We start from the raw sequence: 57,671 nt of genomic DNA, 5'->3' as shown, positions 1-57,671 counted from the left end.
GCGAGCACAAGCTATCCGTCGTGCGCCAGGCGAAGCTTCTCGGCTTCAGCCGTGGCAGCGTCTACTATCTGCCTCGTCCGGTGTCTGACGGCGATCTGGCCCTTATGCGCCGGATTGACGAATTGCATCTCGACTACCCCTTTGCCGGAAGTCGGATGTTGCAAGGGCTCTTGAGAGGAGAAGGTCTGGAGACCGGGCGGCGACACGTCGCCACGCTGATGAAGAAGATGGGCATCGAGGCGATCTACCGCCGCCCGAACACCTCGAAACCAGCGCCAGGGCACAAAATTTATCCCTACCTCCTACGAAAGCTGGCAGTCACCCGGCCCAATCAGGTCTGGGCAATGGACCTGACCTACATCCCCATGGCGCGGGGATTTGTCTATCTGTGCGCCGTCGTGGACTGGTTCAGCCGGAAGGTCTTGTCATGGCGGTTGTCGATCACGATGGAAGCAGCCTTCTGCATCGAGGCGGTGGAGGAGGCACTTGCCCGTCATGGCAGGCCGGAAATCTTCAATACCGACCAGGGATCGCAGTTCACCTCCATCGACTTCACCGCCGTGCTGAAGAGGTCACAGATCGCCATCTCGATGGATGGCAAGGGTGCGTGGCGAGACAATGTCTTCGTCGAGCGGCTCTGGCGTTCGATCAAATACGAGGAAGTCTACCTCCATGCCTACAAGACTGTGTCCGAGGCACGCGCTGGCATCGGCCGATATCTGAACTTCTACAACGCCAGACGCCCACATTCATCCCTTGACCGGCGGACGCCGGATCAGGCCTACTTCAACGCGCTGACACCAATGATGGTGGCGGCATAATCGAGGCGGAAATCCACTTAGCGAAACGCCCGAAGCTGTTCAGACAAACCGAGCCACCTCTGTCCGACGGACATCGTTACCGAGCACCTTGTACAAGCCGTCTTTGGACTGGGTTGCATCGTCATCGACGATCCCGTTTCCGGCACACCGATGATCGTCCCAAGAAAACGGCAGCGACACGAGCCGTGTTCTGCGACCGGTAGCGCTTATTTTGCGGGCTAGCCGTCGTCGCGATCAAACTTGTCGTCGTCCGTCTTGCCCCTGCGCCAATAGGACACGACGAGGTGCCGGCTCTTCTTCAGCCCTCGCTCCTTGCGCAGATGGGACCGGATCGCCTTGAAGCCATCGAGCTCGCAGGCAACCCAAGCGAAGATCGGCGTGTCATCCTCGGGAAACGCCGCTTCGCGAACCGCGTTGGCGAGGAGCGTGGTCGTGCCTGCCGCAGCGCCGTTACGATGCAGCCAGCGGATCGCGATGTCGGCCTGAATGGCGATCGGCTGTTCCTCGGCGGCATCGGCGACCTCGATGAAAGCGACGCCGCGCGCGCCGGGCGGAAGCGCCTCCAGGATGCGGGCGATTGCCGGCAGGGCCGTCTCGTCGCCCGCAAGCAGATACCAGTCGGCCTCGAACCTTATGCCGCCGCCGCCCGGTCCGAGAAGACCGACAATGTCGCCGGTTTTCGCGCGCAGGGCGAAGGCCGAACCCGGCCCGGCATCGTCATGAACGACGAAATCGATATCGAGCGATCCGGCCGCCGCATCGTATCGCCGGATCGTATAGCGGCGCATCGTGGGGCGGCCTGCCCCGTCATGCCATTGGATGAGTCCATCCTTGCCCACGGTCGGCCAGACGGGATCCTGCCCTTCGGGAGGAATGACGAGACCGACGTGAATATTGTCATCGGCTGCATAGCGCGCCAGATCGCCACCGGAAAACGTCACGCGGCGCATATGCGGCGTCACATCCTGAACGGCGATCACGCGGGCAAGACTGAAGTTCGGCGGCGTCACCAGATCGCTGCCCGCCCCGCTCCAGACGATCTCCGGCTCCGGGCCGGCGGCGAACTCCTTCACATGCCCTGCAAGGACCATGCGCAGGAAATAAAGCTCGTTGATATCCTTCGCCTGCGCCCGCAGGGTCAGCGCATCCGACTGCACCTGCAGGGTGCCGACGCCGAAATCGAAGGTCACCGTATGCGTGTCGCCGTCCACGGCGATGTGGGCATCGTGTTCCAGGAAGTGCTCGCACACATCCTTGATGACCGAGAGGGCATCGGGAAGACGGGTGTGGGCCTCGGCGAAGAGAAGCGTCATGATATTGTTCCAGTATGTTGCTCCAGCGGTTGCCCTCGTCGACGCAATGCGTGCGAACCGGGGGCGGGCCGCAGGGATAGATCAGGTTCTTTCCGATACCGGGCCGTGTACCAGCCCGAAGACGACGATCAGCCCGATCGCGCCCAGCCCGTAGAACAGGAGCCAGCCGAGATGCGCGATGAACTGTGCTGCGGCGATGATGACGATCGTGCTGGCGAGCCGGCCGACGCCGTAGAAAACGGCATAGTCGGTTGCAGGCTGCCGGCCTGACGCCCATCCGAGTATCCTTGCCGTCAGCGCGACATAGATGCCGCTGACGGCGGCCCCTGCCAGGATCGCCCCTGTGATGGCCGCCACCGGAACCCTAAACTGGAAACCCGCCGCCATGGCCGCAACGGCCGCCAGGCCGAGCGCAGTAAAGGCGATGAGCGAGCCGGCCAGTCCCGTCCGTTGCATCAGCGGCATCGATATCAAGGCGGTCGCGAACATGGCGACCGGCCCCAGGGTGCCGACGACCCAGCCGATCGTCTCGACCGACAGGCCGAGATCGACGAGCATCAGGCGGTTGAGGCCGGAAAGCGGAAAGATCACACAGCACGCAAAGGTCAGCAATATCAGGCGTTTTCGCTGGAGCGGCTCAGCCAGGACCCTGGTCAGGCTGGCCTTGCCCGAACGGGCATCGCCGCCTTCACGCCTTGGCAGAGCTCTTTCGGAGGGGATCAATGCCAGGACCGGCAAGGTCAGCAGCAGGAGAACCGCACCGAAGCCAAGGAAAATCGGCAGCCAGCCCAGGCTTTGGAACAGGGCCACGAAGGCGCCCGTCCCGATCATCGCCCCCACGGAAAGCGCGGCGAGCTTCGCCGCCGCCGCATTCGGACGCCAGACTGGCTTGACCAGATCGACCGCCAGCCCATCGAGCGCGATGTCCATGGTGGCCATGGCGCAAGCCATGAGGAAACCCAGGGCAAAGAGCAGGATGACCGGCGCACCCTCCATGAAGGCGACGCTACACACGATCAGCGCGGCGAGGATTTGCAGCGGCACGATCCAGCCGATGCGGGGCGTCAATACCGGCGGCCGCCATCGATCGACGAGCGGCGACCAGAGAAAGGCGACGCCGAACGGCAGATAGAGCGCATAGAGCCAGCCCGCGGACCCTATGCTCATGCCGGCGGCCCGCATGACGGTGGGAAACCCGCCCTGGATGACCCCCATCGTCATGCCGAAGCCGACATAGAGGGCGCTGAGCCCGGCAAGGGTGGCAAACTGCCCTTTGTCTGCCGCACCGGGCTGCATGCTGACGGCGGTGTCGCTGGATGTCGGGAGCGTGGCCATGGTTTCACCAGCGATACTTGAGACTTCCGTACACCGCACGGCCGTTGCCGTAGTTGCAGAAGTTGTTGGAAAGGCAGGTCACATAGGTCTTGTCGAACAGATTGCTGACATTGAGCTGTGCGGTCAGGCCCTTCAGTTCCGGCGTCTTCGCACCGAAATCATAGGTCAGCGCCGCGTCAAAGACCGTGTAGCCGGGCACGTCGAGGCGCGTCGCCCCCGGGGTGAAGGCATTCGGAGAATATCCGCCGACCGTCTTTCCGACATAGCGAACCCCACCACCGATCTTCACGCCCTCCAGGGAGCCGCTGTCAAACGTATAGTCTCCCCAAAGCGATGCGGTCAGATCGGGGATGCCGATGGGAGAATCCCCCACATCGGCGCCCAGACCCTTGACGATCTCGGCATTGGTGTAGGTGAAGGCGCCCGTGAGGTTGATGTTGTCGGTCACGGCGACCCTGGCTTCGAACTCGAGGCCGCGCGAGCGCTGCTCGCCGCTCTGGTAGCGCGTGATCGGGTTGAGAGCGGTCACGACGTCATGCTGGGTTATGTCGAAATAGGCCAGCGTGAACAGGCCGTCGAAGCCCGTCGGCTGATTCTTGACCCCGATTTCGAACTGCTCCGCCGTCGAAGGCTCGAAAGCGGCTCCGTTCGCGTCCGTACCGCTTACCGGCAGGAAGGAGGTGGAGTAGCTCGCATAAGGCGCAACGCCATTGTCGAAATTGTAGATCAGGCCGACCTTGCTGCTGAACGCACCGTCGTCCTGCGTCTGGCGGCTGCCGTTCAGGTAATTGTCCGTTGTCGTCCGGATGGCGTCATAGCGGCCGCCAAGGACCATCGTCCAATTGTCGAGGGTGATCTGGTCCTGCACGTAAAGACCCGATTGACGGATGGACTGCTGCTGGTTGGTGATGCGCGCCAGCACCAGATTGGTCGCCGTTCCATAGACCGGATTGAGGAAGTCGATCGGCGGCGCCCCACCGTAGTCCCTGATCTGGCTCCAGTCCGAATATTGATAGTCGAAGCCGAAAAGCGCCGTGTGCCGGAGGCGGCCTGTATCGAACTCACCCTGCAATTGCAGGTCCGACGTGACGCCGTGGATCGCCTCGTCCTGGCCCAGGGCATAGCGGTTGATGGTATGCCCGTCCGCCGCCATGCCGCTCGTTGCGATATCCTGCGTCACGGTGGTCAGGTCGAGGTAACGCAGGTTATGGCGGACCGTCCAGGTTTCGTTGAAGCGATGCTCGAATTCGTAACCCAGCATCGCCTGCTTCCGCTCGAAGCCATGATATGCCGGATCGCCATCGTTGAACGAGCGCGGAATCTTGCCGGCCGGGCTCGACCAGAGCGTGCCCACCGTGGGAAGGATGCCATAGTAGCCGCCTTCCGGGTCGTCCTGATAGCTGCCCATCACCGTCAGCGTCGTATCTTCATCCGGCGACCAGGTGAACGATGGCGCGATGTAGCGCCGCTCTTCCTCGGTATTGACCACCTGCGTATCGGATTTCCGGGCAAGCCCGACGATGCGATAGAGCATCGTGCCTTCCGTATCGAGCGGGCCGGAAAAATCGACGGCAGCCTGCATGCGGTTGTGGCTGCCGAACAGCACCTCGACTTCGTTCTGCTGCTCGCCGGTGGGCCGCTTGGAGACCGAATTGATCAGGCCGCCGGACATGCTTCCCCCGTAAAGGGTGGAAGAAGGCCCCTTGAGGAACTCGATCCTCTCGACGCCATAGGTCTCGATCTGCGGGAAGGCGTAGCCGCCTCCGCGCAGCAGGCGCAGCCCGTCGACATACTGGACCGGATCGGTCGGGGAGCCGAAACCACGGATATAGGGAATATCGTATCGGGTTGCCGAGCCACGGACCTCGGCGGCAACGCCTGCCGAATAGCGAAGCGACTGAGCGAGACTTTGCGCGCCCTGCGCCTCGGCCTGATCCCGCGTCACGATGCTGATGGATTGCGGCGTCTGGATAAGCGGCGTGTCGGTCTTGGTGCCCGTGGCGCTCCGCTTGGCCACATAGCCATCCACCGGCCCCCAGGCATTCTCGCCCTCGACGGTGATCGTATCGAGGGCCGTCGAACCGCCGACCCCGGCTTCGCCGCCGACCGCAGCCGGCGCGGAAATAGCGACCGTGGTCGCATTCGGGAACGAATAGATGAGGCCAGACCCCGCAAGGATACGGGACAGGGCCTGCTCGCGGCTCGCGGAACCGGAAAAGCCGGGCGAAGTCTTCCCCGCTGCGGCCGAGGCGAGATAGGTCACCTGAAGGCCGGCCTGGCGGCCGAATGTCGTCAGCGCATTGCCGAGCGAGCCGGCGGGGATGGTAAAGCTGGTCTGGGCCTGCGTCTGGGCCGCGGCGGCGCGGTGCGTCGCCGCAAGGCCGATGCCTATGGCGGACGTCATCAGCAGCGCCGCCATCACCCTGCTGCACGTCGCCCCCGTCGATGTGCTGCCGCAACGTCCATACACCATGATCAGCCCACTCCGTCGTTCGAATTCACTGGAGGGACAGGTGCGATATGCGCCCCGATTTCTGTCCCTATTAGGGATACAATCGGGGTCGCGAAATTTTCACTCTTTCACTCAAGTTTTTTCGATCTTTTTTCAGAGCGGCGAAATAACGGTCACGAGGGAGGACAATTGCCGCACGCGCCCGCCCGCCGGATGCACAACGGCCTGAAGGGCGCGCAACGGGTCGTTCAGGTCGAAGACACCGCTGACACGTTGCCGGCCGATATAGGGATCGGCCATGACGACCCGCCCCGGCATCCAGCGGCCGATGCGCGCCACAAGGGCGGAAACCGCCTCCCGCTCCGCAATGATGAGATTGTCGCGCCACGAGGCGATCTGCCCGCTCTCGCGCTTGCCGCGGTCTATTCCACCCGACGACGGATCGAAGGTGATCCACTGTCCCTCGCCGAGCTTTTCACCGCCTGCGAGGGCGGAATCGTTCAACCGGACGTCGACAAGGCCATGATCGACGGAGACCGTCAGGATGCTATCGTCATTCGAAACGTCGAACGCGGTTCCAAGCGCCGTCGCGCTCAGGCTGCCGGAGAGAACCCTGAACGGCCGGCGCGCATCGCTGGCCACCTCGAAGAAAGACATGCCGGCGAGAAGATCGATCGTTCGACTGTCGTCGCGATAATCCAGAGCGATGGCGCTCTCTGGCCCAAGCACCGCCACGCTGCCATCCGGCAGCGCGATATTGCGTTTCTCCCCCTTGGCCGTTCGATAGTCGGCCCGCGCCTGCAGAACGATCTGCGGCCCGGCGACATAGGCGGCAAGCCCGGCGCCAGCAGCGGTGAAGCCGCCGATCATGAGATTGCGCCGCGTGAGGCCGAGGCTCTGCCGCCGCTCCCTGCGGCGCTCCTCCGTGAGGATCCGGCCGGAAGCGCCGTGAACCTTCGATACACGCGCCCAGACCTGCTCATACTGCGCACCGCGTGCCCGCCACGCGCGTATCATCTCGTTCGCCACGGGATTTTCAGGGTCGTTCTGATACCGGATAAGCAGATCGATCGCTTCGTCGAGCAATCGATCCTGATCTGGCGTCACGTCGTTCATTTGTACCCTTCCGAAAGAGAGACGGTCGCCGGGGTCGGCGAATCTCGCCTGCCTCTATTCCATAATACAAACGAGCGGCCGGATTTTTCTCCCGCAGGAAAACAAATCAGAACTCGTCGACGCGGCCAACCAGGTGGCGGTAGGCGTCACGGATCAGGGTCCATGCCCGTGTCGTCGATATCTCGAGTTCCTCGGCAACTTCGGCAATGGTCCGCTCGCCGAGGCGATGCATCTCGAAGGCCCGCCTCGTCCGCTCGGGCAATTCGTTGAGCGCCGCATAGGTCTGGACAAGGCATTGCCGTGAATAGACGGTCTTTTCAGGCGAAGGCGCCGGATCGGCCACATTCAGCGCCTCGTCGTCATCGAGCGAGACCGTCTCGATCAGTGCCTCGCGCCGGCGATGATTGATCCCGAGGTTGCGCGACACCTGGTAGAGATAGGCAGCCGGATTGTGATTTTGCGCATCATTCGCCGGCGGCGCGGCGAGCACCCGCAGGAACGTGTCCTGCGTGATGTCCGCAGCGGTTTCTTCCCCCATACCCTTGCGGGCCAGTGATCTGGCGATCCCTTTGGCGTGACGTCGGAAAAGAACCTGTATATCCCAGGTCATGCTTGGCCTGCCTCCCCTTTCGGAACATCCGGACAGTGCCGGGTCGTCTTTGGCAGGAGAAATGAAAGGCGTTCGCTCAAATTACACACCATTCAGGCTTCGCTTTTGACCGATAGCGCCAATCCTGCTCAGCGTTGCAGCAGGCAGGCGGCGATCAAGTACGGGATTCGTTGCCGGGGGAAATCAAGCATCGCCCACGGGCCATTTCAGGTTCCCAATATTAAAACCTTCTCACAAATGTCAAGTTTTCTCTGCCGCGGCTGCACGCGATCGATCAAGCCTTCCCGACCGCAAGCGCATTGCCGATTCGGCAACATTTCATATCAATTCCTCCTTAATCCGGAAATTTTCAGCACGATCGGCACGCTGCGGCTGAAATATTCTTGACATAATTCCGTTTCGGAAATTTACTCCCCATAGTTGGCCGAAAGGGAAACGCCCATGACGCAGCGCTATGTCGTCGATGACCTGGATCGCGAGATTATCCGTTATCTTTCCGAGGACGGGCGCCTTTCGGCGGCCGAGATCGCCGGCCGGATCGGCAGCGTGTCGGAGCGCACGATCCGCAACCGCATCGCCGCCCTGCTGCAGGCGAAGATGATCGTCATCGGCGCCATCCCCGATCCGGTCGCGCTCGGGCGCGACGTGCAGGTCGAACTTCTCATCGAAGTGGAAGCGGGCAAGCTGGAGGAAGTCGCCATCCAGCTCGCCGAATATGACGAGATCGGCTATCTCGCCGCGACCAGCGGCGCGGCCAATCTCAGCGCCTCGCTCTTCGTCGCCGATCATGCGGCGCTTCTCGACTTCATGGATCATGAACTGGGCAAGCTGCCCGGCGTCAAGCGCGTGACGAGTTCGGTCGTCCTGCGGCTCTACAAGGTATTCGGCACGAGGACGACCGCGATCAGCCGCGGCACGGATCTCGGCGGCAAGAAGAAAGGGTAACCCATGCTGCGCATTGGGGTGGATGTGGGCGGAACCAATACGGATGCGGCGCTGCTGCGCGGCACGGAGGTTCTTGCAACGGTGAAGTCCTCGACGACGGCGGACGTGACCTCGGGCGTCGGCGCGGCGATCCGCACCGTCCTGGCCGAGGCGGGCGTCGACGCCGCCGCCGTCAATGCCGTGATGATCGGCACCACGCATTTCCTCAACGCCGTCGTGGAAGGCCGCCATCTCGAAAAGGTCGGCATCCTGCGGCTCTGCGGCGCGGCGACCCGCTCGCTGCCGCCGATGATCGACTGGCCCGACACGCTGCGCCCCATCGTCGACGGCGGCGCGGCGCTGGTCGGCGGCGGCGTGAACTATGACGGCTCGGAAATCGCACCGCTCGATGCCGACGCCGTCCGCGCGGCCTGCCGCGACTGGCGCGCCAGGGGCATTTCGGCCGTGGCGATCTGCTCGGTCTTCGCCCTTGTCGATCCGCGCATGGAAAACGAGGCGGCCGAAATCGTCGCCGGGGAAATGCCTGACGCCGCGATCAGCCTGTCGCACCGCGTCGGCCGCACCGGCCTCCTGCCGCGCGAGAACGCCACGATCCTCAATGCGAGCCTGCACAGACTCGGTCACGAGACGGTCGGCGCCTTCCGCGCCGCCTTCGCCGCGCTCGGCCTGAATTGCCCGCTCTACCTCACCCAGAACGACGGCACACTGATGGCGGCGGATTTCGCCGAGCGCTATCCGGTCTTCACCATCGCCTCCGGCCCGACCAACTCCATGCGCGGTGCGGCCTTCCTCACCGGGCTCACCGACGCCGCGGTGATCGATATCGGCGGCACCACCACCGATATCGGCATGCTGGTCGCCGGCTTCCCGCGCACCCGCAGCGAGGGCGCGATGATCGGCGGCGTGCCGACCAATTTCCGCGTGCCGGACGTCTATTCCTTCGGCCTTGGCGGCGGCAGCATCGTGCGCTCCGGCCCGCCCGCGACGGTCGGCCCGGATTCCGTCGGCTTCCGCCTGCCGGAAAAGGCGCTGTGCTTCGGCGGCGACACGCTGACGGCGACCGACATCGCCGTGGCGGCGGGCCTCGTCGATCTCGGCGACCGCAGCCGCCTCGCCCACATCACCCCGGATTTCGCCCGGCAGATGCTGGCGCAGATGAAGGCCAGCATCGAAACGGTCCTCGACCGCATGAAGCCGAGCGCGGAGCCGATCCCGGCCATCCTCGTCGGCGGCGGCTCGGTGCTCGTGGAAGGGCTGCTGGAGGGCACCTCGGTCTCGCTGAAACCGGACCATTTCGGCTCCGCCAACGCCATCGGCGCGGCCATCGCGCAGGTCTCCGGCGAGGTCGACAGCGTCGTCTCGCTGGAAGGCACGACGCGGGAACGCGCGATGGAATCCATCGTCGAGGAAGCGCGGGCGCGCGCGGTCGAGGCCGGCGCGGCGCACGAGACGGTGACGCTCGCCGAAATCGAGGAGACGCCGCTGGCCTACCTGCCCGGCAATGCCGTGCGCATCGCGGCGAAAGTCATTGGAGAACTGAGGGCATGAAGTACTGGTCGCTCACCGAAACGGATATCGACCGCATCGCCATCGGCTGCGGCATCCTGGGCACCGGCGGCGGCGGCAGCACCTACCATGCGTCGCTGCGCGCCAAGGCGCTGCTGCGCGAGGGCAAGCGCATCCGCATGGTGCGCCCGGCCGACATGGCCCCTGACGCGCAGATCATCGGCATCGGCGGCATCGGCGCGCCGACCGTCGGCATCGAGAAGATCGCCGAGGGCGCCGAGGGCGTGCGGCTGCTCCATGCGCTCGAACATCATATGGGCCGTAAGATCGATGCGCTGCTCGGCGACGAGGTGGGCGGCGGCAACGGCCTTTCGCCCATGCTGACGGCCGCCATGGTCGACCTGCCTGTGGTGGATGCCGACGGCATGGGCCGCGCCTTCCCGGAAGTGCAGATGACCACCTTCTTCATCCACGGCCAGCCGGTGCAGCCGGCAGCCCTCGCCGATGCCGACGGCAACGTGCTGATCGTCACCGAGGCGACCACGCCGAAAATGCTGGAAAAGCTTCTGCGCGCCAGCACCATCGCCATGGGCTGCACGGCGCTGATGACGACCGCGCCGATGAGCGGCGAGTTCGTGCGCCGCTTCGGCGTGCCGCACACGACCAGCCAGGCCTGGACCCTCGGCGACGCCGTGCTGAACGCCCGCGCCGCCAAGGAGGACCCGGTGGAAGCGATCATGCGGCAATCGGGCGGCGTGCGCCTGATGCGTGGCAAGGTCACGGATATCGCCCGCCGCATTTCGGCCGGCTTCAACCGCGGCACGCTCACCGTCGCCGGGCTCGATGAGGATGCGGGGCGCACGATCGCCATCGAGATCCAGAACGAATACCTGATCGCCCGCGAGGGCGAGGAGATCATCACCATGGTGCCGGACCTGATCTGCATCGTGGATTCGGAGACCGGCCGCGCCATCGGCACGGAGGAGCTGCGCTACGGCCTGCGCATCGACGTGCTCTCCATGCCGGCCCCGGTTCTGCTGCGCAGCGACATCGCGCTCGAATCCGTCGGACCCCGCGCCTTCGGTTATGATTTCGACTTCGTGCCGGTGGGCATATCCGCCGATGCGCCGCCGGTGCCCCATTACAGAGAAGACGCCTAATCGTCCGGACCCCAACCTCCACGGGAGAACGCAATGAATCGCCGCAATTTCCTCAAGACGACAGCCCTCGCCGCCCTTGCCGCCACCAGCACACGCTGGAATTTCGCCATGGCGGAAGGCGCCGGCAGCATCTTCACGCTCGCCTATCCGACCAGCTTCCCGGACCTCGACCCCGCCACCTCGTTCTCCAACGACGGCGCAGTGCTTGCGAACGTCTACGAGGGCCTTGCCCGCTACATTCCGGCCACGGACACGGCGGAAGCGAAGATCGAGCCGCTGCTCGCCACCGGCTGGGAAGTCAGCGCCGATGGCAAGACCTGGACCTTTACCCTGCGCGACGGCGTGACGTTCCACGATGGCAGCCCGCTCACCTCCGAGGCCGTCAAGGGCTCGATCGAGCGCACCAGGAAAATTGGCGGCGGCGCGTCCTTCATCTGGGGGCCGGTGACGTCCATCGAGACGCCCGAGCCGCTGAAGGTCGTCTTCCAGCTTTCCGAGCCGCAGCCGCTCGACCTCATCGCCTCGGCGGGCTTTGCCGCCTGGATCTACGCGCCGTCCGTCCTCGACAAGGATAGCACCTGGTTCAACGCCGGCAATGACGGCGGCACCGGCCCGTTCAGGATCAGCCGCTACGAGCCGGGCCAGCGCGCGGTGCTCGACCGTGTCGACGGCTACTGGGGCAAGGTGCCGGAAAACGGCTTCAAGACCGTGTCCTTCGAGATCACCGAGGATGCGACGCTCGCCCAGAACATGATCGAAAGCGCCCAGGCCGACTGGACCTACAGCCTGCCCTACGAGAACCTCGAGGCGCTGAAGTCCAATCCCGACCTCAACGTCGTCGTCAATCCGTCCTTCGAAACCCTGTTCGGCCTCTACAACGTCAAGCGCGCGCCGCTCGACAAGGCGAAGGTACGCCAGGCCCTGTCGCTCGCCTTCCCCTATGACGACGTGATCGCCGCCGGCACGAGCGGCTTCGGCACGCGCGCCAAGGGCGTCGTGCCCGCCGGCATCTGGGGCCACGACGCCGAGGCGCCCATCCCGAAGACCGACCTCGAGGCCGCCAAGGCGCTGCTTGCGGAGGAAGGCATCGAGCCGGGCCTCGAGCTGACGATGACCTATTCGACGTCCCAGGCGATCGAGGCCGTTGCCGGCGAACTGTGGAAGGCCAATCTGGAAACCCTCGGCATCACGCTGAAGCTGCAGCCGATGGCCTGGGAAGCCCAGTGGCAGCTCGGCAAGTCCGATCCGCAGGCGGCTCAGGACATCTTCGTCATGTTCTGGTGGCCGACCTTCGTCACGCCCTACGACTACCTCTTCAACCTGTTCCACAGCGAGGAGAAGCCGAACTTCAACCTCGGCTACTATTCCAACCCTGCATTCGATGCGAAGATCAACGAGGCAGCGAGGCTCTCGGGCACCAACCGGGCGCGCGCCGAGGCCCTGTTCATCGAGGCGCAACGCATGGTGATCGAAGATGCGGCGGCGGTCTTCATGCTGGACCAGCCGAATGTCCATATCATCCGCTCGGACATCAAGGGCTATACCGACAACCCGGCCTATGGACACGTCGTCTTCATCAACGAACTGAGCCGGTAGGGCGCGCGGGGGGTCTGATGGAACTTCTGCGCTACATCCTGCGCCGCACGGTGCTCTCCGCCTTCGTGGTGGTGGGCGTGACCTTCCTGGTCTTCGTGGTGGCGCAGGTCGTTCCCTCCGATCCCGCCGCGCTCTATGCCGGCCCGCGCCCGACGGCCGAACAGATCGAGAAGGCGCGTCAGGAACTGAACCTCGACGCGCCCCTCCCCGCCCGCTTCGCCACCTTCGCCACGGCCATGGCGTCGGGCGATTTCGGCATCTCCTACAAGTCGCGGCGTCTCATCGCGCAGGACCTTCGGGCCTACCTGCCGGCGACCCTCGAACTTGCGGTCTTCTCCACCGGCCTTGCGCTGCTGATCGGCATTCCGCTCGGCGTCGTCGCGGCCGCCCGGCAGGGCCGATGGCCGGACAGGATCGGCAGTTTCGGCTCCATCGCCGCCGTCGCCATGCCGACCTTCTTCCTCGCCATGATCCTGCAACTCGTCTTCGCGCAGTGGCTCGGCGTGCTGCCGCTCTCCGGGCGGCTGTCGCGGGAAATATCGATCTCCGCGCCGCTGCCGATGGTGACCGGCTTCAACATGATCGACGCGCTGCTCGCCGGCCGTCTCGACGCCTTCGGCGATGCCTTCGCGCACCTGATCCTGCCGGCCCTGACGCTCGCCTCCTATCCCGCAGGCGTCGCCATGCGGCTGACGCGCTCGGCCATGATCGAGATCCTCGAGCGCCGCCATGTCGTGGCCGCCCGTGCGCTCGGCCTTTCCGAGCCACGCATCCTCTTCGGCCATGCCCTGCCGAACGCCATGGGGCCGGCGCTGACGGTGATCGGCCTTTCCTTCGCCTATGCCCTGACCGGCGCGGTGCTGGTGGAGATCATCTTCGCCTGGCCGGGCCTCGGGCGTTATGTCTCCGAAGCGATCCTCGCCAAGGACTTCCCGGTCATCGCCGCCGTCACCATGGTGGTGACGATCTGCTATGTCGTGATGAACCTCCTGATCGACATCGCCCAGGCCCTTGTCGACCCGCGGGTGGCGCTGTCATGAAGAAACTCGTCCAACGCCTCGGCTGGCCCGGCACCATCGCCCTCGCAGTCGTCGTCCTCTTCGTCGCCGCCGCGATCCTCGCACCGTGGATCGCGCCTTATCCGGCGCAGGGCGCCGGCGCGCCGAATGTCGTCGCCAAGCTCCAGCCGCCCTCGGCGGCCTACTGGCTCGGCACGGACCATCTGGGCCGCGACATCCTGAGCCGCATCCTCTACGCCACCCGCGTCTCGCTGACCAATGGCGTGCTGATCGTCGCCTTCTCCCTGCTCATCGGCCTGCCGGTCGGCCTTGCGGCCGGCTATTTCGGCGGCTGGATCGACGAGGCGCTGATGCGCGGCACGGATGTCTTCCTGGCCTTCCCGGCCCTGCTTCTGGCGGTGCTGATGGCGGCGGCCCTCGGGCCGGGCTTCCTCAACAGCATCATCGCCGTCGCCGTGACCTGGTGGCCCTGGTATGCCCGCCTTGCCCGCGCCGAGGTGCTGGTGCTGCGCGGCCAGCCCTATGTCGAGGCTGCGCGGCTTGCCGGCGTCTCGCATCCGCGCATCATCGTCCGCCACATCCTGCCGGCGACCGGCCGCCCGCTGACCGTTCAGGCCGCGCTCGACGTCGGCCCGGCGCTGCTGACGGCCGCCGCCCTCTCCTTCCTCGGCCTCGGCGTTCTGCCGCCGACCGCCGACTGGGGCCAGATGGTCGATGCCGGCCGGAAATTCTTCCCGGCGCGCTGGTGGTATTCGGCCATGCCCGGCATGACCATCTTCCTCGTCGCGCTGGCCTTCAGCGTGCTCGGCGATGCGCTGCGCGACCGCAAGGGAGGTGCCGCCCGTGCCTCTGCTTGATGTTCGCAACCTCTCCGTCAGCATCCCCACGCCGGATGGCGACGTCCATGCCGTGCGCTCGGTGAGCCTTGAAATCGAGCGCGGCGAAATCCATGGCGTGATCGGCGAATCCGGCTGCGGCAAGACCATGACCGGCATGGCGGCGCTCGGCCTCGTGCCGAAGGGCGCGCGGATCGCCGCCGACCGCTTCCACTTCGACGGCGAGGATCTCGGCGAGAATGCGGCCCGCCTGCGCGGCCGGCGCATCGGCCTCATCTCGCAGGACCCCGCCGCCGCGCTCAATCCGGTGCTCTCCATCGCCCGCCAGCTCGACGACGTGATCCGCGCCCATCGCGACATGCCCCGGCAGGCCCGCCGCGCCGAAGCCGCCTCGCTGCTCGCCGCGACCGGCCTTCCCGATCCGGAAAGGGTGCTGAAGAGCTATCCGCACCAGCTTTCGGGCGGCATGCAGCAGCGCGTCGTCATCGCGCAGGCACTGGCCACCGGCGCGGACTTTCTCATCGCCGACGAGCCGACCACCGCGCTCGACGTTTCCGTCGGCGCGCAGGTGCTGGCGCTCCTGCGCAGGCTCGTCACGGAACGCGGCCTCACCGTGCTAATGATCACCCACGACATGGACGTGATCGCGGAGGCCTGCGACCGGGCGACCGTGCTCTATGCCGGGCGCTCCGTCGAGACCGGGCCGGTCGGCGCGGTGCTGCAAAGCCCCGGCCATCCCTATACCCGCGCCCTGCTCTCGGCCCTGCCGGATGCCGCGCCGCACGGCGCGCGCCTTGCCGCCATCGACGGCTCCATTCCGCCGCCACGTTCGGCCATCACCGGCTGCGCCTTCGCGCCGCGCTGTCCGCAAGCCATGGCCGCCTGCTCGGCGGCCGCGCCGCCGGAGCGCGGGCGCGACACCCATTACTGGCTCTGCCATCTGCCGGAGGACACGGCATGACCCCGGTTCCGATGCTCGATGTCGACAGGCTCGTCATCCGCTACCGCGCCGGCCTCTTCGCCGCGCGCCCGAAACCCGTCGTCAACGGCGCGAGCTTCCGCCTCGAAAAGGGCGAGACGCTCGGCATCGTCGGCGAAAGCGGCTCCGGCAAGACGAGCCTGCTGCGCGCCATCCTGCGGCTGCTGCCGGTCGAAAGCGGCGCGATCCGCCTCGACGGACAGGACTGGCTGGCCCTAAAGGGCGACGCCCTTCGAAAGGCGCGCCAGAAGATCGGCGTCGTCTCGCAGAACCCCTTCCTGTCGCTCAGCCCGCGGCTGACCATCGAGGATATCCTCGCCGAGCCCATGCTGGCGGCCGGCCAGCGGCAGGGTCCCGCCATGCGCGAGAAGATCGCGGCCCTCCTCTCCGACTGCGGCCTGCCGGCCGACTTCCTCGCCCGGCGCGCCCGCGAACTCTCCGGCGGACAGGCCCAGCGCGTCGCCATCGCCCGCGCATTGGCGCTGGAACCCGGTCTCCTCATCCTCGACGAGCCGACCTCGGCGCTCGACGTCTCCGTTCAGGCGCAGATCCTCAACCTGCTCTCCGATCTCAAGGCGAGCCGCGGCCTTTCCATGCTCTTCGTCACACACAACCTGAAGGTCGTCGCCCATATCTCCGACACCCTCCTCGTCATGCGCCGCGGCGACGTCATCGAATTCGGCAGGACGGAGGACGTGATCCGCGCGCCCGCCGAGGCCTATACGCGCGAATTGCTCTCATTTGGACGGCACGACGCTTTTTGCTGAACAGATGTGAGGTCCTCGAGGATTTTGGACGCCTCCCACATGACTGGAAACACCGACCAACTACGCTATCTTGTTATTCCAAACAGTAGCCGATGGGCGAGGTTTCCGAATTGCATGATCGGCCTGAAGGCCGCGATGTATGCTTAAACACAGAAAGCTCCCGCCGTATTTTTGCGACGAGAGCTTATTGTTCGGCTGTGGGGGCGTGCAATCATCATTACTTATGACCGCCCTCTCCTCTTCTCCCCATGCCGCTCCAGTCGGCCATTCCCCTAGAGCCTCTCAAGCCCATCCGAATCACTTGCGGCAACGGCGTTCGGCGCTTCCGGGCCGTTCTGGACGCAACCGGCGTCAGTCAGAAGAGCCGCGACTTCCTTGCGTCCTTCATGAACCAGAAGCAGCGCTACGTCTCCGGGTGCCAGTTGCTCGATCACCCGGCGGGCGCCGTCGGACGGGCTGTCGGCAAGGATGATCCGGTCCGCGGGCAGGCCGAGGTCGAGGCATTCCTGACGGATAAGAGCGGGGATCTCGCCGGCCGGCCGGCCGCGTAGATATTTGGGGTTCTCGACCGCGACGACGAAGTCGGGCCGCAGGCGGAACGCACCGCGCGTCAAGGCGCGTATCTCCTCGTCCGAACGGTCGCCCGCATGGCCCAGCAGAACGAACCGCCGGTGCGCGGGAAGCGCGGCCAAAGCACCCGTCACCGCGACGATGGAATGCGGGTTGTGCGCAAAGTCGACGAAAACCCGGGCACCGCGCACGGCGTACTCGTTGGCCCGGCCCGGATTGTCGGTCGGATCGCTGCGGAACGTCGAAAGAACCGTCGAGATCGCGTCGTTCGGGATGTCGAGCGCCAGCGCCGCCAGCACAGCGGCGAGCACGTTCTCGATATTGTAGCGGGCAGCACCTGCGAGGGTGAGCGGCACGTCCGCAATGTCGATCAGCGACGTCTCGGAGCGCCCGTCCGAGAGCATGATGCGCCCCTTGTCAAGCCAGGCGCAGGGGGCGTTGCGCGACCGCGCGGCCCGGATTTCGGCATTGTCGGGATCGAGCGAGAACCATGCTTTCAGCGCATCCGCCGCGCCGGCGGCGTCGACGACAAGGGGATCGTCCGCATTGAGGACCAACAGGCCGCCCGGCGCGAGGGCCCGGTGGACCGCCAGCTTCACCTGGGCCAGTTCCCCGACCGTGATGATCCCGTACTGGCCGAGATGATCGGCCGCGACATTCGTCACGACGGCCGCGCGGGCCCGCGTCACTGGCACGCCCCGGCGCAGGATACCGCCGCGCGCGACCTCCAGCACACCGAGTTCCAGCCGGCGATCCCGCAAGAGAAGCCGCGCGCCGGCCGGGCCGGAATAGTCCCCCCGGTCGAGAATGTCGTCGCCAACCCTGACAAATTCGGTGGAGGAGAGGCCCGAAATCCGCCCGGCAGCCCGGCCCATCGCCGCAATGAGGCGGGTGGTCGTGGTCTTGCCGTTCGTGCCGGTGACCAGGGCGACGGGAATATCGTGCAGTCGCGACCAGTCGGGCGACGCAGGCAGGCTGTCAGTCTGCCATGTCTGCGATCCGGCGCCGTGGCCGAGCGTCAGTGCGTCGTCGTCGAGCAGACGGTCGAGCCCGCTCCGTTCGGCTCTCGCGACAAGATCGGCAAGCGCGGGATTGGCTTCCGCATCGCCGATGCGACGCAGGCCCGCAACCATCTGGTCGGATGGAATCGGATCGAGTTGAAGAAGCTCCGTCGCGGTATAGTACCACGCCGCCTCGACGATGAAGGCGGCCGTGAAGAGCTGATCGACGGCAGCCGGCAGGAAGAGGCTGCCGCCGCCGTCGAAAGGTCGCGTGCGGATCGGCGTTGCGGTCCAGCCAAGGGCGTCGAGCAGAAGGCGCGCATGGCGGCGCCAGGCGTCGAGCAGGACGCCGGCATCGAACCCCGTCGCAAGACCGTCGCCGACGGCGCCCGGCTCCGGCCCGTAGAGGTTCGGCCCAAGCAGCCTGCGGCAGCCATCCAGAACCAGCGCCGGATGGTCCGGCACCGGAATTTCCAGAAGATCCTGCAATGCGTCGGAATGCATCATCCTGAGCCCCGCTCAATCCGCCCCTTCGGGTTCGGCCCGAGCGAGACGCACGCCCCGTTCGTCACGGATCAGGAGATCCGACGCCGATACCAGTTCCTCGAACTCGGCGGCCGGCCGCTCCACGCGGGACGGCTTTGCCGTGACGATGGCCTCCCGCTCGGCCTTCTTGAAGTAGATGATCTGCTTCCAGGACCGCGCCAGTTCATCGGCGAAGATGATGAGAAGATCGTCGGGCTGCGCCGTGTTCAGCCCCAGATCGACGGCCTCCGCCTCGCTCGCCACGAGCGTGATCCGGCCAGCCTCCACCCCGGCCGTAATCAGGCCGTCGCGAAGCATCTGCGGAACCTCCATCTCTCCGCGCCCCCGGCGATTGTCGTCGGGCTTGACGAAGTAGTGGTCGAAATGCCCCGCCAGCACCTTGGCGGCCTCGCGGATGTCCTCGTCGCGGCGATCGCCCGGCATGGCGCAGACCACGAGCCTGCGGCCCTTCACGTCCAGCCGGTCGGCCAGGCCCGACATGGCGGCGATGGCAGCCGGGTTATGGCCGTAGTCGAGGATGACCTTGAAGGGGTGTTCGTCGAACACATTGGTCCGTCCCGGCACCTGGAAGAACGAGGTGTCGAAGGTTCTCAGCCCGTGGCGGATATTGTCGAGGTCGAGTTTGAACGCATAGGCCATCGCGCAGGCGAACATCGCGTTCTGCACGTTGTAGAGCGCCTTGCCCTCCAGCGTCGCCGGGATCAGGTGCGACCACAGGACCGGCAGGTGCAGGCCGTTGGCGTAGATCGTGATCATATCGCCGTTCATGGCCTTTTCCAGCACCACGGCGCGGCCCCCGGCCTGGATATGCTCCCTCACAAGGGGATGGTCGGAATTCGTCGTCACGTAGCAGATATGCTCGGCCTTGCAGAAATCGGCCATGCGCAGGCAGTGGATGTCGTCGGCGTTGAGCACGACCGTATCCGTCGCAGCCTCGACGACGACGCGCTTGATCACGGCAAGTTCCTCGACCGTGTTTATCCCGCCCATCCCCAGATGGTCGGCCGCCACGTTGAGGCAGGCCGAGACGTCGCAGCGCTGATAGCCAAGGCCGGCGCGAACGAGGCCGCCCCGCGCGGTTTCCATCACGGCGAAATCGACCGATGGGTCGCGCAGCACCATCTGCGCCGAGGCCGGCCCGGTCATATCGCCCTTCACGGTCAGCTTGCCGTCGACATAGACCCCGTCGGTCGAGGTCATGCCGACGATCTTGCCGGACGACTTCATGATATGGGCGAGCATGCGCGAGGTCGTCGTCTTGCCGTTCGTTCCGGTGATGGCGCCGATCGGAATCCGCGCCTCGCGGCCCTTCGGGAACAGCATGTCGAGAACCTTGCCCGCCACGTCGCGCGGCTTGCCTTCCGAGGGGGCGACATGCATCCGGAAACCCGGCGCGGCGTTCACCTCGACGATGGCACCGCCGATATCCTTGTAGCTCTTGGTGATGTCGGGCGTGAGGAAGTCGACCCCGCCCACATCGAGGCCCACCGCCTTGATCGTGCGTTCGGCCATGTCCTTGTTGTCCGGGTGGCAGACATCGGTCACGTCGATCGCCGTGCCGCCGGTCGACAGGTTCGCGGTCGAGCGCAGGTAGAAGGTCTCGCCCTCCGGCAGGACCGTTTCGGCGGTATGGCCGGCATCCGCCATCAGCCGTTCGGCCTGATTGTCGAGCTCCAGATTCGTCAGCACCTTCTCATGCCCGATGCCCCGGCGCGGATCGGAATTGACGATCTCGATCAGTTCGGCGATCGTATGCCTGCCGTCGCCGACGACATGGCCGGGAACACGCTTGGCCGCCGCGACCAGTTCGCCATTCACCACCAGCATGCGGTGATCCATGCCGGTGACGAAGCTCTCGACGAGAATGCCGCGGCTCTTGGAGTGCGCCTTGGCCTCGTGGAAGGCGGTCTCCACCTGTGCGTCCTCGGTCAGGTTGATCGAAACCCCGCGCCCGTGATTGCCATCGAGCGGCTTGACGACGACCGGATAACCGATGCGGCCTGCCTCCCGGACGGCCTGGGCCGGCGAATAGGCCAGACGCTGCTGGGGCACCGGCAGGCCGAGGTCGCTCAGCATGTTGTGGGTGTCTTCCTTGTCGCAGGAAATCTCCACCGCGATATGCTTGGTCTCGCTGGTGATCGTCGCCTGAATGCGTTGCTGGAACTTGCCGTGACCGAACTGCACCAGCGAGTTGTTGTTGAGCCGGATCCACGGAATGTCGCGATCCTCCGCGGCCTTGACCAGCGAACCGGTCGAGGGGCCGAATTCCTTGCGCTGCGCCATCAGGACGAAGCTCTTCAACTCGTCGGGAAAATCGAATTCGGGGTCGAACTCGTATTCGACCTGCGACTTGAGGTGGTCGGGCAGGAGATGCATTAGCAGCCGGATCGCCAGTTGCCCGGCCTCGAGCCCGACATCGCGCTGATGGTATTGATAGACGAGGTTGTACTGGCCCGGCACCCCGGTTGACCGGGTGCGGCCAAAGGTGACCTCGGACCCGGCGACGCCCTGTATCTCCAGCGCGACATGTTCGGCGACATGGCCGAGCCATGTGCCCTCGCCCTCTCTCAGACGGCGAATGAAACCGCCCGGCTCGCGGTAGGAGCAGCCATGCTCATGCAGCCCCGGAAGGGCCTCGACAAGCGCATTGATCCAATCCTCCCCGATCCTCGCCGATGGCCACTCTTCCAGAACTCCCAGGTCAATGACGTAGCGGATGACGGGAAATCCCGCCCATACGTTTGGACCGACAAACACGTTTTTCGAAACGATCTTCATTGCGGAGTTCCTCCCTCATAGCGCGGTCAGTTCGTCGTGACCTTTTCGTTTGGCAGCGTGCAGAACGCCGCGTGTTCATCCGGTGGATAGGCGTGCCGCCCCACGAGATCGTAGCGACAACCCTCCCCCATCACATCGATCTTCAGCCCGAGCAGGGTCAGTGCCTCGCCGCGCGAGGCCTCCCACATCGAGGAGTGCGTCAGGCCCGAGGCGTCGACCACGGTCACCGTGCCCGATCCGACGACCTCGAAGACGCCGTCGGGACCGATAAAGGCGGCCGTATCCTCGTCGATGCCGAGACCGATCAGGAACGGATTGTAGGAGGACGCCGTCAAAAGCCGGCCCAGCCGGTTCCGCTCGGTGAAATGCTGGTCGATGATCACCGCATTGGTCAGACCGATGCCCGGCGCCAGGCTTACCCTCCCCTCGGCGGGCGAGGAATTGCTGTCACCGCCCGCGATCATGTGTTCGGACATGATCGACGCGCCCGCCGACGTGCCCGCGACCGCGACGCCGGCGGCGTTGCGGCGGCGGATCTTCTGGGCGATGCCGGTACCGCCGAGGATCGTCGACAGGCGCAGTTGGTTGCCGCCGGTCAGGAAGATTCCGGTCGCCCGGTCGAGCATGTCGAGATAACGGGGGTTGTCGCAATCGGCACGGCGGCTGATCGGCAGGAAATCCACCTCCGCAGCACCGAGATCGCGGAAGATCCGGTTGTAGTCCCGGCCGGTCGTCTCCAGCTCCGACGCCGTCGGAATCACGACGATATCGGCATCCCCGCCACCCGACAGTTCCACGAAGCGGCGGTGGATATGCTGTTCCTTGACGCGGTCCTCTCCACCTCCGATCGGAATAATGAAACCACGGGCAAGGTCTTGGTTCAAACGAGCTGGGCACATGCCGTGTCATATTCCTGGAAATGCCGGTAAGGCTGGTTGCGTTTCCCCCCCGATGCGGTCAGCCAATAGACCAGCCCCCCCAAATTCAGGCCAGTCTGTAGAACAAATTCAAAGACTGCAAGCACATGTTCGCTCTGCCCCGCCATGCGGGTGGATATTCTTCGTTTCTTTTCGGTATCGGTCGAGCGAAATGCCTGAGCGGAGCCTGCGCGTGGCCGATGCAAGTCGATACGCCGACCATGAACCTGCTCAACGCAGTCGCCCGGCCCGAAAGGGATTTGCTGATCGAGCGGACGCAATCTGGCCTCAAGCGCGCCAAGTCGGACGGGCGCAAAATAACATGATTGCAAAATTCATGTTTTTATGGCTACACACGGCAAGAGCGGCAATCGGGGGTCGGAACAAGGTCTGTTCAAAATCCTGCGCTAAGGTCGAACGGACCGTGAACCCTCGTCGCGAACCCGCATAATGGTCTGCCGGCTGGTCGCGAATTTCCTTGCTATCGCCGAAACGCTCATGCCCTTCGCGAGATCGTTGCGGACACCCTGCTTCTGTTCATCGCTGAGCGTGAAGGGTCGGCCGAGGGTCTTGCCTTCCGACTTGGCGCGCTTGAGACCGGATTGCGTCCGCTCGATCAGCAAATCCCGCTCGAATTGGGCGACGGCATTGAGCACATTCATGGTTATGGTGCCGGCCGAGCCGGTGAGGTCGGCGCCGCCGAGCGCGAGGCAATAGACGCGCACGCCCAATTCGGCCAGTGTTCTGACGGTGGTGCTGACGTCGATCGCATCGCGGCCGAGGCGGTCGAGTTTTGTCACGATCAGAATATCGCCGGATTCCAGCTTGTCCATGAGCTGGGAAAAGCCGCGGCGTTGCGCGATGGCGGTGCTGCCGGAAACCGTCTCGGTGACGATCCGGCGCGGTTCGACCTGGAAGCCGGCGGCTTCGATTTCCTGAATCTGGTTCTCGGTCGTCTGGCCGGTCGTGGAGACGCGGACATAGGCGAAGGTGCGTGGCATGAGGGCAATTTTGTCCGAATAGGCTGTCCAAAATATCGCCTCTGTTCATAAATGTGTCAAGATAATTTGTGGACAGGGTGTTTTGCCCCTGTACGCAATCGTCCGTTTCCGGACAGAGGTTTGGCCACCAGCGCATATTGTAAGGAGTAAGAACGGTGGCCTGGCGGACGCTTCTCAAGCCTCATGATCGACAAGAGCTTTTCGGTATTCCAACTGACGAAGACAGTCTGATCCGTCATTATTCCCTGTCCCCGGCAGATCGACTCGAAATCGAGGTTCGCCGTCGCGAGCATAACCGGCTGGGATTTGCGCTGCAGCTCTGCCTGATGCGTTATCCCGGCCGTGCGCTTACTGCCAACGAAGCCCTTCCCATGCCGATGCTCAACCATGTTGCTGAGCAAGTCGGAGCCGACCCGGCGTCATTCGAATTGTATGCTCGCCGCGAAGAAACACGCATGAACCACGTCGCGCGCCTGTTGGGCTATCTCGAAATGAGAAGCCCGACAGGCGAGGATCGACGCGCGGCGCTCCTGGCAGCTATCGAAACAGCTTCAACGGCCGACAAGGGAGCGGTGATCGCAAACGCAATCATCACCATGTATCGGGAGCGCCGGGTTCTGCTGCCGGTGGTGACCATGATCGAGCGCATGGGGTTGGCAGCGCGCGCAATCGCCCGCCGCCGTGCCGAGGCCGCGCTGATCTCGGATCTCGATCCGGACAAGCTCGAAGCCCTCGATGCCCTGCTGGACGTTGATCCTGCAATAGGTCAGACGCGCTTTCACTGGCTGCGTTCCGCGCCCGATGCACCGGGAGCGGGGAATTTGGTCGGTTTGACGGAGCGTATCATGTTCCTGCGTTCGCTCGGGATCGATCCACGCTTACAGGCCCGCATCCCCTCCGGACGATGGGACCAGATGGTCCGGGAAGGTGATGCAGCACCGGCCTGGCTCGCCGGCGAATTTGGCGCCAGCCGCCGGCGTGCGACGATCGTGGTGCAGATTATCAAGCTCGGCCAGAAGCTCACCGACGATGCAATGACCATGTTCATCAAGCTGATGGGCCGGCTGTTCTCCCAGGCGAACAACCGGAGAAAGCAGCGTCACATGAACGCCCGCATGGAAACGTCCAAGGCGCTGCGACTGTTCCTCGACACGATCGTTGCCTTGCAGGCCGCCAATGATGCCGATGAAGATGCGATCGAGACGGTAAACCGGCAAGTCGGCTGGCATCGGCTGCTGCAGATCAAGCCCGGTCTCGAGGCGATGGTGGAGAGCGCCAACGCTTCGCCGCTGGTGCTGGCGGTCGAGCAACATGGAAACATCCGCAAGTTTGCCGGCGCTTTCCTTCAGGCATTCACGTTCCGCTCGCGCCGTCGGCACGATCCGCTGCTTGCGGCGGTCGCGACCCTGAAAATGCTTTATGTGGAGGGACGCCGTGTTCTGCCGGATCATGTGCCGGTCGGCCATCTGGGTGCGAACGAAAGGAAACTGGTCTTCGAGGATGGCAAGCCGGATCGGCGGCTTTATGAAATCGCCACCTTCGCTCATTTACGGGACCGGCTGCATTCGCGCGATGTGTGGGTCGAGGGCAGCCGGTCATTCCGGCCGATAGACGAAGATCTCATGCCGAAGCCAACCTTTGTCGCCCTGAAGGAGCGAGATCAGCTTGGCCTCGGTGTCCAGACCGACTGCGCTGCCTGGCTCGCGGACGTCCGGGAGATGATGGACGTCAACCTCAAACGGCTGGCCTGGCGCGCCCGTTTCGGCAAGCTCGATGGCGTCAGGATGGAAAACGGCACGCTGATCGTGACGCCGCATACCAGCGATATTCCCGCCGCGGCGGAAGCCATCAATGCCGAAATCACGGAGATGTATCCTCTGGTCGAGGTGCCCGATCTCCTGCGGGAAGTGCATGAGTGGACCGGGTTTGCCGACCAGTTCACCCATGTCCGGACGGGAGATGCGCCGCAAAACATCGCCGCCATGCTGGCCGGCGTGCTTGCCGATGGCACGAATCTCGGCCCGAAACGCATGGCCGGGGCGTCGAAGGGGATCAGCGCCCACCAGATCGGCTGGATGCGCAGCTTCCATGCCCGCTCCGAAACCTATCGGGCCGCGCAGGCCTGCGTCACTGATGCCCATACCCGCCATCCGCATGCGCAAATCTGGGGCGACGGAACGACAGCCTCATCCGATGGGCAATTCTTCCGCGCCAGTGACCGGGCCGCAGGGCGCAGCGACATCAACCTGCATTATGGCAGCGAGCCGGGCTCGAAGTTCTACAGCGGGCTTTCCGACCAATACGGCTATTACAGCATCCTGCCGATCAGCCCGACCGAAAGCGAGGCCGTCTATGTGCTCGACGGCCTGTTCGACCACGACACGGTTCTGGAGATCGAAGAGCTGTTCACCGATACCGGCGGCGCCAGCGATCATGTTTTTGCGCTGTTCTGCCTGATCGGCAAGCGCTTCGCGCCGCGCCTTCGCAATATCAAGGACCGGAAACTGCACACCTTCGAGAAGGCCGATATCTATCCGGCGCTGGCAAATCATATCGGCGTGCCGATCAACACCGCCCTCATCATGGACCATTGGGACGAACTCCTGCGCCTTGCCGCGTCGATCACGACGCGCACCGTCGCGCCGTCGGCGATCCTCAAGAAGTTCTCCGCATCGTCGAAGTCCAGCGATCTGGCCAAAGCATTGCGCGAACTCGGCCGCATCGAGCGCACCCTGTTCATGATCGAGTGGTATTCCAGCCCGGCACTGCGTCGGCGTTGCCAGGCCGGGCTCAACAAGGGCGAGGCCGCTCACAAGCTCAAACGCGCCGTCTTTTTCCATGAGCGCGGCGAGATCCGTGATCGCTCCTTTGACAGCCAGGCCTTCCGAGCTTCCGGTCTCAACCTGGTGGTCAGCGCCATCGTCCATTGGAACACCGTCTATCTCAGCCGGGCAACGGCTCATCTGCGCCAGCAAGGCCGAAATATCCCCGACGAGTTGCTGAAACACGTCTCGCCCCTCAGTTGGGAGCACATAAATCTCACCGGCATCTATTCCTGGGACACCGAGCAGCAGATGTCCGAAGGCTTCAGGCCCTTGCGGCTTGCCAGAAAAATCCTCCGCGCCGCGTGATGTTCAGGGTTCGTTCGAGCTTAGCGCAGGATTTTGAACAGACCTTGTTCCGCCCCCAAACAGACGTCTTGAGCCCTCCTACAAGCAGCATGGTGTAGTCGATGACGAATGTGGCGTCATTGTCGAGATCGACGTCACAACCGGCGAGGCGAATGAAGGCGATCATATACTGTCTCGGCTCGACACTGCTGCGCAAACGACAGGGGTGGCCATAACGTTAGCGACCGCCGATGCGGGATATGCCTATGGCAAGGTGTTTGGCGGGCTGGAGGAGCGCAAGATCAGTGCTGTGATCCCAACCAAGGCAGAGCCTATTCGCAGCAAGGTCCCTTTGCGCCGATTCAGATATGACGCCCACCACGATATCGTAAAATGCCTACGCGGCAAGATTCTGCGCCCGAACCGAACCAAGGTCGCATATGGGCGCTTCTTCGCTTCGAAAGCCAGGGACTGCAAGGGTTGCGACCTTGCGGCGATCTGCCTGTCCCCCTCGCGCGTGACTAAAGCTGTGGTCATCGTCAACGATTATCCCGCACTTCTTCGAGCACGGCGGAAACGTGACCGTTGGGGGAAAGAGGAAAAGCGCCTGTATCGTCGGCATCGCTGGCGTTCGGAAGGTTTCCATGGCGAGGCGAAATCCTGGCATGGTCTCGCACGGGCTGTGCGCCGCGGCCTGGAGAACATGCGCATCCAGTCCTTCCTGACCGCTATGGCGATCAACCTGAAGCGGCTTGCCGCCGCCTTTTTATTATTCTGGAGCCTTATCTGGCGCTCCATTTATCAAGAAAAGCGCCCCGGTAGATCGCCGGGCAGCGACCTCAGGTTCTTGGGTCAGCCTATCAGTGCAACAATTTGCTGAGGACCGCCTTCATAGGAATATGAGTTCTTCAACAGCCCCCGCGTCCACTTCATGAGGAACGTGTTGGCCCACGCCGGCAAGAGCGGGCGCAGGGTCGTCTCGGCCTTCATCGCCACCGCTTTCGCTCAGGAGACGCCCGAGGCAGCGTGCGTTCGGCAGCCGGCTCGGCACGCGATAAAGCGCCGGCGCGCGCTGCAGCCCGGCCCTGCGGGCGAGTTCGGCCAGGGCCGCGACGAGATCGGGGGCATCACGACCGGTGAGCCACTGCGCCTGATAGGCCGAGAGGAGCAGCCGGCGTGGCAGCGCGGGCGCAAACAGGAGCCCCCCGACCATCGCGAGCGCCATGAGGAGACCGGTCTCGGGTCCGACGACCGCTGTCACCGAGATCCAGGCAATCGCGGCCATGAGCCCGAGCAGCAGCGCCGATTGCACGAAATTGAGCAGGCGGTGGCTGGCGGAGGCCGCGGTCATCGTGTCTCGTGGCCTCCGAGTTCGCGCCGGTCCTGATCGCGCACCAGCCAGTGGACAGCGCCGAGCGCAAGCGCCGCGCCCGCGAGGGCGGCCATCTTGGCTGGCTCCGTCTCGCCAAGGTCGAGGATGATAAATTTGCGCGCGATCGCGAGGAGCGCGATCAGCACGATCGTGCGGACCTGGAGAATGCCGAAGCTGCGTTCTGTCGCCACAAGAAGGGAGCGCTTGAACTCGAGCGCAATTACAACGGTGAAGATCATTCCGAACACCACCTGGAAGGTGGCGTAGTCGAGCGTGTCGAACGCTCCCAAGACCAACCGGTTCACGACCTCGCGCATCAGCGCCCAAACCGACGCCACGACGATAACCGCAATGATGGCGCTGAGGACGAAAATGACGACCTGTTCGAACTTCTCGTAGAGCGTCATCGCCGACCATTGTTCACGGGTTAGCCCGGATCGTTTCAGGTCTTTCATCATTCCCCCTCGAAAGCCGCCCTGGAGAAACAGGCTCCCCGGGGCTCACCAGACGGCGTGATATCAAACGGAGCTGAGCGGACGCCGCAAACCGGCGACACCCAATGTGGCAAATCAGCCGTTCTTGACATCGATGCGCTTGATCTTCGCCTGCGCCTCGGGTGTCTGGGGCAGCTTGATCGTCAGAACCCCGTTCTTGAAGGATGCCTGCGCCTTTTCGCCATCCACACCGGGAGGGAGCGGAATTGTCCGGTAGATTGCGCCGTAGCTGCGCTCGGACAGGTAATACCCCTTCTTCTCCACCTGGCGCTCGATATTCTTCTCCCCCTTCACAGTCAACATGTCATCGTTGACCGTCACCTCGATGTCCTTCATCTCCATGCCCGGCAGCTCGATCGACACTTCGATCGCGTTGTCGGTCTCGACCATGTCGGATTTGGCTTCGCCGCTGCCCCAGGGCCATTCGAACTGACCGACCCGGTTCCAAAAGTTCTCGAACACATGGTTCATTTCGCGCTGGAGTGTCGCGATCGGGTTGTCTTCGCTGCTCTTGGCGTCTGGCGCGCCGTCCTTGCGCGCCCAGGGGATGAGGTCTTTGATCTGCATGATATGGTCTCCTTCGGTTTTCAGGCGCCCTTGACGGCGATCCTTTTCGGCTGCGCTTCAGGGGCCCGGGGGAGCGTTAAAGTTAGGACGCCTCCTCGCATCTCGGCTTCGATCCTGTCGGGGTCGAAGTCCTCGGAAAGCGTGAAGGCACGCTCGAAATCGCCCTCGCCATATTCGGCATAGGCAAGTTCGAGGTTTTTCGGCCGCACCGGGTCAACCTTGCCGCGGATCGTCAACACACGATTTTCGAGCGTGATTTCGATCGCATCGGCGGCGACCCCAGGCATTTCAAGCATCATGGAGAAACCCTGATCGGTCTCGACGATATCGGTCGACGGGCGGTAGATGCGTCCGCCGCCGGTGGTCTCAGGCGAGTCGGTCGGCGTCTTTTCGGCGGCTTGCGAGATGTCGGTGCTCATCGTTCCAGCTCCTGTCAGGCTGCCTTGATCTCGATTTTCTTCGGCTTCGTTTCCTCGGGCCGCGAGATAACGATCCACAATACGCCGTTCGCCATCCTCGCCTCGACCTTGTCATCCGAGGCCACGAACGGCAGCCGGATCGCGCGGGAAAACCTGCCGTAAACGCGTTCGTTGCGGTGCCAGCGCGCACCGTCGGGAACCTCGGGCGCCTTGCGTTCGCCCGACAGCGTCAGGACGTTGTCCTTGACCGAAATTTCAATGTCGTCAGGTTCGATGCCCGGAAGTTCAGCGGTGACTGCAACGGCCTCAGGGCCTTGCCAGACATTTACCGCCGGGAACGCCGCGCGGGACGGCGGCCAGAAACCGCGGTCGAGATCGCGCATCATGGAGCGCATCAGCGCAAAGGGATCGCTGCGGCGCAGATATGTCGGGTAGAGCATTGCTGGCCTCCTGTTGCTGATCGATACCCCCGAACCGTCGGCAAGGAGGGACCGGGCAACGGTGCCGGCCGGATGTGGGTTCGGAGAACGCCTATCAAGATAGGCCGTTCCATTTATTATGCAAGCATGTATGATGGGTGCATTGCGTTTTGGATGGGGGGCGGTTTCTCCTGTGTACCATGCAATCGGAGGAGGGATAACCATGATCTCTTCGGACATCGCGCTGATCGGGACGACGATCCACCGGGTCGCGCAGCTCATCCAGCAGCGGATCGACCAAGACATCCGCGGCAGCGGCCTGACCCGCCTGTCCTGGATGGCGGCGGCGCATGTCGAGGATGCGCCTGGGCTGACCATCGGCGATCTGGCCGACCTGCTGGAGGTCGGCCAGGCCACAGCCGGCCAGCTCGTCGATCGCATGGTCCGGGGCGGCTGGGTCGAGCGGTCGCCCTCGCCCGACGACAGGCGGGCGCAGATCGTCACGGCAACGTCGAAGGCCCGGGCGATGCTGAAGGAACTCGCGCCGCGGCAATCGGCGCTCGAAGATGAAATCCTGCAGGATCTGTCGGCGGACGAAAGGCGCGCCCTGCTGGCGCTGCTCGAGCGGATCAGGGCGCGGCTCGGGCGCCAGTGAAAGGGACAAGCGGCATGGAAAGGAAGACCGAATACAACATCTGGTACTGGGTGGTGGCTTTCATAGCCGTGCTTTTCATCCAGAACCTGATCGCCGGCTGGCAATCCGTCGCGCCGATCAGCTACAGCCAGTTCGAGCAGTATCTCGCTGACGGGAAAATTTCCTCTGTCGCGGTCGGGTCAGACACGATCACAGGCACCTTCGCCGAACCGGTCGACGGCAAGAAGCAGTTCGTGACGACCGTAGTGAATCCCGCAATCCTGGAGCGGATAGACCGGTCAGGTATCGAGATCACTGGCGTTCCGCAAAACACTTTTCTCGGCACGCTGATTTCCTGGGTGGCGCCAGCGCTTGTCTTCTTCGGAATTTGGATGCTGCTGTTCCGCAAGTTCGCCGATAAGCAGGGTTTCGGCGGGTTCATGCAGGTCGGCCGCAGCAAGGCCAAAGTTTACATGGAGAAGGAAACCGGCGTCAGTTTCGCTCACGTGGCCGGCGTGGACGAGGCCAAGGCCGAGCTTGAGGAGGTCGTGGAGTTCCTCAGGAACCCCGCCGAATACGGAAAGCTGGGCGCACATATCCCCAAAGGCATATTGCTCGTAGGGCCGCCGGGCACCGGCAAGACGTTGCTCGCGCGCGCGGTGGCGGGCGAGGCGGGCGTGATCTTCTTTTCGATCTCGGGCTCCGAGTTCGTCGAGATGTTCGTGGGCGTCGGTGCCGCGCGGGTGCGCGACCTGTTCGAGCAGGCCCGGAAATCCGCCCCGGCGATCATCTTCATCGACGAACTCGACGCTCTTGGGAGGGCGCGTTCCTCCGGCCAGATCGCCGGTGGCCATGATGAGCGTGAGCAGACGCTGAACCAGCTTCTGACCGAGCTCGACGGCTTCGACCCATCAGTCGGCATCGTACTGCTTGCGGCCACGAATCGCCCGGAGATTCTCGATCCGGCGCTGTTGCGGGCCGGACGCTTTGACCGGCAGGTGTTGGTGGATCGGCCGGATAAGAAGGGACGTGTGCAAATTCTTGGCGTTCACATGAAAAAGGTGAAGCTCGCCCCGGACGTCGATGCCGAGAAGGTCGCAGCGCTCACGCCCGGCTTCTCGGGCGCCGATCTTGCCAATCTCGTCAACGAGGCAGCATTGCTCGCCACGCGCCGCAAGGCCGATGCGGTGACGATGGACGACTTCAACAATGCCGTGGAGCGCATCATCGCCGGGTTGGAAAAGAAGAACCGCGTTCTGAACCCGCGCGAGCGCGAGATCGTGGCGCACCACGAGATGGGGCATGCGCTTGTGGCGATGGCTCTGCCGGGGGTGGACCCGGTGCACAAGGTCTCGATCATCCCGCGCGGAATTGGCGCGCTCGGCTACACTATCCAGCGCCCGACCGAGGACCGCTTCCTGATGACGCGGGAGGAGCTGGAGAACAAGATCGCAGTCCTGCTTGGCGGGCGCGCGGCCGAGAAGATCATCTACGATCATGTCTCGACCGGGGCGGCGGACGATCTGGTCAAGGCGACCGACATCGCCCGCGCCATGGTCGCGCGGTACGGGATGGACGAAGACCTCGGGCATGTCAGCTACGACACCGATCGGCCCGGCTTTCTCGGCACCGGCGACCAGTCGTCTTGGCTGAACCGCCGCTACAGCGACGCCACTGCTGAGCGGATGGACGCGAAGGTGCGCGACATCGTGGATGGCGTGTTCAAGCGCACCCTCACCCTTCTTGAAAGCAATCGGGATCTTCTTGAGCAATCTGCGCAGGATCTCCTGCAACGAGAGACACTGGACGAGCCCGATCTGGTGGCAATTGGTTCCAAGGTGAAAAGAACGGAAGCGGTCGCTGCGTAACACTGTCACTGGCGCAGATGATCGGCGGACAACCCCGACTGGATAAAGAAACGGAGAAGACGAATGGCAAACGGAGCTTGCGATATTTGCGGTCGCCCGGCGACGGCGCGCGTGCGCGCCTCGGTGAACGGCAGGGTTCAGAACATGGAGCTGTGCGATCAGCACTACAGCGAAATAGCGCGCCGGTCGGGACGCAGCGCCTCGCCGCTGGAGTCCCTGTTCGGGCGGCGTTCCCTTCTTGACGAATTCTTCGGCGAGAGCGGTTTCGGCAGCCTCTTTGGTGACAGTCCGCTGCGAGGCGGCACGCTCGGCTCTATGGGTAATGGCGATGACGCTGTCGTCGACGCCACTTTCGGCGAGGGCGCGCCGCGGCGTGGATCGCGGCGCGGCGGCGGACGCACCATCGCCGACCGGCTGAGCGAACAGGGCAACAAGCTGCTGCAGGATGCAGCACAGAAGGCCGGGGAATTCGGGCGCAGCGAGGTCGATACCGAACATCTGCTTCTGGCATTGACCCCGTCTGACGTCGTCAAGACGATCCTGGAACAGTTCAAGGTCGATGTGGACGATCTGCGGCGCCAGATCGAGAAGGAAGCGAAGCGTGGAGACGCCAGGACGGAGGGCGAAATCGGCGTAAGCCCTCGCCTGAAGGACGCGCTGAACCGGGCCTTCATCGCCTCGAACGAACTCGGCCATTCCTATGTCGGTCCCGAGCACCTTCTGATCGGACTTGCCGAGGAAGGTGAAGGCCTGGCCGCGGCGATGCTGCGCAAGCTGGGGTTGACGCCGCAGGCGCTGCGTCAGCAGGTGACGAAGGTGGTCGGCAAGGGAGCCGAGGAAGGCCGCGTCGAGACTCCGTCGAACACCCCCGATCTCGACCAGTTCAGCCGTGACCTGACGAAGCTCGCCCGCGATGGCAAGCTCGATCCCGTCATCGGCCGCGCCCGCGAGATCGAGACGACGATCGAAGTGCTGGCCCGCCGGAAAAAGAACAACCCGGTACTGATCGGCGAGCCCGGCGTGGGCAAGACCGCCATCGTCGAGGGACTTGCACAACGGATCGTCGCCGGCGAAGTGCCCGAGGCGCTGCGCGACAAGCGGCTGGTCGAGCTTAACATCAACTCGATGGTGGCCGGGTCGAAGTATCGCGGCGAGTTCGAGGAGCGAGTCCAGAAGATCCTCAAGGAGATCACCGAGGAGAAGGACAGCCTGATCCTGTTCATCGACGAGATCCACACCATCGTCGGCGCCGGCCAGGGCGGTGGCGAAGGTGGTCTTGACATCGCCAACACCTTCAAGCCGGCGCTGGCGCGGGGCGAGCTGAACCTGATCGGCGCGACGACGCTCAACGAGTACCAGAAATACATCGAGAAGGACGCGGCGCTTGAGCGACGGTTCCAGCCGGTTTATGTGGACGAGCCCACTGTCGCACAGACGATCATGATTCTGCGCGGGCTGCGCGACACGCTCGAAAGCCACCACAAGGTGACGATCACCGACGAGGCGATCATCGCCGCCGCGGAGCTTTCGGATCGCTATATCACCGGTCGCTTCATGCCCGACAAGGCGATCGACCTGATCGACCAGGCCGCGGCGCGGGTGAAGATCTCGGCCACTGCGCGGCCCGTGGACGTGCAGGAACTCGAAGCCGAGGTCGCGCAGATCAAGCGCGAACAGGACTATGCCGCAGCCCGCAAGCAATTCGACCGAGCAGCAGAACTGAAGAAGGAGCTGGAGCAGAAGCAGAAGGAGCTGGACGAGCTTCTGGAGATCTGGAAGCGCGATCAGGCTTCGGCGACCACCGAGGTGCGCGCCGATCACGTCGCGCAGATCGTCTCCAAGATCACCGGCGTTCCGGTCACGGACCTGACCACCGAGGAGAAGGACAAGCTCCTCAAGCTCGAGGAGAAGCTGCACGAGCGCGTCATCGGCCAGGAAGAAGCGATCCGCGCCGTGGCCGATGCGGTGCGGCTGGCGCGTGCGGGTCTGCGCGATGGTTCCGGTCCGACTGCGACCTTCCTGTTTCTCGGGCCAACCGGGGTTGGCAAGACGGAACTGGCCAAGACGCTCGCGGAGGTGATCTTCGGCGACCAGGATGCGATGATCCGTATCGACATGTCGGAGTATGGCGAGCGCCACTCGGTTGCCCGGCTGGTTGGCGCGCCTCCGGGCTACGTCGGATACGACGAAGGCGGGCAGCTGACGGAGAAGGTGCGCCGTCGGCCCTACTCGGTCGTGCTCCTCGACGAGATCGAAAAGGCGCATCCCGATGTCTACAACATCCTGCTTCAGGTGTTCGACGATGGCCGCCTGACAGATGGCAAGGGCCGCGTGGTGGACTTCACTAACACCATCATCATCGCCACCTCGAACCTCGGTTCGGACATCATCCAGCGCAACCTCACGAAACGCGGCAGCAGTGAGTTCGACGAGGCCAAGCAGAAATCCGAACTGATGGAGGTGTTGCGCGGTCATTTCCGGCCAGAGTTCATCAACCGGATCGACGAGATCATCGTCTTTCATTCGCTGAATCAGTCGGAGATCCGCCAGATCGTCGAGTTGCAGCTCAACCGGGTGAAGCGGACCGCCCTTACCCAGGGCGTCGAACTCGAATTCGACGTGAGCGTCGTGGATCACTTCGGCGCGGTCGGCTTCCGCCCCGAATTCGGCGCCCGCGAGTTGCGCCGGCTGATCCGGTCGCAGTTGGAGACCGAGTTGGCCCGCGAGATGCTCTCCGGGCGGATCGAGGATGGTGACAAGGTCCGCGTCGCCTGGTCGGAAGACGAACAGAGGGTCGTGTTCGAAAAGATCGTAAAGGACACCGGTGACGACAGCCCGGACGATCAGGCCAAGGCCGGGATCGAGGAGCCCAGCGAAGTTGCCGAAAACAACACGGACGTTCCGAAGCCCAGCGTTGGGGATGAGGTGCAGTCCAAGGACGACAAGTCCGCCGAGTGACAGCGCAAAAGACTGGCCCGGCGCGATATCGGTCGCGCCGGACCATCTCTTCGGAGAGTTATAGGAAGGTCCACGGCATGAACGTCATTAGATCATTCCGCAATCTCGACCGGCACGGCCAACAGCGCGCGCCTGAGGTCATCGAGGAAGAAGTGCGGCAACTTGAACCGCACCTTGCACGCTTTCGCGAGGATCTGGTCCGGCTCGAAGTCGTTGCCTCGCAGACGAGGGGCAAGAAGCGCATCAAAGTCAGCCTGCGCCTGCAACTGCCGTCGGGCGTGATCGCGGCGCGGGAAGAGGGATTCGAGATCGAGCCTGTCCTGCGCAAGGCCTTTGCCGACCTGCGCCACCAGGTCGATCGGCATGTGGCGCGCCTCAAGCACGAGCCTGAATACAAGCGTCCCGCCCGCCGGCGCCGGATCGGCGCCCCGCTGCCGCCCGCGCGGGATGCGGCGGAAGCGGACCGGCGCCAACTCTTCTTCGACCTGATCGAGGATCATCTCGATACGGTCTACGATACCGTCAGGCGCGAGTTGACCTATCTCGAGTGTAGCGGGTCTGTGCCGGCTGGCTACCTGAGCGTTGGCGATATCGTCGATGCGACGATCCTCAAGGGGCTGGCCCGCTTCGAGGATCGGCCTTCGGAGTTTTCCGTCGGCGACTGGCTGAAACGGCTGGCTTTTGAGACCATCGAGGAAGAATCCCGCGCCGCCCGCCGCGCCGTGCCTGAGGATGCCGCCTCCATCGAGGCGGAACCCGAGGCCCCGGCGGAGGATCCGACCGAGGCGGATCAGGCGATGTTCGAGTTCTACCAGCCCGACGAAGTGCTGATGCTGGAGGACCTCCTCGCCGACGACGGCGGCACAGACCCCGAGAGCCAAGCGGATCGGCATAAGATCGCCATGGTGCTGCACCGGGCAATCGCCGATCTTCCGTCGGTCGAACGCCGCGTTCTCTATCGGCTCCACCTCGACAACGCTACGATCGCGGAGACGGCAGACCTTTTCGGCCTGACCGAGACAGTGGTCGCCGAGATCGCAGAAAATGCGGGCGCGACACTACGCGCGAGGCTTGCCGAAGCCGGGTTGGTCAGAGATCCATCAGGCCGCGCGCCCATCGAACGGGAAATCGCTCACACGCAGCGTCTGCCTCAGCCGATCGAGGATCGCCGCCGCGTGGCCGCCGCTCTAACCGGCGAGGAGGCCGGCTCCGACACCTGACATGGAACTGAATAGGAGATCGACCAATGACCACAGCCTCTGAAAACCCGACCGACAAGATGCAGGACATGCTGTGCAGCCTGTCCCGGAATTGGTGGGCATTCGTGTTACGCGGCGTGCTCGCATTGATCATCGCAGTGCTAGCCTTCGTCATGCCTGCGGAAGCGCTTCTGGCGCTCACGCTGGTCTTCGGCGCGTTCGCCTTTGCCGACGGCGTGTTCGGCCTCGTCGCCGCGATACGTAACATCCGTAACGGCGAACGCTGGGGCTGGCTGATGTTCAGCGGCATTCTGGGCATCGCCACGGGCGTCGTCGTAGTTGTCTCGCCTTTTGTCGCGACGCTTGTGCTTGCGACATTCCTCTGGGCCAGCATCGCATTCTGGTCCGTGTTCTCGGGTGCCCTCGAGATCGCGGCAGCGATCCGCCTGCGAAAGGAAGTCAACGGCGAAATCTGGCTGATCCTGAGCGGCCTTCTCTCGGTCGTTCTCGGTGTCGTCGTGACCTGGATGCTGCTGACGCGCCCGGTCGAAAGCTTCCTCGCGCTCGGCTGGCTGATCGGCTTCTACGCCGCGGTCTTCGGGGTGATGATGATCCTCCTCGGACTACGGCTTCGCAAGGCGGATCGTTCGGACGGTGCGGCCTTCGATAACGCTCCCCCATCGGCAAAGGCGTGAGGTGCCCTGTGGTGGATGACGGGCGACTTGCCGGCGAGGAGCACGATTTCACCCGATGGGACGAAACGATCTTCGACCGTTGCCTGAGCACCGGCTTCAATCCGTTCGGCAGCGGTCCGACGCCAATCTTCCTGCGGCACCGGGACGCAGTGGCGCCGGACGCCGATGCAAAGCCGTGCAAGCCATCTGACACCGAAAATGCGAGGTGCTGATGTCGAACCGCCTGCCTGACTTGGCATTTGCTGCTGCGGCCGCTGCCTTGGGCATCGGCATCGTTTTCGTTTTTCGTTCGATGTATCTTGCCGAAGACATACTGCCTTTCGCGCAGGAGATGACGCTCATCTTCCTCGGCGCTGTCGTGACGATCATTCTGACCGCGGCGCTTCTCAATCGCCAGACCGATCTCGAGCTTCGCAAGGAAGGAAGGGTCATCATCCTCCAGCAGCAATGCGACATTTACATGGCCTGCATCGAGAAGGTCGCAGAGATCGTGGAAACCGCAAGGCACGATGCGAAGCTGATCGATGAACTGCGTGTTCTCAGCCACAAGCTGGCTGTGGTCGCGAGTGCAGGGGTCGTGTCCAGCTTCGAGCAGGTACTGGAGAGCTTGCAGTCCGGTTTTGCTGACGGCACGCTCTCGGACGGGGACGGAGAGGGCGTGATGAATGCCGTCGCCGATCTCACGATAGCGATGCGGTCGGACGTCCTGCACGCTGCTGCCTTTCCTTCGCAGAACACCGAACGCGCCGTTCGCCTGAATTCGAGGCGAATGGAAAAACTCGGCGATCTCGAACGTCACCTTCTCGTATCCACCGACTCCCGGGAGAACTGATATGCGCGGCCATAATCGCCCACCATTCCCGCCGAAAATTCCCGGAACCGATCTGCCATCCTGGGACGTGCCGACGGCAATCATCTACCGTCCTGCCCGTTCCGCGATGACATCGGCGCCTCGGCCCAACTACTGGGTCCTCGAGTTCGAGCCGTCCCGGCCGCCGCAGATCGAGCCGCTGATGGGATACACGTCCAACGGCGATCCCTATCGTCCGATCCGGCTGAAGTTTCCGGATCGCGACAGCGCCGTGGACTTCGCAGAGCGGCAGGACTGGCATTATGTCGTGCGTGAGGACGCCGGGGGAGCCCGGATGGCGAACCCTTGGGCGGGTGAGACGCGCCACCGGCTGCACAGGGGCGTCGATGCCCCGGGAGCCTTCCGGGTCCCGTTCCGCCCCGATCGCCGCCTCTCAAGAGGCGTCCAGCATGAGAGCACGGCCGACCCGTCTACCAGCGACAGGGAGAGTTTCGATCCGGTCCTCGAAGCCTCGCTCGAATCCTTCCCGGCCTCCGATCCGCCGGCCTGGACGGGCGTGACGATAGCCGGGAAAAAACAATGAACGGAATGTCTAGCGCGAACGAGGATCTGCCGCTTGTTTCCCTATCTTGACAGCGTCGCGCGCCGCTACCCGCCCGTCATCGTATGGGCGGTCATCGGCATGAGCGTCCTCGCGTTCCTCTATCAGACCAGCCTGCCGCCGCGCGTGCTGGACTGGTTCCTGTTCGAGTTTGCGCTGGTGCCCTCGCGCTTCTTCGGACAGCTGAGCCTCGTCGCCCCGTCCGACTGGACCCCATTCCTGACCAATATCTTTCTGCACGGCGGCTGGCTGCACCTCATCTTGAACATGTGGACGCTCTGGATCTTCGGCCCCGCCGTCGAAGATCGGCTTGGACCGGGTAGATTCACGCTGTTCTATCTGTTCTGTGGTGTGGCGGCCGGACTGGCTCACGCGCTGGCGAACCCCGACTCAGTCGTTCCCGCGCTTGGCGCGTCGGGGGCGATCGCGGGCGTGATCGGTTGCTACGCACGCATGTTTCCGGCGGCTCGGCTGGTGGTGATCGTGCCGATTCTGTTCATTCCCCTCTTCTTCGAAGTGCGCGCGGTCATTTTCGCGATGATCTGGTTCTTCATGCAGGTCATTCCCGGCTTTCTGTCGCTCGGCGGCGATCAGGCCACGGGCGGGATCGCCTGGTGGGCGCATATCGGCGGGTTTCTCGCCGGTTGGATTGTCACGCCACTCCTGCGAAGGCGGGCAGCCACCTATCGCCATTATTATCGCGACGAGGGCATCTATGGCTTTCTGCCGGATGGCCGACGGGAAGGGGGACAAGGTCCATGGACATAATGCAGCTTTTCTGGCTGTTCTTCATCTTCTCTGCGCTGCAACCGGTGCTTCAGCGCAGATATCTGGAGGCCATGCGCACCCGCAAGATCGCCCAGATCGAGAAGAAACGCGCCAGCCGCGTCATCTCGCTGATCCACCGGCAGGAGACCATGAACCTGCTGGGTTTTCCCCTGATGCGCTACATCGACGTCAACGATTCCGAGGAAGTCCTGCGTGCGATCCAGATGACCGACGACGAGGTGCCGCTCGATATCGTGCTGCACACGCCGGGTGGGCTGGTGCTGGCAGCAACCCAGATCGCTCGGGCCATTCAGGGCCACAAGGGCAAGGTCACAGTGTTCGTGCCGCATTACGCGATGTCGGGCGGCACGCTGATCGCACTCGCTGCCGACGAGATCGTGATGTGCGAGCATTCCGTGCTGGGCCCCGTCGATCCGCAGCTCGGCCAGTTGCCTGCTGCCTCGCTGATCCAGGTCGTCGAGGAGAAACCCATCGCCGAGATCGACGACCAGACGCTGATCATGGCCGATGTCGGCCGCAAGGCCATCGCGCAGATCGAGGCGTTCGCAAAACACCTGCTATCCGACAAGATGGACGAGAACCGCGCGGCTTCCGTGGCGGCGAAGCTGGCGACAGGCACCTGGACCCACGATTATCCCATCTCTGCCGATGAGGCCCGCGACATGGGCCTACCCGTTGCAACGGACATGCCCAAGGAAATACTTGAGCTGATGACGCTCTATCCGCAGCCGGTTCGGCGCCAGGGCGGTGGCGTGGAATACCTGCCCGAGCCGCGGCAGCGAGAGGCGCGCCGCGCCATATCTACGCGCTGAACGCTTGCATCAGCCGGCCGCCAGGACCGGCTCGTCAACGAAAGGATACAGAATGCCCACGGTCGCTTGCCCGCAGTGCAATTCCACCAACAGGGTGCCGCAAGAGCGCCTGCCCGATAATCCCAATTGCGGACGCTGCGGCGCGCCTCTCTTTCAAGGCAGACCCGTCACGCTTACCGCGGCTAATTTTGACCGTCATGCGAATGCCGGACTTCCCTTACTCGTCGATTTCTGGGCCGACTGGTGCGGGCCATGCAAGATGATGGCGCCCCAATTCGAAGCGGCGACGCGCTCGCTCGAACCCCGTGTCCGCCTGGGCAAGCTCGATACGGAAGCCGAACAGCAGATCGCCGGCCGTTACGGGATCCGTGGCATTCCCACCATGATCCTCTTCAAAGGCGGCAAGGAAATCGCGCGCCAGAGCGGCGTGATGTCTGCCGCCCAGATCGCGCAATGGGCGCGCTCTCACGTCTAGAAATTGCGGGTAATGGCCTTTCCTGCGCCATGCCATCAGGAGAAGAAGGAGAAGAACATGCATGGCGTGACCGGATTTGTTGAAAGTGCGGCCTTGTTGGTCTTTGCCGCGTTCGTGCTCGTGACGATATGTTCACGGATCGGCGTGCCCAGTATCGTCGGTTACATTCTTGCCGGCATAGTCATCGGACCTGCCGGCCTCGGCCTGATTGCTGAGAGCGCTGCCCTGAGCAGCATTGGCGAGATCGGAGTGGTACTCCTGCTGTTCGCGCTTGGCCTGGAATTCTCGTTCGAGAAGCTCGTAACGCTCAGGAAGCATGTCTTCGGTCTTGGAGCCGCGCAGGTTGCAGTCACGACGATAACGGTATCGTTGGTAGCGAATCTGATCTTCGATCTCGCGCCCGTCCCCGCAATCCTCATCGGCGGGGCCGTTGCCATGTCATCGACGGCCATGTGCCTCAAGGTGCTCGCAAGCGCGAACGCTCTGGGATCGGCCCAAGGGCGTCTGGCCATTGCAGTGCTTCTGTTTCAAGACTTGGCAGCTGTCGCATTCCTGCTTCTGCACGATTCGATGAGTGGAGCCGCCGAGGGACATGGCGTGATAACGGTCGTCGCCAGTGCAATGGCATTGGTTGCAGCTCTGTTCATTGCCCGTGGCCCGTTGCAGGTGCTTGCCCGTTGGGTAGCGTCGCGTGGCGATCCGGAACTTGCCCAGCTCCTCGCGCTCACCATTGCGCTCGGGTCTGCGATTGTCGCGGCCTCCGCCGGTCTTTCTCCGGCACTCGCTGCATTCACGGCCGGCATGATTATCGGCGAGGGTGACGCGCGCCATGCTGTCGAGAACGAGATTCGGCCCTTCCGCGATTTGTTTGTCGGGATTTTCTTTGTCGGCATCGGAACGCAATTGCCACTTTGGATCATTCCATCTGCATGGCCTGTCGTGCTGATCTGGCTCGCGATCATATTCGCGGGCAAGACGCTGATCGTTTTGGTCGTCGCCCGACTATTCGGCGAGTCGCTTCAGACCTCTTGGCGCACTGGGATCATCCTGGCCCACGGAGGAGAATTCAGCCTGATGTTGCTATCGGTTTCCTCGACGTCGGGTACAGTGGCCGAGGAGTTCGCCGCCCCCCTCCTCCTCGCGATTGGAGTGAGCATGTTGGCTGGAAGTCTTATGGTTAGATGGGCGGGTCAAGGGCCTAGTCACCCGAATTGGGGAGCATGAGGATTTGTGGGGGGGGGGGGCGATCATGCGGCATAGGCTGTTTCGTCGTCACGACACGAAAGTGTCGAATCTGTCCTACATTTGAGAACATAAGGTGATCATGCAGCGAGGATGGATGAGAGCGGCGGTGCAAAAGTCGGCCACGGTAGCGGCGGCATAATGCTGGCGCGGGCGGAGTAAAATCCGGCCACCTATTTCCTTTCTGCATTGATGGCAGGAGGGACAGGGGATCTACACCGTGGAATTATATCTGAAGGTTCGCCTGGCTGTTTCGGAAGGGATGAAGCAGCGTCAGGCCGCGAAGCATTTCAACATCTCGCGAGAGACCGTGGCCAAGATGTTGGCCTATTCGACACCACCCGGCTATCAGCGTCGATCACCGATCCGGCGTCCGAAGCTGGATGCGTTTGTTTCGACGATCGAGCATTGGCTCGACGAAGATCTGAAGATGCCGCTAAAGCAACGCCATACTGCCAAGCGTGTGTTCGACCGCCTGCGTGATGAGTGCGGTTTCACCGGCGGCTACACGATCATCAAGGACTACATACGCGAGCGGGATCAGCGTCGGCAGGAGGTGTTCGTGCCGTTGTCGCATCCGCCCGGCCATGCGCAGGCCGACTTTGGCGAGGCGACGGTGGTGATCGGCGGCGTCGAGCAAAAGGCGCGTTTCTTCGTGCTGGATCTGCCGCATAGCGACGGCTGCTACGTGCGGGCCTATCCTGCGGCGGTGGCCGAGGCCTGGGTCGACGGCCACATCCATGCATTCGCCTTCTTCGGGGCCGTGCCGCAGTCGATCGTCTATGACAATGACCGTTGCCTGGTGGCCAAGATCCTGCCCGACGGCACACGCAAGCGGGCGGCTGTTGATTGCCACTGAGAACTGACCCGGCGTGGCCTGATATTTCCATTGAGAATTGACCCATGTTCCAACCTTCCCTCGCATGTTTTCAGCGGGGGCTATGGAGTGATCGACATGGCGTTATTGAGCGTGATCCGACGCTGGCATTTTCGAGAAGAACTATCGATCCGGGAGATTTGCCGCAGGACTGGCCTGTCCCGGAATACCATCCGCAAATACCTGCGCCTGGACGGCGTGGAGCCGAAGTTCAAAGTCCCGGAGCGGCCAAGCAAGCTTGATCCTTTTGCTGATCGGTTGTCTGCCTGGCTGAAGAGCGAATCCAAGAAGAACCGCAAGCAGAAGCGGACGATGAAGCAGTTGCATGCCGATCTGATGAGCCTTGGCTACGAGGGCTCCTACAATCGGGTTGCGGCATTTGCTCGGGAATGGCGTGATGATCGGCAGAGAGAATTGCAGACGACGGGCCGCGGGACATATGTGCCCCTGGCGTTTGACCCCGGCGAAGCCTTCCAGTTCGATTGGTCGGAAGATTGGGCCATCATCGGCAATGAGCGCACCAAACTGCAGGTGGCGCACACGAAGCTGAGCTACAGCCGCGCCTTCATCGTTCGGGCCTATCTCCTGCAGACGCATGAGATGCTGTTCGATGCCCATAATCATGCATTCCGGGTCTTCGGCGGCATCCCCGGCCGCGGAATCTACGACAACATGCGCACGGCGATCGACAAGGTCGGCCGCGGGAAAGAGCGCGACGTCAATGTCCGTTTCCTGGCGATGGCCAGTCACTACGTATTCGAGCCGGAGTTCTGCAATCCCGCGTCTGGTTGGGAGAAAGGGCAGGTCGAGAAGAATGTTCAGGATGCGCGTCATCGCTTCTTCCAACCTGTTCCGCGCTTTCCATCATTGGATGCCCTGAACGACTGGCTGGAGCTTCGGTGCAAGGAATTCTGGGCAAAGACCCCACACGGACAGATGCGCGGCACCATTGCCGACATCTGGGCTGAGGAAGCTTTGGCATTGATGCCTGTTACCCGTCCGTTCGACGGCTTCGTGGAGTATACGAAGCGGGTCACGCCAACCTGCCTCGTCCATCTGGAGCGCAATCGCTACAGCGTGCCGGCATCCTTCGCCAATCGACCGGTGAGCCTGCGGGTCTATCCGGATCGTGTCGTGGTTGCTGCGGAAGGCCAGATCGTCTGCGAGCATCGTCGCGTCATCGATCGCTCTCACGACCGACCGGGACAGACGATCTACGACTGGCGGCACTATCTGGCGGTCGTGCAACGCAAGCCAGGCGCGCTTCGCAACGGTGCACCCTTTGCCGAGCTACCGGACGCGTTCCGGACCTTGCAGCAATACCTCCTGAAGAAGCCGGGTGGCGACCGCGAGATGGTCGATATCCTGGCCCTTGTTCTCCAGCACGACGAACAGGCCGTGCTATCGGCGGTCGACATGGCGCTGAAGTCCGGCGTCCCCACGAAGACCCACGTGCTGAACCTGCTGCATCGCCTCGTCGACGGCAAATCCTTCACACCGCCCACCATCGATGCACCTCAGGCCCTGACGCTCGTCAACGAGCCCAAGGCCAATGTCGAACGATACGATGCGCTGAGAAAGACGGAGGCCCGCCATGCGTCATAATCCAGCAAGCGGCGCTGTCGTCATCATGCTGCGGCAACTGAAGATGCACGGCATGGCCCAGGCCGTCGGCGAACTCACCGAGCAGGGATCGCCGGCATTCGAGGCGGCAATCCCGATCCTGTCGCAGCTCCTCAAGGCGGAGACCGCGGAACGTGAAGTTCGATCGACGGCCTACCAGCTCAAGACGGCACGCTTTCCAGCCTATCGTGACCTGAACGGCTTCGACTTCACCAGCAGTGAGATCAACGAGGCGCTGGCCCGTCAGCTTCATCGCTGCGACTTCCTGGACGACGCCAACAACATTGTCCTGGTCGGCGGTCCCGGCACGGGCAAGACGCATATCGCCACGGCCATCGGTGTCCAGGCCATCGAACATCATCACAAGCGGGTTCGGTTCTTCTCGACCGTGGAACTGGTCAACGCGCTCGAGCAGGAGAAGTCCCAAGGTCGCTCAGGCCAGATCGCCAACCGCCTGGCACACTCCGATCTCGTCATCCTCGACGAGCTCGGTTATCTGCCGTTCAGTGCTTCAGGCGGTGCGATGCTGTTCCATCTGCTGAGCAAGCTCTATGAGCACACGAGCGTCATCATCACCACCAACCTGAGCTTCAGCGAATGGGCCAGTGTCTTCGGCGATGCCAAGATGACAACCGCGCTGCTCGACCGGCTCACCCATCATTGCCACATCCTCGAGACCGGCAACGACAGCTTCCGCTTCAAGAACAGCTCCGCGCACGACACCAAAACGACAAAGGAGAAAACGAGGAACTTGACCACGACCGCAGAGCCGAAACATACCTAATAAGCGGGTCAATTCTCGGTGGAAACGCCGGGTCAGTTCTCAGTGGCAATCAACAGACCAAGTGCCTCGAAAGTGTATGACATCATGTCGGTGGTTCGACGTGGAAAGCCGACCAGCATTTCCGGATGTGTCTCGATCGCCTTCAGGAAATAGCTTCGTGACCCCTTCGCAAGGATCGACCTGGTTTCTTTGTGTAGGCATAGGGGAAGGATCAGCAATGCCAATGAGAATGGCATTCCACGATCATCATCCTCTTCGTAGCCGGTCATGGCACGAGACAAGATCAGTCCGCAGAAGGCCGGATTGAAAAGATTCCGGATTTCGATTGGCCGTTGATGCCACGGCTTCATGCGTTGACCTCAAGTACGGCGGCGAGCCTGTCAAGGAAACGCGGATGCCAGAAGATGCGCGGCGACGGTCTGATATTCGCAAGCATGTGAAAGGCGCCACGTACGACATAGGGCTCCGTTACCCGTTCCCGGATGCGAAAACGACATCCTTATATCGGCTCCACTCGTCCGCAAGGCGGTCTTCGTATTCCTCCATTTCACCGTTCACCAGAAGGCTTTCCCGTGCCCAGGCCGAGCGCTGCTTGCGTATTCCGATGAAGCCGGCCATTGATTCCGAAACGAAGCCGGCCACCTGTTCCGATTTCATTCCGGCCAGCATTCCGATTTGAAGCCGGCCAGTCGATGGTCCCTTGGGTCGTTGGTTTGATGGCTCCTGATTGCCGCGCGGTCAAGCGTCTGCTGGTGTCTGACGCTGCTTTCGCAAGCTCTCACCGGACAGTTCGATACGGTAGGCATTATGGACGAGGCGGTCGAGGATGGCATCGGCGAGCGTCGGATTGCCGATCATGTCGTACCAGTGATCGACAGGCACTTGGCTGGTGACGATGGTGGATCGCTTCTCGTAGCGGTCCTCGATGATTTCCAGGAGGTCTCGACGCTGCTCGTCGTTGAGCTTCTCCGGACCCCAGTCGTCGAGGATGAGGAGGTCGGTTCGGGCGAGCGCCTTGAGAACTTTGGGATAACGGCCGTCGCCGCGCGCGAGCGCAAGGGTGGCGAACAGCCTGGGCAGGCGATGATAGGCGACGGAGAAGTCCTCGCGGCATGCCTTGTGTCCGAGCGCGCAGGCCAGCCAGCTCTTGCCGACGCCGGCGGGCCCGATCAGCAGGAGACTGTGATGTTGCCTGATCCAATCACAGCCGGCGAGCTTCAGGAACAGGTTGCGATCGAGGCCGCGGGCGGCGCGGAAGTCGATGTTCTCGATCTGGGCGTCATGGCGGAGCTTCGCGGCACGGGCCCTTGCCTCGAAACGCTTCTGACGGCGCGTGGTCGTTTCCCGTTCGAGCAAGATCGTGAGCCATTCACCGTGCTCGAGTTGTCTCGCCTCCGGTTGCGCCTCGAGTTCGTGATACGCGCTCGCCATGCCGGAGAGGCCGAGCTCGCGCAGCATGTCGATGGTGGGGTTGGTCAGCATTGTGAGTTGTCTCCTCAATGAAAGTAGCCGGGGCCACGCAGATTGGCGTGTTCCATGACGGCGGTAGGTTCGGTGGAATGCCTTGCGCCCTTGTGGGTGGCGATGAGCGAGGCAATGGTCTTGCAGGTCAGGCCGCCGATCTCGACGGCGCGCGACGAAACGGCCTCGGCGCGCTCATGGCCGATGTCGCGATAAAGGCGCAGGATGCCGAGGCATGTTCTGAAACCTTGTTCCGGATGCGGCCGGCTGGCGAGGATGGCGATGATCAGCCCTTCGGTCTGCGGACCGATGGACGCGCCCCAGCGCCGGAAGCGCTCCGGCGTCCATTCGGCGTAGCGGCGGTGAGAGCTCGGCATGTGAGCGGGGTCTGTTCCATAGCGCGGCCCGCCATAGCGGCGCTGATGCACAGCAACGCGTTTGCCGCGATGGAATATCTCGATCATCCGGGCGGTTGCCCGGATATCGACCTGCTGGCGGATGAGGGCATGCGGGACGGAATAGAAGAAGCTCTTGCACTCGACGTGGTAATCCGTCGAGACCCGCGCCAAGCGCCATTCGGCGAATTCGTAGTCTTCGATGGGCAGGCTTGCGAGTGCCGGGCGTTCGACCGTCTCGAAGAGGTGCCGGCGGCTGACGCCAAGCCGGCGCATGACATGATCGTTGATGCGCGCGAGCACCTCGGCGATCGCGGCATTGGCCTCGGCGAGCGAGAAGAAGGTCTGCTTGCGCAGGCGTCCGAGAATGCAGCTCTGGGCAAAGCGCACGGCGTTCTCGACCTTCGCCTTGTCCTTCGGGCGGCGTGGCCGGGCCGGTAGGACGCCGACGCCGTAGTGGGACGCCATCATGCCGTAGCTGCGGTTGATCTCGGGATCATGGAAGCTGGCGCGGTTGACGCCAGACTTCAGGTTGTCCGGCACGATCAGCCGGGGCACGCCACCGAAGAAGGCGAACATGCGCACGTGCGAGCCGATCCAATCCGGGAGCGTCTGGGTCCAGGTCGCCTCGGCGAACGTATAGCTCGACGCGCCGAGCACGCCGACGAACAGTTCCGCCTCGCGAACCTCGCCGGTCTTGCGATCGATGATCGGCACCCTCTTGCCGGAATAGTCCACGAAGGCCTTGTCGCCAGCGGCATGCTCCTGGCGCATCGTCGGCGACAGGCGCTGCTCGAAGCCGCGGAACAGTTCGCAGAAGCGGCTATAGCCGTATCCGTCGGGATGGACGCTGCGATATTCCTCCCAGAGGATCAGCAGCGTGACGCCCGGCTTCTTCAGCTCGATGGAGAGCTCAGCCCAATCAGGCTCCTGGCGTCGCCGTTGGCCCTGCTTGACCCCGGCGCGGGCGAAAAGCCGATGCTCCAGCGCATCGTCGGTCAGTTCTCCGGGCAATGGCCAGGTCAGCCCCGCCATGGCTGCTCGCTTCAGATTATCCTGCACGGTGCTGCGTGCAACGCCGAGCATCACCGCGATCTCGCGGCTACTTGTTCCACTTCCGGCAAGCCGGAGCATCTGTCGTAATTGTCTCATGGTCAGCCTTCTCTTCGCCGGCATCAAAATCTCCTCGTGTACCGGGAGGCTTGATGCCAAAGTTGCTGACCCAGAGGGGATCGTTAGTGCCGAAATCCGGCCGGTAATTGATTGGAATCGTGGCCGGCTTCAAATCGGAACGGTGGCCGGATATTGATCGGAATGCCGGCCGGCTTCACGTCGGAATCCGCACGCTGCTCGAATGCTCTGTAATAATCAATGATGGCGCTCTGGATGCGATTGGTGGAAATACCGATCGATCGCAACTGCTCCACGAAAAGGCGGGGATCGTTCTCGGCATCGATCCCTTCGGGAACCGCATTCCTAAAGGTTATCGGCAGATTGTCGGACCTATATTCCTCTGCGATTGCGGAGAGCTTGTCGGACACCTCATATCCGAAAACAGGGTCCGTTCTGTCGCCGGTGAGCATCTTGACCATCAGGTCGTTCCACCAGCCCTCAAGGCGCTCGAATACATGAGTTCGGCTTTCTCTGCGTATCGTGCGCAGGTGCCGTTCCTGGATGAGTACGGGGAGATCCGTAATGCGGGGACTGTTGTCGATAATCATGATGCGCGACAAGAAGTCCTCAGCCTCATCATCCGACAATCTGTTGAAGGTGTCCCTTACCTGCGAAATCAGCTCAGATTTGCTCTTGGCTAAGACCTCCAGCGCAAGTGGAGCTAACGGTTCGGACGGCTCCGCTCCATCGACGAAATTAAGCAAAAAGGATGTGTCGGCAACGATCGCCGTCGTAAACAGGAAAAATCGGAGGTTCGACGCTGTGCGGTCGCCTCTGTTGTAGCTGTCCAGCCATACCCGCACTGATTTCCAGAAGTCCGTCGATAGATCGCTGACCCTGTCTCCCGATGCTTTGTGTTTCAATGAGGCCAGCGATTTCTTCCCGTTGGCGTCAATGAAATCCAAGTCGTCGTCTTTCTCGATAAGAACCGAGCTGCTTTCGGGAAGATCCAAAATCTTAAGCAGCGCAAATCGAGGCTGGTAGATGTAACCGAGGCCCTGCGGCGCAGCGGAGTACGGAGAGCCATCAGACGGCACAGCGCGCACCCCGAGCATTGTCGCTCGTGCCCAGCATGGCGTGCATTTAGTTCCCCCCCAAGTTGCGCCCCTGACATGTCCTTCGTACGGAACCATATTGGAAACAGCAAGAATTACAACGCGAAATTGTTTACCAACTCAGACTTCGTGCACAGTGGAGACTGTGGCCGCAAGCTATGGATAATCGCCCTGTGACGCTAACCTTACTCCTCACTGATCTCTGGTTCGGCGAGCAGGGCTTCTGCTTGAACCGCGCGTCGGCTGAGTAGTCCGGCATCTTCCAGCGCTTCGATGTCCGGCAAGTCTCGCAACGACTGCATGCCAAAGGCCGAGAGAAAGTGCTGGGTCGTCACGTAGGTATACGGTGCTCCGGGTGTCGGGCTGCGTGGCCCGGAGGCAATGAAAGCGGCACTGCGCAGCGCCGCGATGGTGTCGCGACTGACCTCTTTGCCAAAGATCTTCGACAGCTCGCCGCGGGTGACCGGCTGGAAATATCCCACCGCCATCAGCACCATCGCCTCGAACTCCGACAACATTGTTGCCGCGCCGCGCGTCGGAGCGATTGAGGCCTGTATCGCGCCCGCGTAACGCGAACGCGTTCGGTGCTGCCAGCCGCCGGCAACCGAGACTAGCTCGTAAGGCCGGTCGCGCAGTTCCTCCCGGAGATCGTCGATCAGAAGGTCGATGCTGCAATCTTTTCCGACCACCCGCGCCAGCGTCTCCCGCGTGACCGGCTCAGCCGAGGCAAAAATCACCGCCTCGACCCGCAGCATCCATTCCCGCCAGCGCAGCTCCGGCGGCAGGTCCTCGAGCTCGCAGTCGTAGAGGATTTCATCCTCCGATCCCGATTTGATTCCACGATGTCTCTTGGTTGCGCTCGTCCCGGCCATCGTCACAACCCGTAAATCCGGAATGAGGACCGGCCGGAGACCTCGCGCACGGCGCCAAAACCCTCCAGCCGCTCGAATAGCCGGGTGCTGGCCCAGCGGGACAGGTTGCCGCCGGGCGCCGACGCCGGTACGGCGTCCTCCTCGAGCAACCGTTGGATGACCGCGCCAGCGCCCTTGGTCCGCACCTTCGGCGCCACCGTCAAAAGCGTGTCCGCGCGACGAGCAATCTCACTCGCCGAACGCAAGGCGGCCCCCGTTCCTTCGACCAGAGCCAGACAGACGGCGCGCGGAAATCCGGGCTCACCGGGACGGACACGCCCCCTGCCACCGAGGGTTTTGAAGGCCGGCCCGTAACGCTCGGTCATCAGCAGCGGCACGGGCCGGTCCCATTTCAGCGTCGCGGCGATCAGCATATCGGCGAGCGCCCACGCCAGCGGCTCGGCGTCCGGGCGGTTGCTATAGATCGCCGAAACGAGCTCCGCCGCGACGAAGGGCGCCGCCCGGCCCGACTGCAACGCGCCGTCGGCGTGATCCACCGCGGTGGCAAGGGCGTCGTCCCAGGCCAGTCCGAGCAGATCCGCCAGTTCGGCGACGGTTTTCGAGGAAAACCCCGGTTTGCGGGTCGCGAGCCTTTTGTAGGCCAAAAACGCCTTGCCGGCCGGCCCCGGATCATCGCCGGCGGCAGTGAGCAAAAGCGCATCACGCAACGCGTGTTCGTCCACGTTGCGGCTCATCAGCCGGACGGCAACCGCGGCGCATTTCAGCGCCTGTCGCGCGCGCCAGCAACCGGCCCAAATCGGTGCGGCGCGGACAAGATCGTCCAGCGATTTCAAGGCGATGCCGGCGGAAAAGGCGGCGTCGAGGTTTTCCGGCTCGCGGCCGCGCGGCAGCGCCCAGCCGGGAATGTGCGGCAAGGGCGATGCGGGTACCGGAACGGAGATGGCGCACGAATCCATGCCGGGAAGACTACAGCAATCGTGCGGTTAATACCACAAATCACCCATAAAACCGCACAGCTTGTCGAACCTCGATAACGACCGATAAGATTGCCTTATCGTTTGTTTTGTTCATTATAGAGAAATGACCCGAGTCACAGACGAAAACAGCGAAAATCATTCCCGGGAAGCGTCCGCGCCGCCACCCAGCACGCCGACGGCCGCTGGCAATTCCACGGCCGTCGTCGCCTCGCCAGCGTCCCCTCCCCTGCCGGCCCACCTGCAGGACCTCACCGATCGCGCCCGCGGTTACGTCGAGGCTGCCAGCTCCGCCAACACCCGCAAGGCCTACGCCGCCGACTGGAAGCACTTTTCCGCCTGGTGCCGGCGCTCAAACCTTTCTCCCCTCCCCCCGGATCCGCAGGTCGTTGGTCTCTATATCACCGCGTGCGCGTCCGGTACGGCGGAGCGCGGCATGAAGCCCAATACCGTCTCGACCATCGAACGTCGCCTTGCGGCGATCGGCTGGAACTGCGCCCAGCGTGGCATGCGGCTCGATCGAAAAGACCGCGCCATCGCTACGGTGATGGCCGGCATCCGCAACAAGCACGCCGCCCCGCCTCGGCAGAAGGAAGCGCTCCTGCCGGAAGATCTGATCGCCATGCTGGAGACCATCGACAGGGGAACCCTGCGCGGCCTACGCGATCGGGCCATGCTGCTGATCGGTTTTGCCGGTGGTCTGCGCCGCTCGGAGATTACCGGCCTCGATCTCGGCCGCGACCAGACGGAAGACGGACGCGGCTGGATCGAGATTCTCGACAAGGGTTTGCTGCTGACGCTGCGCGGCAAGACCGGCTGGCGTGAGGTGGAGGTCGGCCGCGGTTCGTCCGACGCCACCTGCCCCGTCATCGCCATCGAGACCTGGATCAGGTTCGCTCGGATCGCAAAGGGTCCCGTTTTTCGCCGCGTCCGCGGCCAAGGTAAGGATGTCGGACCGGACCGTCTCAACGACCAGGAGGTGGCGCGCCTCGTCAAGAAGACGGCACTGGCGGCCGGCGTGCGCGGCGATCTTTCGGAGATCGAACGGGGGCTGAAGTTTTCTGGCCACTCACTGCGCGCCGGCCTCGCCTCGTCGGCCGAGGTCGACGAGCGCTATGTCCAGAAGCAGCTCGGCCACGCCAGCGCCGAAATGACCCGAAAATATCAACGCCGGCGCGACCGTTTCAGGGTGAATCTCACTAAAGCGGCCGGGCTCTAAAACACCCCTCCCCTACCGGCGGTCCGCTCAGATCTTTGAACCGTGTCGGGAGCGCTCTGCGATGCTGGAAAGATCGACTTTCTTGCCCGCCACATCCGCGACGATCTTCAACGTGCCGCCGAGGGATTCGACATAGTCGCGAAGCGTCGACAGCTTCATGTCGGCGCGCTTCTCCAGTCTCGAGACGTTGGTCTGCTTGAAACCGGTCGCGGCGGACACGTCTTCCTGCGTCCGTCCAGCGAGTGCCCGCAATTCACGCAAATTGTGCGCCGTGACAAGCTCGTCGGCACGCTTTGCAATGGCGCGCTGTTCGTCCTCAGGAAGCGTCTGTATCAGCTTGTCGAGATCATCCATGTTTCTTCTCCAACTCGCTCAAATGCTCGTCGTACCGTTTGTCCGCCAGATCGATCAGCCGTTTGTAGAAGAGCTTCTGGCTCATACCGCTCTTCGCACCACCACAGAGAACCACAGCCTTTCGCTCCGGATCGAAGGCAAAGGCGAACCGCCATTGCACCTTCAACACCTTGACGCGCAGCTCTTTCATGTTCGCATGTCTGGAGCCTTCGAGGGTGTCGACTTCAGGTCGTCCCAGTCGAAAGCCTTTCTCGCGAAGCAGCACCAAATGCGCGAGCAACTCGACCCGAACATCGGCTGGAAGGTCTGTGATCTCGCTTTTGAAGCGGTCATGAAACTCGACCTTCCATTCCGTCATTTCATATCCCGAATGATATAGATACTTTGGGATATATAATCCACACCCCCCCTCAAGGCAATAGGTAGCACTTCCTCCAGAAACGCCGACAACCGATCGGTTAGCCATCTGCTCGAGGTCATCGAGGATCTGACTGCCAAGAACGCGCATTTTCGGTCGCTCCGCGATCCAATCGACACGTCGACGCCGCAGGGAATGTTTTCGCTCCAGGTGCTCGGCGCCGTGGCGCAGCTCGAACGCGCGCTGATCTCTGAACGAACGAAGGCAGGTATCAAGGCGGCCAAATCCAAGGGAAAGCTGCCCGGTAATCCCGGCATCCGGGAACGGCGTCCCGAGGCGCTGGCTAAGATGACCGCGGCACAAAGAGCAGCTTACGGAGAACGCGTACAGGCAACGGCCAATCAATGGCTTCCGACCGTTCGGCGCATGCGGCCAGGATCACACCTGGGACGACATCGCCCGCGTATTGAACCAACGCGACCTCGACTGGACGCCGGAGCGTCTTCGCCGCGCCGTGAAATGGATGGTCGCGGAGCGGATGGCCGATGCGGCATTGCTTCGCAAATCCCCTCCCCGGCTGCCCGAGGATCGGTTGATGACGCTGGTCGCCGGTATCCATTCGTCGAACCCGAACCTGACGCTTCGCGAAATCGCGACCCAACTCGAACGGCTGCACGAGCGCACTCCACGCGGTGGGTCCAAATGGTCGCCCTCTTCTGTGAGGAACCTCATCGACCGTGCCCGCCGATCGGGATTGATCGCCAGTGCCAGCGACACAGCCGCTCCTCTCGCCGGATAGCATCGCGACAGTCATCGCGATTTCGGCCGCTGCAGGCTCTTCAGCAGCGAATCCGAGACCTGCAGGCGATCTCCAGCTTCAGCCCCACCATCCGATTGAGCACCATCCTGGAATTCAACGGACCTCTGCGCGTCGAGCTTTGCTCGGAGCAATGCCATGACCATCGGCCACGTCGAGAACTGCCCCTCCTTGGCTCGATCCGTCAGGCTGCGCAGATAACCGCCGGCGTTGTTAATCTGGCTGGCCTTTTGGTAGATCGCGGCAAGCGTAATCGCCGCATGCTGCTCGCCCATGGCTTCGCGGGCTTCCCGCCAAGCGCTCGGGCTGATTCCCAGCATTGGCCGGGCGAGCTCCGCCGTCGCCAGTAAGTCGCGCCAGTGCCGGATTACCCCTCCCTGCGCCAGTTCCCGAATTTGCGGGCAGGCATCCAACACGATCCCCAATGGTAGCTCCCGTTTCGGCAAGCTCCGCAGGTTGTCGGTTTCCGCGACGCTGCCGCTCGCTTCTTTTCTTTTTCCTAAGCCGTATTCAGATTCAAAATTAGAGTCTGGTTTTGAATTCTGTATGTGACGGCCAAAATGGGACTCATTGGCGTCCGGAATCTTTGTTTTTGCACATGATTCCAATACGTCACGGATATCGACGCAAAGTTCGTGAAGTTCCTGGGCAATGCACTCTACAAGCTGGCGGGGAGCCGAACGTGGAAGCCTGGCAATGATCGCCTGGTAGGTCTGCGTGATCCTGCCCCAGTTCCCAGGAACGTTCTCCTCGATGCCGGTTTCGATCATCTTGACGATATCGCGCCGGAGCAACGTAAGACGCTCCTTCGCAACCCGAAACGCCTTTTTCTCAGCCTGTAGCGCTTCAACCAGGTCTCGAAACTCGTCTGCGCGCGCCACGATTGGTGACAAGTCGAAGCCGTAGGCCTGTTCGATTTCCCCTCCCCTGCCCTTGCGAGCGAAGCGTTTGCCGTTGGGGCTGTCTCGGCGGATGATGAGGCCGCAGTCCACGAGCACCGCAATATGCCGTCTGAGGGTCGTCGCCGGCATGCCATTTGCGCGCGCAGCGAGCTGCTCGTTGGACGGCCAGACGACAAGTTCTGCGTCGCCGCTCAAGGATGTCTCCGGGTGAAACGACAGCAATGCGTTGAGAATCGAGAGTGACCGATCCGTAGCACCGATCAGTTCCCGTGCTTCGCGGATATGCTGAAAGACCTGCCACTTGTGGGCGGCAGCTTCAGGTGAGACAGCCTTTGCAGTCATTTGACTTGCGATATGGCCGAGCGTCATCGCCCGCCGCCCGAAGGGCGTCGTCGAGATATGCGTCTGCATTTCCTTTTACCTTTTGTTAGGCAAAAGAAATCTGCCCGCCGAAAGGGCGTTGAGCCTCAGAAGACTCTTGACGGTGATTCTCGGAAATGCGATTCTCTTAGTTGCGACACTACAGAGAAGGGCTTCCGGAATTTGTTTCGGTGGCCTTTTTCTTTTGCGGTTCGTGGCTTTTCATCTCTACCGAGCGCGGCTCGGAATTGATGCAAATCTCACCCTCGGTCGGCTTTCTCTCCTTCATTCGTTTCAAGAAATTGGACATACAAACGATCCAACTGGTCCGCGACATACTCTCCGAAAGATGGCACCAGTTTCTCGTCAAAAATTAATGCTGTCTTCCCGGTCTCTAGCTGGATGCGCGCCGCCTTTTTCCCCTTCGGCGTGCTCCAGTTTTTTACTTTCCTGGAAGGCTTGGCCGGCCGCTTCGATGCAACATCGAAGATGAGAGCGAAACGAGCGTCGCTATCCGCGGCCAAGAACCGTTCAGACCCCAGAATCGCCTCAACAGCGTCCATGACCTTTGGTTTCCCGAGGCTTTCAGCAAGCGCTGCCCAGCGCGATCTACCCGCTTTCGCGGCTGGGCCAATCTGGATAGCAAGCTTCTCTGGAATGCTCCGCGCGACGGCGATATAGCGGCTTAGGTCAGACTTGTCGGTCGATAGGGCAGCAGTAATGGTTGCGCGATCAAAACCCGCATCCTCGAGCCGGAGCGCAAAGAGCGCTTTCTCAATGAATGAAAGGTCGGCGCGATCAAGATTCTCTCGTCCTTGAGCCACCACTAGCTCACGATCGGTCAGACTTCGGACGATCGCCGACACCTCTCGACCCAGATCTATGGCAGCCCGTAGCCGCCGACGTCCGTATGCAATTTGATACCGGCCAGTCTTTTCCGGATGAGGTCGAACGAGGATCGGGACTTGCTGTCCGTTTTCAGCGATGCTTGCCTTGAGCTGATCGAATTTTGGGTCAATAGCGGTCGGCAATCGATCGGCAATCGTCGATCCTTCAATCATCGACGGATCCAAGGAAACGACCGCCTCGCCCGAAGCCAACTGATCCTGAAGTCGAGCTGCGGTTTTCGCTCCCTCCGCCATCTCTTGCAGTGACGAGCCCATCGCGGAGATTGCGCCAGTGCGCACACGGGCAGCTGACTTGTCCGTTGCAGCTTTTTCGCTCACAACCGGCTTCTTGAGGAACAATGAGTCGATTGCGTCCTTACGGCTCATGGCGTTGATCTCCGCAAGCTAGTTTCGAAGCACCGCATCCGGCGGAAGGCGGCCTGTTGGGAGCTCCCAACAAGCTGCGGCTAAAGCAGCTTGGGCGGCGGCTTCCCCCAACCTTTTGGGTCAAATTTGTTGGATACGACCCCTGCAACGAAAACAGAAATCGGCTCTGGTGGAGTCTGTTGGGAGCTCCCAACAGTATGTAGGGATCCTGCAATACTCCAATCATGAGCGTCCCCAGGCAGCCTTGATCAATCCTTCGATTTCGGCGTTCACCGCGTCCAAAGCTTCCATCGCCCGGTCGTATGTCGAACGAGTCAAATTCTCTCGCCCGATTTCATAGAGCGTCTGTTTCGTAAGGCCGGCGTCGGAAACCGCCGCAGACTTCACCATCGGATTAGTCAGGACGTGATCATCGAACATGTTCCTCAGCAGCGCCGCGACCTTCGTCTGCGGGGCATCCTGGGGTTCGAACCGGGTCAGCAGATAGCGGATGAAATCATACTGTAGATTCCCTCCGGCCTCCTTCACGACACCGAGAAGATCGCGAGTCATAAGCAGAAACTGGCTCATGGACGCGATATCGAGCATCTGCGGGTGCACCGTAATGACCATTGATGTCGCGGCGCACAGACCACTGAGTGTCAGGAAACCGAGCTGGGGAGGGCAGTCGATGACAACGACGTCATAGTCGTCAGCGACTTCGTCAAATGCTTGGGCGACACGCGTGAAGAAAAGCCCATCTCTCGAACCACGGTCAGTCAAGGCCTTTGGGGTTGTGTGCTCGAACTCCATAAGCTCGAGGTTTCCCGGGACGAGATGCAGGCCATCGAAGTACGTTGAGCGGATCACCTCTTTGAGCGGCCGCCTAGAGTCGTCGTACCGGATTGCCGCGTACAGTGTCTCGTTGGCACCTACATCCGTCTCCGGGAGAACGCCGAGGAGTGCCGATAGGCTGGCCTGCGGATCGAGGTCTACAGCAAGTACCCTGTAGCCCTGCAATGCAAGATACTGAGCAAGATGGGCTGACGTTGTTGTCTTGCCGGAGCCGCCTTTAAAATTGGTCACCGCAATGACCTGCAAGTGTTCCGAGCCGCGCCGATGGGGCACAAACTCGATACTCTCGCGTCCGCGGGCAGAGCCTGCCAGCATATGCCGGATTTCGTTAATCTGACCGAGTGTGTAGAAGCGCCTTCCGTTGCTGGCGAGTTCGGGTTGAGGACCTTCACCCGCCAGAGTCATCTTTCGAAGGGTCGAATCAGATATTTTCATTAGGCGCGCCGCTTCACCCGACGTGAATTTGCGCAAACTCTTGTGCGACGTCGGAGGGAACAGGGCTTCGCTCATAGCCTGGAGCTGAGAGCTCAGCTGTTCAGCGTGATCACCAATAGTGACATCTACCGAGGGACGATCATTTCGGGATATGGCAACAGCTTTGCTCAC

The 57,671-nt window shown here is 62.7% G+C and carries 51 protein-coding genes and 4 pseudogenes (1 of these 55 running past the window's edge); 28 read left to right on the top strand and 27 right to left on the bottom strand.

Annotation, left to right across the window (positions count from 1 at the left end; translation table 11 throughout):
* Positions 1-821 (top strand): IS3 family transposase gene (locus tag K8M09_RS21510; protein ID WP_229342537.1); it begins 318 nt to the left of the window's first position. Within the gene, positions 1-821 belong to an annotated coding region that runs on past the window's edge; the region does not span the whole gene.
* Positions 822-1,039: 218 nt separating this feature from the next.
* Here the strand turns inward: K8M09_RS21510 and K8M09_RS21505 are convergent.
* The 5 genes from K8M09_RS21505 to K8M09_RS21485 form a co-directional block, all read right to left on the bottom strand.
* Positions 1,040-2,134: a siderophore-interacting protein gene (locus K8M09_RS21505; protein ID WP_160788047.1), complete on the bottom strand. Its 1,095-nt coding sequence runs from the start codon at positions 2,132-2,134 to the stop codon at positions 1,040-1,042.
* Between the two features lie 81 nt (positions 2,135-2,215).
* Positions 2,216-3,469, bottom strand: a complete 1,254-nt coding sequence (locus tag K8M09_RS21500) for an MFS transporter (protein ID WP_160788048.1) — start codon at positions 3,467-3,469, stop codon at positions 2,216-2,218.
* 4 nt (positions 3,470-3,473) lie between these two features.
* Positions 3,474-5,873, bottom strand: a complete 2,400-nt coding sequence (locus tag K8M09_RS21495; protein WP_229342536.1) for a TonB-dependent siderophore receptor — start codon at positions 5,871-5,873, stop codon at positions 3,474-3,476.
* Between the two features lie 201 nt (positions 5,874-6,074).
* Positions 6,075-7,037, bottom strand: coding sequence for a FecR family protein (locus K8M09_RS21490; protein ID WP_160788050.1), 963 nt, complete (start codon positions 7,035-7,037; stop codon positions 6,075-6,077).
* Between the two features lie 106 nt (positions 7,038-7,143).
* Complete coding sequence (locus tag K8M09_RS21485) at positions 7,144-7,647, bottom strand: sigma-70 family RNA polymerase sigma factor (RefSeq protein WP_160788051.1); 504 nt, start codon at positions 7,645-7,647, stop codon at positions 7,144-7,146.
* 105 nt (positions 7,648-7,752) lie between these two features.
* On the opposite strand from K8M09_RS21485, the gene K8M09_RS21480 reads away from it, so the two are divergent.
* Genes K8M09_RS21480 through K8M09_RS21440 form a run of 9 tightly spaced genes read left to right on the top strand, consistent with a single transcriptional unit; the run spans position 7,753 to position 16,455 of the window.
* Positions 7,753-8,034 carry a hypothetical protein gene (locus K8M09_RS21480; RefSeq protein ID WP_160788052.1) on the top strand — a complete coding sequence of 94 codons (282 nt, stop codon included), beginning with the start codon at positions 7,753-7,755 and terminating at the stop codon, positions 8,032-8,034.
* 54 nt (positions 8,035-8,088) lie between these two features.
* Positions 8,089-8,592 carry an Lrp/AsnC family transcriptional regulator gene (locus K8M09_RS21475; RefSeq protein ID WP_160788053.1) on the top strand — a complete coding sequence of 168 codons (504 nt, stop codon included), beginning with the start codon at positions 8,089-8,091 and terminating at the stop codon, positions 8,590-8,592.
* Positions 8,593-8,598: 6 nt separating this feature from the next.
* A complete protein-coding gene (locus K8M09_RS21470) occupies positions 8,599-10,140 on the top strand; it encodes a hydantoinase/oxoprolinase N-terminal domain-containing protein (RefSeq protein WP_160788066.1) in 1,542 nt (513 codons plus the stop codon).
* On the top strand, positions 10,137-11,258 hold the full coding sequence (locus K8M09_RS21465) for a DUF917 domain-containing protein (RefSeq protein WP_160788054.1): 1,122 nt from the start codon (positions 10,137-10,139) through the stop codon (positions 11,256-11,258). The genes K8M09_RS21470 and K8M09_RS21465 overlap by 4 nt, the downstream gene beginning before the upstream one ends.
* 33 nt (positions 11,259-11,291) lie before the next feature.
* Positions 11,292-12,854 carry an ABC transporter substrate-binding protein gene (locus K8M09_RS21460; RefSeq protein ID WP_160788055.1) on the top strand — a complete coding sequence of 521 codons (1,563 nt, stop codon included), beginning with the start codon at positions 11,292-11,294 and terminating at the stop codon, positions 12,852-12,854.
* Between the two features lie 17 nt (positions 12,855-12,871).
* The gene (locus K8M09_RS21455) at positions 12,872-13,894 is read left to right on the top strand and encodes an ABC transporter permease (protein ID WP_160788056.1); all 1,023 of its coding nucleotides are present in this window, start codon (positions 12,872-12,874) and stop codon (positions 13,892-13,894) included.
* Positions 13,891-14,730, top strand: coding sequence for an ABC transporter permease (locus tag K8M09_RS21450; protein ID WP_160788057.1), 840 nt, complete (start codon positions 13,891-13,893; stop codon positions 14,728-14,730). Before K8M09_RS21455 ends, K8M09_RS21450 begins: the two co-directional genes overlap by 4 nt.
* Positions 14,717-15,670 (top strand): ABC transporter ATP-binding protein, encoded by a 954-nt coding sequence (locus K8M09_RS21445; RefSeq protein ID WP_160788058.1) that lies wholly within the window; start codon positions 14,717-14,719, stop codon positions 15,668-15,670. The genes K8M09_RS21450 and K8M09_RS21445 overlap by 14 nt, the downstream gene beginning before the upstream one ends.
* Positions 15,667-16,455, top strand: coding sequence for an ABC transporter ATP-binding protein (locus K8M09_RS21440; protein WP_160788059.1), 789 nt, complete (start codon positions 15,667-15,669; stop codon positions 16,453-16,455). Before K8M09_RS21445 ends, K8M09_RS21440 begins: the two co-directional genes overlap by 4 nt.
* A 272-nt stretch (positions 16,456-16,727) precedes the next feature.
* Here the strand turns inward: K8M09_RS21440 and K8M09_RS21435 are convergent, their stop codons facing one another.
* The 5 genes from K8M09_RS21435 to K8M09_RS21415 all read right to left on the bottom strand — a co-directional run bounded on the left by K8M09_RS21435 (position 16,728) and on the right by K8M09_RS21415 (position 23,268).
* Positions 16,728-18,533, bottom strand: coding sequence for a Mur ligase family protein (locus K8M09_RS21435; protein WP_160788060.1), 1,806 nt, complete (start codon positions 18,531-18,533; stop codon positions 16,728-16,730).
* Between the two features lie 12 nt (positions 18,534-18,545).
* A complete protein-coding gene (gene cphA / locus K8M09_RS21430) occupies positions 18,546-21,350 on the bottom strand; it encodes a cyanophycin synthetase (protein WP_160788061.1) in 2,805 nt (934 codons plus the stop codon).
* A 26-nt stretch (positions 21,351-21,376) separates the two neighbouring features.
* Positions 21,377-22,249 carry a cyanophycinase gene (locus tag K8M09_RS21425; protein WP_160788062.1) on the bottom strand — a complete coding sequence of 291 codons (873 nt, stop codon included), beginning with the start codon at positions 22,247-22,249 and terminating at the stop codon, positions 21,377-21,379.
* On the bottom strand, positions 22,231-22,548 hold the full coding sequence (locus tag K8M09_RS23795; protein ID WP_206366720.1) for a hypothetical protein: 318 nt from the start codon (positions 22,546-22,548) through the stop codon (positions 22,231-22,233). The genes K8M09_RS21425 and K8M09_RS23795 overlap by 19 nt, the downstream gene beginning before the upstream one ends.
* 126 nt (positions 22,549-22,674) lie before the next feature.
* The gene (locus K8M09_RS21415) at positions 22,675-23,268 is read right to left on the bottom strand and encodes a recombinase family protein (RefSeq protein WP_160788063.1); all 594 of its coding nucleotides are present in this window, start codon (positions 23,266-23,268) and stop codon (positions 22,675-22,677) included.
* Between the two features lie 155 nt (positions 23,269-23,423).
* Here K8M09_RS21415 and K8M09_RS21410 point away from each other — a divergent pair, with 155 nt between their 5' ends.
* Positions 23,424-26,399 carry a Tn3 family transposase gene (locus K8M09_RS21410; RefSeq protein ID WP_160788064.1) on the top strand — a complete coding sequence of 992 codons (2,976 nt, stop codon included), beginning with the start codon at positions 23,424-23,426 and terminating at the stop codon, positions 26,397-26,399.
* Between the two features lie 58 nt (positions 26,400-26,457).
* Positions 26,458-27,258 (top strand): annotated as a pseudogene (locus K8M09_RS21405) (transposase); the annotation flags it as partial.
* A 9-nt stretch (positions 27,259-27,267) separates the two neighbouring features.
* On the opposite strand, the gene K8M09_RS21400 reads toward K8M09_RS21405, so the two are convergent.
* From K8M09_RS21400 to K8M09_RS21380, 5 genes are all read right to left on the bottom strand, one after another.
* On the bottom strand, positions 27,268-27,729 hold the full coding sequence (locus K8M09_RS21400) for a M48 family metalloprotease (RefSeq protein ID WP_024270363.1): 462 nt from the start codon (positions 27,727-27,729) through the stop codon (positions 27,268-27,270).
* Complete coding sequence (locus K8M09_RS21395) at positions 27,726-28,205, bottom strand: phosphate-starvation-inducible PsiE family protein (RefSeq protein ID WP_229342547.1); 480 nt, start codon at positions 28,203-28,205, stop codon at positions 27,726-27,728. The genes K8M09_RS21400 and K8M09_RS21395 overlap by 4 nt, the downstream gene beginning before the upstream one ends.
* 114 nt (positions 28,206-28,319) lie before the next feature.
* Positions 28,320-28,811 carry an Hsp20/alpha crystallin family protein gene (locus K8M09_RS21390; RefSeq protein WP_229342534.1) on the bottom strand — a complete coding sequence of 164 codons (492 nt, stop codon included), beginning with the start codon at positions 28,809-28,811 and terminating at the stop codon, positions 28,320-28,322.
* Between the two features lie 20 nt (positions 28,812-28,831).
* Positions 28,832-29,230: an Hsp20/alpha crystallin family protein gene (locus tag K8M09_RS21385; protein ID WP_003603273.1), complete on the bottom strand. Its 399-nt coding sequence runs from the start codon at positions 29,228-29,230 to the stop codon at positions 28,832-28,834.
* 14 nt (positions 29,231-29,244) lie between these two features.
* Positions 29,245-29,670, bottom strand: a complete 426-nt coding sequence (locus K8M09_RS21380) for an Hsp20/alpha crystallin family protein (RefSeq protein WP_160788249.1) — start codon at positions 29,668-29,670, stop codon at positions 29,245-29,247.
* A 202-nt stretch (positions 29,671-29,872) separates the two neighbouring features.
* Here K8M09_RS21380 and K8M09_RS21375 point away from each other — a divergent pair, with 202 nt between their 5' ends.
* The 14 genes and pseudogenes from K8M09_RS21375 (at position 29,873) to istB (K8M09_RS21310) (ending at position 45,017) form a co-directional block, all read left to right on the top strand.
* Entirely contained in the window at positions 29,873-30,304 is a 432-nt protein-coding gene (locus K8M09_RS21375; RefSeq protein WP_160788250.1) for a MarR family winged helix-turn-helix transcriptional regulator, read from the top strand.
* Positions 30,305-30,318: 14 nt separating this feature from the next.
* Positions 30,319-32,151 carry an ATP-dependent zinc metalloprotease FtsH gene (gene ftsH / locus K8M09_RS21370; protein ID WP_229342532.1) on the top strand — a complete coding sequence of 611 codons (1,833 nt, stop codon included), beginning with the start codon at positions 30,319-30,321 and terminating at the stop codon, positions 32,149-32,151.
* 63 nt (positions 32,152-32,214) lie between these two features.
* Positions 32,215-35,109, top strand: a complete 2,895-nt coding sequence (locus K8M09_RS21365) for an ATP-dependent Clp protease ATP-binding subunit (RefSeq protein WP_160788162.1) — start codon at positions 32,215-32,217, stop codon at positions 35,107-35,109.
* A 77-nt stretch (positions 35,110-35,186) separates the two neighbouring features.
* Positions 35,187-36,329, top strand: coding sequence for a sigma-70 family RNA polymerase sigma factor (locus tag K8M09_RS21360; protein WP_160788163.1), 1,143 nt, complete (start codon positions 35,187-35,189; stop codon positions 36,327-36,329).
* Positions 36,330-36,355: 26 nt separating this feature from the next.
* Positions 36,356-37,003, top strand: a complete 648-nt coding sequence (locus K8M09_RS21355) for an HdeD family acid-resistance protein (RefSeq protein ID WP_160788164.1) — start codon at positions 36,356-36,358, stop codon at positions 37,001-37,003.
* Positions 37,004-37,214: 211 nt separating this feature from the next.
* Positions 37,215-37,835 (top strand): hypothetical protein, encoded by a 621-nt coding sequence (locus K8M09_RS21350; protein WP_142585247.1) that lies wholly within the window; start codon positions 37,215-37,217, stop codon positions 37,833-37,835.
* A 1-nt stretch (position 37,836) separates the two neighbouring features.
* Entirely contained in the window at positions 37,837-38,397 is a 561-nt protein-coding gene (locus tag K8M09_RS21345; protein WP_160788166.1) for an NADH dehydrogenase ubiquinone Fe-S protein 4, read from the top strand.
* Between the two features lie 33 nt (positions 38,398-38,430).
* Positions 38,431-39,183 (top strand): rhomboid family intramembrane serine protease, encoded by a 753-nt coding sequence (locus tag K8M09_RS21340; RefSeq protein ID WP_035747555.1) that lies wholly within the window; start codon positions 38,431-38,433, stop codon positions 39,181-39,183.
* Complete coding sequence (locus K8M09_RS21335; RefSeq protein WP_160788167.1) at positions 39,174-40,016, top strand: SDH family Clp fold serine proteinase; 843 nt, start codon at positions 39,174-39,176, stop codon at positions 40,014-40,016. Before K8M09_RS21340 ends, K8M09_RS21335 begins: the two co-directional genes overlap by 10 nt.
* 52 nt (positions 40,017-40,068) lie before the next feature.
* Entirely contained in the window at positions 40,069-40,491 is a 423-nt protein-coding gene (gene trxC / locus K8M09_RS21330; RefSeq protein WP_160788168.1) for a thioredoxin TrxC, read from the top strand.
* Between the two features lie 57 nt (positions 40,492-40,548).
* On the top strand, positions 40,549-41,715 hold the full coding sequence (locus K8M09_RS21325) for a cation:proton antiporter domain-containing protein (protein ID WP_160788169.1): 1,167 nt from the start codon (positions 40,549-40,551) through the stop codon (positions 41,713-41,715).
* A 238-nt stretch (positions 41,716-41,953) separates the two neighbouring features.
* Positions 41,954-42,580, top strand: a pseudogene (istA, locus tag K8M09_RS21320) (IS21 family transposase); the annotation flags it as partial.
* Positions 42,581-42,688: 108 nt separating this feature from the next.
* Complete coding sequence (gene istA / locus K8M09_RS21315; protein ID WP_160788247.1) at positions 42,689-44,215, top strand: IS21 family transposase; 1,527 nt, start codon at positions 42,689-42,691, stop codon at positions 44,213-44,215.
* Positions 44,205-45,017 carry an IS21-like element helper ATPase IstB gene (gene istB, locus K8M09_RS21310; protein WP_160788246.1) on the top strand — a complete coding sequence of 271 codons (813 nt, stop codon included), beginning with the start codon at positions 44,205-44,207 and terminating at the stop codon, positions 45,015-45,017. The genes istA (K8M09_RS21315) and istB (K8M09_RS21310) overlap by 11 nt, the downstream gene beginning before the upstream one ends.
* Positions 45,018-45,049: 32 nt before the next feature.
* Here the strand turns inward: istB (K8M09_RS21310) and K8M09_RS21305 are convergent, their stop codons facing one another.
* From K8M09_RS21305 to K8M09_RS21275, 7 genes and pseudogenes are all read right to left on the bottom strand, one after another.
* Positions 45,050-45,367 (bottom strand): three component ABC system middle component, encoded by a 318-nt coding sequence (locus K8M09_RS21305; RefSeq protein ID WP_229342530.1) that lies wholly within the window; start codon positions 45,365-45,367, stop codon positions 45,050-45,052.
* A pseudogene (locus tag K8M09_RS21300) lies at positions 45,364-45,611 on the bottom strand (ABC-three component system protein); the annotation flags it as partial. The pseudogene K8M09_RS21300 and the gene K8M09_RS21305, both read right to left, overlap by 4 nt.
* Before the next feature lie 144 nt (positions 45,612-45,755).
* Complete coding sequence (gene istB / locus K8M09_RS21295; protein ID WP_064334874.1) at positions 45,756-46,499, bottom strand: IS21-like element helper ATPase IstB; 744 nt, start codon at positions 46,497-46,499, stop codon at positions 45,756-45,758.
* Between the two features lie 14 nt (positions 46,500-46,513).
* The gene (istA, locus tag K8M09_RS21290) at positions 46,514-48,025 is read right to left on the bottom strand and encodes an IS21 family transposase (RefSeq protein WP_137901995.1); all 1,512 of its coding nucleotides are present in this window, start codon (positions 48,023-48,025) and stop codon (positions 46,514-46,516) included.
* Positions 48,026-48,108: 83 nt separating this feature from the next.
* A complete protein-coding gene (locus tag K8M09_RS21285; protein WP_324256116.1) occupies positions 48,109-49,101 on the bottom strand; it encodes an ABC-three component system protein in 993 nt (330 codons plus the stop codon).
* A gap of 185 nt (positions 49,102-49,286) precedes the next feature.
* Entirely contained in the window at positions 49,287-49,973 is a 687-nt protein-coding gene (gene scpB / locus K8M09_RS21280) for an SMC-Scp complex subunit ScpB (RefSeq protein WP_160787901.1), read from the bottom strand.
* 2 nt (positions 49,974-49,975) lie between these two features.
* Positions 49,976-50,929, bottom strand: a complete 954-nt coding sequence (locus K8M09_RS21275; protein WP_160787902.1) for a DUF1403 family protein — start codon at positions 50,927-50,929, stop codon at positions 49,976-49,978.
* 124 nt (positions 50,930-51,053) lie between these two features.
* Here K8M09_RS21275 and K8M09_RS21270 point away from each other — a divergent pair, with 124 nt between their 5' ends.
* Entirely contained in the window at positions 51,054-52,166 is a 1,113-nt protein-coding gene (locus K8M09_RS21270; protein ID WP_160787903.1) for a site-specific integrase, read from the top strand.
* A 27-nt stretch (positions 52,167-52,193) separates the two neighbouring features.
* On the opposite strand, the gene K8M09_RS21265 is transcribed toward K8M09_RS21270, so the two are convergent.
* Positions 52,194-52,520 (bottom strand): helix-turn-helix domain-containing protein, encoded by a 327-nt coding sequence (locus K8M09_RS21265; protein ID WP_160787904.1) that lies wholly within the window; start codon positions 52,518-52,520, stop codon positions 52,194-52,196.
* Positions 52,513-52,878, bottom strand: a complete 366-nt coding sequence (locus tag K8M09_RS21260; protein WP_160787929.1) for a type II toxin-antitoxin system RelE/ParE family toxin — start codon at positions 52,876-52,878, stop codon at positions 52,513-52,515. The genes K8M09_RS21265 and K8M09_RS21260 overlap by 8 nt, the downstream gene beginning before the upstream one ends.
* A 93-nt stretch (positions 52,879-52,971) precedes the next feature.
* Between K8M09_RS21260 and K8M09_RS21255 the strand changes: the two are divergent.
* A pseudogene (locus K8M09_RS21255) lies at positions 52,972-53,677 on the top strand (recombinase family protein); the annotation flags it as partial.
* An 11-nt stretch (positions 53,678-53,688) separates the two neighbouring features.
* Here the strand turns inward: K8M09_RS21255 and repC are convergent.
* The 3 genes from repC to repA form a co-directional block, all read right to left on the bottom strand.
* Positions 53,689-55,008, bottom strand: a complete 1,320-nt coding sequence (gene repC, locus K8M09_RS21250) for a plasmid replication protein RepC (protein ID WP_160787905.1) — start codon at positions 55,006-55,008, stop codon at positions 53,689-53,691.
* A 209-nt stretch (positions 55,009-55,217) separates the two neighbouring features.
* Entirely contained in the window at positions 55,218-56,231 is a 1,014-nt protein-coding gene (repB, locus tag K8M09_RS21245) for a plasmid partitioning protein RepB (RefSeq protein ID WP_114048236.1), read from the bottom strand.
* 222 nt (positions 56,232-56,453) lie between these two features.
* Positions 56,454-57,671 (bottom strand): plasmid partitioning protein RepA, encoded by a 1,218-nt coding sequence (gene repA, locus K8M09_RS21240; protein WP_003501263.1) that lies wholly within the window; start codon positions 57,669-57,671, stop codon positions 56,454-56,456.

This window comes from Shinella zoogloeoides, from assembly GCF_020883495.1.
Lineage (GTDB): Bacteria > Pseudomonadota > Alphaproteobacteria > Rhizobiales > Rhizobiaceae > Shinella > Shinella zoogloeoides.
The sequence above is the reverse complement of the archived record's forward strand: the minus strand, read 5'-3'. Positions and strand labels throughout refer to the sequence as shown.

Coding starts and splice junctions, on each gene's coding strand:
- K8M09_RS21505 (WP_160788047.1), bottom strand. CDS start 2,134: ATGACGCTTCTCTTCGCCGAGGCCCACACCCGTCTTCCCGATGCCCTC.
- K8M09_RS21500 (WP_160788048.1), bottom strand. CDS start 3,469: ATGGCCACGCTCCCGACATCCAGCGACACCGCCGTCAGCATGCAGCCC.
- K8M09_RS21495 (WP_229342536.1), bottom strand. CDS start 5,873: ATGACGTCCGCCATAGGCATCGGCCTTGCGGCGACGCACCGCGCCGCC.
- K8M09_RS21490 (WP_160788050.1), bottom strand. CDS start 7,037: ATGAACGACGTGACGCCAGATCAGGATCGATTGCTCGACGAAGCGATC.
- K8M09_RS21485 (WP_160788051.1), bottom strand. CDS start 7,647: ATGACCTGGGATATACAGGTTCTTTTCCGACGTCACGCCAAAGGGATC.
- K8M09_RS21475 (WP_160788053.1), top strand. CDS start 8,089: ATGACGCAGCGCTATGTCGTCGATGACCTGGATCGCGAGATTATCCGT.
- K8M09_RS21465 (WP_160788054.1), top strand. CDS start 10,137: ATGAAGTACTGGTCGCTCACCGAAACGGATATCGACCGCATCGCCATC.
- K8M09_RS21460 (WP_160788055.1), top strand. CDS start 11,292: ATGAATCGCCGCAATTTCCTCAAGACGACAGCCCTCGCCGCCCTTGCC.
- K8M09_RS21455 (WP_160788056.1), top strand. CDS start 12,872: ATGGAACTTCTGCGCTACATCCTGCGCCGCACGGTGCTCTCCGCCTTC.
- K8M09_RS21450 (WP_160788057.1), top strand. CDS start 13,891: ATGAAGAAACTCGTCCAACGCCTCGGCTGGCCCGGCACCATCGCCCTC.
- K8M09_RS21440 (WP_160788059.1), top strand. CDS start 15,667: ATGACCCCGGTTCCGATGCTCGATGTCGACAGGCTCGTCATCCGCTAC.
- K8M09_RS21435 (WP_160788060.1), bottom strand. CDS start 18,533: ATGATGCATTCCGACGCATTGCAGGATCTTCTGGAAATTCCGGTGCCG.
- cphA (WP_160788061.1), bottom strand. CDS start 21,350: ATGAAGATCGTTTCGAAAAACGTGTTTGTCGGTCCAAACGTATGGGCG.
- K8M09_RS21425 (WP_160788062.1), bottom strand. CDS start 22,249: ATGTGCCCAGCTCGTTTGAACCAAGACCTTGCCCGTGGTTTCATTATT.
- K8M09_RS21415 (WP_160788063.1), bottom strand. CDS start 23,268: ATGCCACGCACCTTCGCCTATGTCCGCGTCTCCACGACCGGCCAGACG.
- K8M09_RS21400 (WP_024270363.1), bottom strand. CDS start 27,729: ATGACCGCGGCCTCCGCCAGCCACCGCCTGCTCAATTTCGTGCAATCG.
- K8M09_RS21395 (WP_229342547.1), bottom strand. CDS start 28,205: ATGAAAGACCTGAAACGATCCGGGCTAACCCGTGAACAATGGTCGGCG.
- K8M09_RS21390 (WP_229342534.1), bottom strand. CDS start 28,811: ATGCAGATCAAAGACCTCATCCCCTGGGCGCGCAAGGACGGCGCGCCA.
- K8M09_RS21385 (WP_003603273.1), bottom strand. CDS start 29,230: ATGAGCACCGACATCTCGCAAGCCGCCGAAAAGACGCCGACCGACTCG.
- K8M09_RS21380 (WP_160788249.1), bottom strand. CDS start 29,670: ATGCTCTACCCGACATATCTGCGCCGCAGCGATCCCTTTGCGCTGATG.
- K8M09_RS21375 (WP_160788250.1), top strand. CDS start 29,873: ATGATCTCTTCGGACATCGCGCTGATCGGGACGACGATCCACCGGGTC.
- ftsH (WP_229342532.1), top strand. CDS start 30,319: ATGGAAAGGAAGACCGAATACAACATCTGGTACTGGGTGGTGGCTTTC.
- K8M09_RS21365 (WP_160788162.1), top strand. CDS start 32,215: ATGGCAAACGGAGCTTGCGATATTTGCGGTCGCCCGGCGACGGCGCGC.
- K8M09_RS21360 (WP_160788163.1), top strand. CDS start 35,187: ATGAACGTCATTAGATCATTCCGCAATCTCGACCGGCACGGCCAACAG.
- K8M09_RS21355 (WP_160788164.1), top strand. CDS start 36,356: ATGACCACAGCCTCTGAAAACCCGACCGACAAGATGCAGGACATGCTG.
- K8M09_RS21350 (WP_142585247.1), top strand. CDS start 37,215: ATGTCGAACCGCCTGCCTGACTTGGCATTTGCTGCTGCGGCCGCTGCC.
- K8M09_RS21345 (WP_160788166.1), top strand. CDS start 37,837: ATGCGCGGCCATAATCGCCCACCATTCCCGCCGAAAATTCCCGGAACC.
- K8M09_RS21335 (WP_160788167.1), top strand. CDS start 39,174: ATGGACATAATGCAGCTTTTCTGGCTGTTCTTCATCTTCTCTGCGCTG.
- trxC (WP_160788168.1), top strand. CDS start 40,069: ATGCCCACGGTCGCTTGCCCGCAGTGCAATTCCACCAACAGGGTGCCG.
- K8M09_RS21325 (WP_160788169.1), top strand. CDS start 40,549: ATGCATGGCGTGACCGGATTTGTTGAAAGTGCGGCCTTGTTGGTCTTT.
- istA (WP_160788247.1), top strand. CDS start 42,689: ATGGCGTTATTGAGCGTGATCCGACGCTGGCATTTTCGAGAAGAACTA.
- istB (WP_160788246.1), top strand. CDS start 44,205: ATGCGTCATAATCCAGCAAGCGGCGCTGTCGTCATCATGCTGCGGCAA.
- K8M09_RS21305 (WP_229342530.1), bottom strand. CDS start 45,367: ATGAAGCCGTGGCATCAACGGCCAATCGAAATCCGGAATCTTTTCAAT.
- istB (WP_064334874.1), bottom strand. CDS start 46,499: ATGCTGACCAACCCCACCATCGACATGCTGCGCGAGCTCGGCCTCTCC.
- istA (WP_137901995.1), bottom strand. CDS start 48,025: ATGAGACAATTACGACAGATGCTCCGGCTTGCCGGAAGTGGAACAAGT.
- K8M09_RS21285 (WP_324256116.1), bottom strand. CDS start 49,101: ATGCTCGGGGTGCGCGCTGTGCCGTCTGATGGCTCTCCGTACTCCGCT.
- scpB (WP_160787901.1), bottom strand. CDS start 49,973: ATGGCCGGGACGAGCGCAACCAAGAGACATCGTGGAATCAAATCGGGA.
- K8M09_RS21275 (WP_160787902.1), bottom strand. CDS start 50,929: ATGGATTCGTGCGCCATCTCCGTTCCGGTACCCGCATCGCCCTTGCCG.
- K8M09_RS21270 (WP_160787903.1), top strand. CDS start 51,054: ATGACCCGAGTCACAGACGAAAACAGCGAAAATCATTCCCGGGAAGCG.
- K8M09_RS21265 (WP_160787904.1), bottom strand. CDS start 52,520: ATGGATGATCTCGACAAGCTGATACAGACGCTTCCTGAGGACGAACAG.
- K8M09_RS21260 (WP_160787929.1), bottom strand. CDS start 52,878: ATGACGGAATGGAAGGTCGAGTTTCATGACCGCTTCAAAAGCGAGATC.
- repC (WP_160787905.1), bottom strand. CDS start 55,008: ATGCAGACGCATATCTCGACGACGCCCTTCGGGCGGCGGGCGATGACG.
- repB (WP_114048236.1), bottom strand. CDS start 56,231: ATGAGCCGTAAGGACGCAATCGACTCATTGTTCCTCAAGAAGCCGGTT.